The sequence below is a fragment of the Rummeliibacillus stabekisii genome (assembly GCF_007988965.1).
Classification (GTDB): domain Bacteria; phylum Bacillota; class Bacilli; order Bacillales_A; family Planococcaceae; genus Rummeliibacillus; species Rummeliibacillus stabekisii.
Map to the genome: position 1 here is coordinate 1 of NZ_BJVD01000001.1, position 55989 is coordinate 55989.

Here is a 55989-nt window from a genome sequence, read left to right on the forward strand (position 1 = left end):
AATGAGTGACCTAAAATAGAGTCCGAGTGTCCTAATCGAATAATGCGAAATATTTACATACCAATTAAAGTACACATCCATCCGCACTACGCCCTAAAGATCCAAAAAGCGCCAAATGAGAAATATCCATTTGGCGCTTCTGCTATTTAACTATAAAAATAAAATACAAAATGAACAATAGTGCAAGAACATACATTATCGGATGGAGCTCTTTACCACGTTTTTGCATAAGCAAAGCTAATGGATAGAGAATAAAGCCGAACGCTAATCCAAGTGCAACACTAGAAGTGAGTGGCATCATAATAATGGTTAAAAATGATGGAATCGCTACTTCTGCACGTGACCAATTAATGTTTTGTAGATTCATAGCCATTAATCCGCCCACAATAATTAAAGCAGGTGCTGTTACCTCGTTTGTGATAACGGAAAGGATAGGTGAGAAGAATAATGCGATCGCAAAGCATACGGCAGTAATGACAGAAGTAAAACCTGTTCTTCCACCTACTGCAATACCAGCAGATGATTCAACACTGGTTGCAGGTGTTGAGGTACCGAGTATTGCACCAATTGCTCCAGCAGAAGAATCGGCTAGCAGTGCACGTCCGATTTTCGGAATTTTGTTGTCTTTCATAATGCCTGCTTGGCTAGTTAAAGCAATTAAAGCACCAGCAGTATCGAAAAACGCAACAAAAAGGAAAGTGAAAATCACGGCTAATACTTCAGGAGAGAAAATATCATGCAGGTGAGGAAATACCACACCAAAAGTTGGTTTAAGACTTGGGATTGTCCCCATAATATGCGTTGGGATTTTTACTAAGCCAGTCAACATACCTATAATAGTAGAAATAATCATCCCGTAAAAAATAGCACCCTTCACATTGCGGACTAACATAAGGATGGTGATGACTAAACCAAAAACGGCAAGGCCAGTTGTCGGAGAAGTTAAGTGACCTATGGATACAAAAGTATCTTTATTCGGGATAATAATTTTTGCATTTTTAAAACCGATAAATGCGATGAAAAACCCAATGCCCGCTGCTATGGCATGTTTCAAATCTTCTGGTATCGCATTAATTATTTTCTCCCGTATTTTTAATAAACTTAAAATGATGAAAATGACGCCTGCTACAAAAACCCCAGTCAAAGCAACTTCCCATTTAATTCCCATACCTATACAAACAGAGAACGTAAAAAACGAATTCAACCCCATACTTGGTGCAATAGCTATCGGATAGTTTGCTAGAAGTCCAATAAGTAATGATCCTATGATAGCAGTTAGCGCAGTTGCGGTGAAAATAGCCCCCTTGTCCATTCCAGTTTGGCTAAGGATTAAAGGATTGACTACCAAAATATAAGCAATTGAAAGGAATGTGGTAACCCCAGCCAATGTCTCTTGCTTATAGCTGGTATTCCTCTCAGTAAATTGAAAAAAGTGTTTCATGATGTCTATCTCCTATTCTTTTATATAAAAAAACTTTGGCTACCAAGTGCCAAAGTCATCTACAAAGGAATAAAAAATAATTATTTCATTTATTTGATATTCCTTGTAGACAAGCTATTTATGGTAGCTGGTAGAAACGATCAAGCCTTATTCTTGAACTTATACAAGGATATTTAGGTTTTAAAAGTAATAGAAAGATAATATCAAGATTTAATGTATACGTCAATATAAGCTGCAAAATTTATCGAATAATGTCGAAGTTGAATAATGTATAAATGATGAAAATAAATACAAGATAAGCTTTGATAGGAGGTTTTTTAATGGTAAATAAAAAAGGCAACAAGCAACATAACAAGGGGAAAGAAGAATACAGTAATGAATTTATAGAGGAAGAAAAAGTGCCAAAAAAGATGACGTTTAAGGAAAAAAAGGAAAAGGCCATTGAAGTTGCAAGCCAAAATTTGCAATGATATTTAGAAGCCTTAATGAAAATCATTAAGGCTTCTAGTATTACTTGTTTACTCTCTCATCCGATTGCTTATTGATTTCAGCAATGGCTTTTTCTCTCCATTCAGCCGCAAATTCTTCACGGAAGTTGTCAGGACTATTATACGGAGAATTAGTATTTCGGTAATCTTTAGCATTAGGCAGTTGGCTATTATTGTTTTTATTCTTTGCTTTATAACCACACTTTTTTGGCATGTTAGATCACCTCCTACATAAAATAAGTTGCTCTTTTTCCTTCATTTTATGCTAAGTCTTTTGCCGCTCTCTTTTCACATATTAACCAGTATTGCATATGCTAAATGGTATATGAAGAGGGAAGGGGACAGAAAATGAGTTATAAATACAAAGAAGCAGAATATGATAATCTAAATTTGATTAAGAAATTAGTGAGCGATTACGAAATATGCCCAGAGTGCGGAAGTGTAGGAAGCAGCGGGAGAGATGGAACAATGAAATACAATAACAAACAGGGTAAATTTGAAAGAACATGCAAGTGTGGATGGGAAGCCAAAGTTGAGATAGAAAAGTTATAAATAATCAAAACGATCAAGCCAAAGTAAATGCGTTAAATCTAGTAATAATTAAAAAATACATAAAATGTTTTTTCTAAATTAAATAATGGCAGAAAACTCAGTAATCAACTTTCAAAAGTTTAGTTGTAAATTAGCTTCTCAAAAGGAATTTATTCCTATTTGGGAAGCTATTAGATATGTACATGCAAATAATTATTTTCTAAAAGAGGTAGTTATTATTGTTAACATTCAGGTGGAATGAGATTGTTTTATCCAAAAGTATTTTCGAGAAAAGTGAAAAATGGTGATAGTATAGGGGATGATATTATAAGGAAACAATTGAAACAATATTTAGGAATTGAATTACATATCTAATAGTAGTAAACCGCTTAATGTATAACATATGAGCGGCTTTTTTATGGTTAAAAGCGATAAAAAGAATAAGTAAAATGGGATATTTGTAATTAAAATAAATAAATTATTTTCAATAATACGATTTTATAGCAAAAAGAACGTATGTTTGGTATAATGTTGATAGATAGTACGGTACTCAAGGGTGGTTGGCTTGCTCCTAAATAGATCAGACTAATTTGTCCATAACGTGTGGCATCGTCTGTACAAGGAGGTGATGCCATGACGGTATATGAATCATTAACGTTTGCGATTGCATTCGCTACCTTAATCATTACAATTCTGTCATTCAACCATAAAAAATAACCCATCCTTGAGTTAACGGCTCTGATGGGTTGTCATATCCTAAATGAGCTAGTCCCCCCTACCGGGAACCAACTATCATCTATTTAACCGTCCGATGCTCCAACATCGGCGGTCTTTTTAATATATGTAGTTCTACTTTTAGTATACGAGTATACTGACTATATTTCAAGTTTTGTGTCCGGACATTCACAATAGTAGATGTCTTGTTGGTCGATTGGTAGTTTCGTTTTTAACTAAAGATGGTATGAAAAGGAGAAAGACATGAAATTTGAAAAGTGATTTTAACTCGACCATAGATAAAAGATAGGATGTGTATGTCTTGTGATGTTAGAACGTATAGAGGAATACAATGATAAAGAAAATGAAGCAGATTCTTATTTTTATGCATTTTTAGAACCGATTTCACCCAAAATGGCTCAATTGGCTAAAGAACTAGAAAATACAATTTTCAATAGTCCACGCATGATGTTGACTCATTCTAGGGTGTTATCGGAGTACATCTTGAAGCAAGTCATTAAAATTAAAAAATTTGAAGAACCAGCAGATAATCTGCTAGACAGAATTAATTTATTACAGCATAAAGGGTGCTTGGCAGAAGACATTTGCAATGCCTTACACCATGTGAGAAAAATGGGTAACCAAGCAGCACATGAAACCCGAGCATTCCGATTCTCTGAAGCCTTATTATCATGGGAAGCACTATATAAAATTATCAAATGGTATGTGGACACATATGTAGATGCAAAATTTAAAGTCCCCCCTTATCAAGATCCGCTACCGACAAATCAAAACCAATCTGCAACAGAAGTAATTGAAGATAGATTACAATCACTTGAAGAACTTCTTATGTCGCTAAAAGAAAGAGAAGAAGGAAAAGAAGAAGAGGAAGAAGAAGTACAAGGAGACGAGGATCGAGTTATTCGAGCAATATCCTATCAGGGTCAGCAAATTGATATACCTTATTTTCTTAGAGATATTTATTTGTTGCCACAGCGATTTCCTCATGCAGAGAAATTCTTAATCCGCTTAGGTGCAGAGCAACAGGTCCGTGTGATGAGTGAACTGCCTAGTAATTTAAATGATTTAAAGCAACATTTAAAAAGAAACCAAGAGCAGAATATAGAAAACCTTTTTAAGGATTTAAAAGTATTTGTTGAAGAAGAAGTAGAGCGTAGAAGAGTCCAAATGGAAAACGAGGGAAAATTATTTTTATTTTTTAAGGACCAGTACATTGTTATAACTGACGAACTTTCTATTATCAAGCTTTCAAACAACGAATTTCAAGGAATTCCTCAACTTATCAGGCAGTTAAATGAGGATGATATTTGTACAGTAGGTCAGCTCCCAAAGGAATTAGTGATCTTAACTAAATATGATAAGGTTGGTAAGGGGACGGTTGAAAAATTATTTAATCAATTGATTGAAAAGCAAAAAAACATTCAGAAAGCAGCACTGTAATAAAAGTTTTAAGTTAGATAACCCAATTGTTTGAGAAAAGAACATTGGGCTATCTTTTTTAATGCTAGTTTAATTACCAATGATAAGTGAAAATGATATACTACTTATACTTACAATTTTTTGTTTTAAGTAGGGAGGCAATATGAAGAAGGTTGCAATCATACAAGATCTATCATCTTTCGGCAAATGCTCACTAACTGCTGCTATTCCAGTACTTTCTGTAATGGGCGTACAGGCTTGTCCTTTGCCAACAGCTATATTGTCAGCACAAACAGATTATCCTAGTTTTTTCTTTGAAGATTTTACAGATAAGATTCCTCACTTTATTGAAGAGTGGAGCAGTATGGATGCGAGATTTGATGGTATACATACAGGATTTGTCACCGGAAGAAAACAAATAGATCATATTTTTAAATTCTTGGAAAAATTTCAAACCGAAAATACACATCTATTGGTAGATCCAGTGATGGGAGATGGGGGAACAGCCTACAAACTTTATACCGATAATTTACTCTCTAGAATGAGAGAGCTCGTAAAATCAGCGTATGTTATCACACCAAATGTTACAGAGTGCTGTTTATTAACAGGTTTATCCTATGAAAAATTATATAGTTATCAAAATGATGATTTTATACAAGCGTTAGAAGAAGCAGGTAAGAACCTACAACTAGTAACCGGAGCTAAAGTAATTATTACTGGAGTTACTCCGCCTAAGTACGAGGGGACAGGCCGCTTCATTGGGAATATGTACATAGATAGAGAAGCAATAAACTATAAAGCTATGCCGTACAATGGATTAAGTTATTCGGGTACTGGTGATTTGTTTGCTTCGGTCATTATGGGTGGGTTAATGCGAGGAGATCATCTTAGTGATTCAGTACATCTTGCAGAATCGTTTCTAGCTGCTGCCATACAAGATACTTCAAGAGAAGACGTCCCCAAAATAGCTGGAGTTAACTTTGAAAAATTTTTAGGTATGCTTCTTAAAAAAAACACACCTCTCTAGTGCTAGAGGTGTGTTTTTTTGTTCTCATTTAAATGTTGGTATTTTTTTTAAGAACATACAGACCGGAATGGATACAAGTAGTCCAATAGCATTTTGAACAATGTCTCCAGGAATAGATGCGGCTGGTGCAATCCAATTTCCATAAAGGAAGCCTTCACCAATAAAGTAAACAGCAATCATTGGAGGCATGGAAATAATCGTTGCAATAAGGTTGAGCATTAAGCTGTTACCACTTCGTCCTCTTGACCAAGCGATCTTGCCTACAATAAAACCTTGTAAGCCACGTGCAACAAAGGAAATTGGTGCCCAAAGCGTCCAGCCTGAAACCAAATCAAACAGTCCCATCCCAAAAGCGCCGGCAATTGCTCCTTTTTTTGGGCCAAATAAAATGGAAATAATAAATAGCATGCCTGTACCGAGATGAACCAACCCGCCATTTGCTGTAATCGGCAACTTTATATTTAGTAGCATGGTGGCTACGAAAACTAAAGCTATTGACATGGCACTTGTAATTAAATCAAACGTTCGAATTCTATTTGTGGAATGCCCCATTGTTTTTTGCATACTTTTCCCCCTAATAAATCCTCAGCTATCACCTTAAAAATAAAAAAGCTGAATTCTTTAAATTATTTAATAAACTGAACTGTAAATAAGATTATCAAATGGTTGATCTTTTTAAAAGTATCAATTTTCATAAATTTAAAGGGGCCAGCACGATATGAAAACCTCTAAAAATAAACAGCAATACAATAATTTTTTAAAATTATAAATACTATAAACCTCGATAGTCTACTTATGCTTATAAAAAGTTTGACACTAACACGAAACTATATATCCTACTAAATTGTCGTAATTCCTTTTTTAAATTAACTAAAAATGAGTTACTTGGTATAAATTTTGGGGAGAAGGGGTAGAAAAGAAGTAGAAGTAAAAGGAGGTAATAGGTTTGTCTGAGAATAAAAAACAAAATAAAAAGCAAGAAGTAGAGCGCGAAACATTAACGACTCGGCAAGGTCATCCTGTAACGGATAATCAAAATATCCGAACAGTTGGTAACAGAGGTCCAGCAACACTTGAAAATTACCACTTCATTGAAAAAATATCACATTTCGATCGTGAGGAAGTACCAGAACGTGTTGTACATGCCAGAGGAAGCGGTGCATTCGGCTATTTTGAGACATATGGTAAAGTAGGGAATGAGCCAGTTGAGAAATATACACGAGCAAAGGTATTCTCGGGTAAAGGTAAAAGAACACCTTTGATGGTTCGCTTTTCGACAGTAGCAGGTGCTAAGGACTCACCTGAAACTGAACGCGATCCTCGTGGTTTTGCTGTGAAAATGTATACAGAAGATGGAAACTGGGATTTGGTCGGCAATAATTTAAAGATCTTTTTTATTCGTGATGCGATGAAGTTTCCGGATATGATTCACGCCTTTAAAGCAGATCCAGCTTCAAATGTGCCAAACCCACAAAGAATGTTTGATTTTGTAGCGAGAACACCTGAAGCTACACATATGATTACTTTCTTGTTCTCTACTTGGGGAATTCCAGCAACATATCGCCATATGCAAGGTTCTGGTGTTAATACGTATAAATGGGTGAATGAAAAAGGCGAAGCAGTATTAGTAAAATACCATTGGGAACCGAAGCAAGGTATTCGAAATCTAACACAAGAAGAAGCACATCAAATTCAAAGTAAAAATGTAGGGCATGCAACGCAGGATTTATATGAGGCAATTGAGCGTGGAGATTATCCAGAATGGGAATTATATGTTCAAATTATGGAGGATGATTATCATCCAGAACTTGATTTTGATCCTTTAGATGATACAAAGCTTTGGCCGGAAGACAAATTCCCATGGCAACCAGTTGGGCGCATGGTATTAGATCGAAATCCGGTTAATTTCCATGAAGAAATTGAACAAGCTGCATTTGGTACAGGTGTTCTAGTAGATGGCATGGATTTCTCTGATGATAAAATGCTCCAAGGCAGAACATTTTCTTATTCAGACACACAACGTTACCGTATCGGGTCGAATTATCTTAAATTAGATGTCAATGCACCAAAAGTTCCTGTGCATACAAACCAGCAACGTGGCCAAATGGATACTAGAGATCCTCAAGAGTCTGGTGAAAATCCTCACATTAATTATGAGCCTTCAGTACTTGGTGGTTTTAAAGAGGCAAGCAAAGAGGAACGTATACAACATCGTCCATCTTATAATGCTCAAGTTATGAGCGAGCCAATTGACCGACCAAATAACTATGGACAAGCAGGCGAAACTTACCGAAGTTTTAAAGATTGGGAACGTGATGAGCTCATCAACAACTTATCTAATGCGCTTGCTATTTGTGACAAAAGAATTCAAGATGCTATGATTGAACATTTTTCACAAGCCGATGAAGATTATGGTCGTCGTGTTAAAGAAGGTATTCAAGAAAAAATGAAAGAGTTAAAACAAACTGAAACAAAACTTCCTGGCCGAGAAGCGGGAATTTCTAAATATGGGGAAGGCACTAGAGCTGCCAATGAAGCTACAAAAGAAGCTGTAGATAAGAGCCATAAAGCTGATCCATATTAAATAAAAGTGATAAAGCCTCCCTAAACCAATTATGGTGTAGGGAGGCTTTATTTAGGAATTATTAATGGGTAGAAAAATTAACTTTTCAAAACAAACGCACTCATGAATCCGCTTATTATCTTTAAATTGTTCGATATTTTCCCCTACATAATGAGAGAAAGTATTTACTAAGTATAAATCAGGTATGCTGCTTTTAATGCGGGAATGCAACTCATCTTCTTCCAAATAAACGTGATAATAGAAATCTACAATATTAAATTGCATTTTTTTATACCAGTTTTGTACCCAAAGATCATTGCGAGTCCATGCCTCCAAACGATTTAACCCTAATTTCATCGCTCTAGTTTCTGCTGTAACGAGTAGTTGCTGTCCAATCCCTTGTCGGTAAAAATCAGGATGGACGGCGATATGCCAAATCATTCCCCCTAAACCTTCACCGCGAGAACATACTGTTTGCTCTTCTGCATATTCAACATCAATCAAACCAACAATTTGCCCATCATGCTCTGCAACTAGCTCAATAGATGGATTTTGATAGTGTTCTTTCTTCGCTAAAACATTATCAAAATAAGCCGTCTGCAAAAATGCAAGCGCACGACATCTTATCCAACCAGTTTCATCTCGCTTGTTATAGTCTCTAATTATCAATTTTTCCTCCGTTTTTAAGGACCACGCAGTTTATAGGGCAGTTATACGTGAACCCTTACAAGTAATGTACCCCGCATATTGAATTTAAGTTTGTCATTATATAACGCCCCCTTTACTTATAGTTATTTTAATTATATCAGAATATTAAGACTTTACGAGGTGTTAATATAAAATCCATTTATTATCATAAATTAAAGGATTTGGTGCATAAGCAAACGAATGTTATAAAGAATACATGTAAATTAACTTGGAGGCTTAGTTATGCTGAACGATAAATGGTTTACTGTGCAACAGATTGATACACATACATATGCAATTAGCGAATATGGACACTGGGAGAAAGTACATTCATTTTTATTGTTAGGTAATGATAAAGCTGTACTTATTGATACAGGACTAGGAATTGATAATATAAAAAGAATTACAAACCAATTAACAGATTTACCAATTGAAGTTCTTACAACACATGTCCATGCTGACCATATAGGAAGCCATGGAGAGTTTGAACATATTTTTGTCCATGAAGGGGATAAAGATTGGTTAGTGAATGGTATTAAAGGCTTGTCTATTGAGCAGATACGAAAAGATATAAGCAGAGGTATAACATTACCTACCCCTAAAACATTTGATGCAGCAACATATAAACCATACCAAGGAGAACCAACAGGCTTATTACATCATGGAGATGTAATCGAGTTAGGGAATAGAAGGCTGGTTATCTACCATACGCCTGGGCATTCACCGGGTCACCTTTCGATTTTTGATGAAACTAATGGATATTTGTTTACAGGAGATTTATTATATGATGAAACACCAATATATGCTTTTTATCCATCGACCAACCCTGTAGATTTAGTCAACTCGTTAGATAAAATATCAAAGATTCCAAATGTCACGATCGTTTTCGGATCACATAACACATTAGGACTCAAACCTAAAATTTTAGAAGAAGTAAAATTGGCAGTTGAGTATTTGTGGGCAAATAAGCTTGTTAAATTTGGTACAGGTATCCACCAATTTAACGGGTTCAGTATTCATTTTTAATTCTAAAAACTTATAGGGGCGTTTTAAATGGACAATAGTATGGATTATGGTTTGGCTATTTTAAAACCGGATGGAGTAATTAAGCCAAAGGTATACGACAGTTTTAAAAGAGAATTAGAAAAAAACAACCTGGAGATTGTTTTTGAAAAAAGGGCTCAACTACAAAAAAAAGATATTCTATCTCATTTTTCCTCTCCATTTAATATGGATGAGTATGCTGATTATTTATCTAGTGGTGAAATTATTTCCTTTCTGGTAAGAGGTCATGGAGCTTCACACAAATTAAGAGAAATTAAGTTGGAATTCCGTAAAGAATATGGTTTTACATCAAATGATATGAGAAATCTTTTGCATACTGCTGATCATGGTAACGAATATAATTTGCAGTTTAAGTTGTTATTTCCATCCTGCAACATTGTTGTATATTCGCAGTATGCAGATTTAACTGTGAAATTAAATGGTTCTAATAATGAAATACTTAATCAATTACTAAAAATAGATCAGGAATCTAATTTAAAGCATATTGGGTTGTTATGTGAAGATTATTCTATAATTGAAGTAGTAAGGGAATTTAATAAACTAAAAAGCGGAAAACTAGAAGTGATTATGGTTTATGTCTATAAAACTAATTTTAAAGATATCAATATTGAATTACTAGGATACTTACCATTGAAAAAGACTCCAACAGTTAGTGCTAGACCTATGCATGGATTCATAACTGAATTTTTCGAATGGATACGATATAATGAAGGTTTAGTTATCCTTAATTATCTGCCTTTAAAGAACATAAGCTCTGAGATGTTAAATTATTTGAAGGCTTTAGGTTTATGTGGAGTTCAAGTTTACGATCCTAGGCGTACTTTGACAGAAGCTGAAATTCTTGAAGATATAGTAGAGGATGATTTTGGCCTTTTTGTAAGTGGAGGTACTAATGGATTTGATGTAGCTGGTGCAATCTCAATAGGAAAATACGAATTTAATCAATTAACCAATTTATATTTGCCAGAAGAAAAAGTAAAACCTCAAAAATTGCATTAAAGCAGGGAAGAACGCTATTCAGTGCATAAGAAGACATACGATAAAAAAGATGGTAGGGTCAAAAGCGGTTTGGTTCGCTAAATCGTTTGAAGATAGGAAAAAGGTGTTTACAATAATTATATGTGAGGCAAGATAAGAATTTCCCTCTCAGAATAAGGAGATTTTAAAATGTATAATTTTAAAAAGATTGATAACGAGAATTTACTTGAAACATTCCCATTAATAACTCAACTCCGTACAGATATAAGCGAAAAGGACTGTGTAAGTCTATTTAAAGTAATGCAAAGTGAGGGGTATCAAATGATAGCTCTTACTGATCACGGAGTTATTAAAGCTATAGCTGGCTTTAAAATCCAAACAAATTTTTATAACAAAAAACATTTGTTTTTATATGATTTAGTAACAGAATCCTCAGATAGATCAAAGGGATACGGAAATGCAATGATGACATATCTAGAAGAAATAGCTCTAAAACATCAATGCATATATATTGCATTAGAATCGGGATTAGCTCGATTAGACGCACATAGATTTTATGAAGATAAAAATAACTTTGATAAATTTTGCTATTCGTTTAGAAAACCTCTAAATACATAGAAGGGAGCGTATAAGATGAAGGAGCTAGACTCAGAAAGAGTAAGGATTGTACCATTAGACGCTGAAAGCTTAAGATTATTTATTGATGATATATGTAAGCTACAGGATGTTTTCCATTTGGAAAAAAGTGAATTACTTTTGGATGAAGAAATAAAAGATGCGATGAAATATAGATTATCTAAAGTATTGATAGATTCCTCAAACTATTATTGGCATACTAATTGGCTCATAATATCCAAGGAGCTAAATTCTATTATAGGAGGAATTATGTTAAAAGGGTTACCCGATGAAAATGGTGAGGTTATTATTGGGTATTTCACCTTCCCTTGTTACCAAGGGAAGGGATATATGACAGAGACAATTAAGATATTAGCGTCTTGGATTTTAGATCAGCCTCTCGTTAAACGTGTAATTGCTGATACGGAAAAGAAAAATAAAGCTTCACACAAAGTATTAGAAAAAAATGGAGCGAGATTATATAAAGAAACTGAGGACTTATATTTCTGGGAGTTATCTAAGAAAACTATGAATCTTCACATAGAGTGATTTCCTAACTAAATTATAGTTTAACAATAACGAGCCTTGATCAATTATTGCTTAGACTTTTTCCCTATTCTGCAGTATTTAATAATCGCAGGAATTACAACAAATACAACTATCCCAACTATTATTGCTATAAAAGTACGTGGGCTAATAACATTTGTTAAGAAAAGCAACAGTAGAGTAACAAGAAAAAATATTCGCCAATAGAATAGAAAGTTCTTCAAGACTATTCACCTCCTAATGAACATGTTAATTCCCTATTCAATAAGTATTTTCTTTGCTATGTATGTTCTAGGTTTAAATTAAACAATTTTAGTATTCGCAAAATAGAATATAATCTTTCCCTTGACTAAGAAGTATACCATTTTAATTATGCTATATTAAAAGATATGTTGAATGAGTATTGAAGTGATTTATTGACAATATTTGAAGGGGTTTATTGGTAATGATCATACTAGATACAAATGAATATAAAAATGTAAAAATAAATTTAAATGGCACTAGATGTCCAACGTTCGTTTATTCAATATTGGATGGATACATTCCAGGGAAAGTTTATGCAGATTCTCATTTGCATCAAACAGTCCTTTTTGAAACAACAATAGGTATCTATTCTATAGTAGGCGCAACAGAAAACGTAGAATTTAATAATTTTCTTTTTAATTTTTATAGAAGAAGGAAAGAAGAAGGATTACGATTCACCCTCTTTTCTTCTTCGGAAATATGGGATTCAGTAATAATGGGAGAGTTTGAAAAAGAAATAAGACATTTGGTCAGATTTTCATTTAATTATGATGCTAACAAGGAAGTAGCCAATGTAATCAAATTACCTATTAACTATTCTCTAAAAAAGATAAACTCAGCAGTAATAGAGAATAGCCAGGAATTTGATAAGAATTATTATGAGGCGTACTGGGGATCTATTGGCAATTATGAAGAGAAGGGCTTTGGGTATGCTATTCTCCATGATGCAAAAGTAATTAGCGAATGCACGTCAATTTTTGCTTCTGAACAATTTGCGGAAATTGATATTGCTACTCATAACGACTATAGAGGACAAGGGTTAGCGAAAATTATCGCTAAGATTTTTATTAACCATAGTTTGAAAAATAATATAATTCCTCGATGGGATTGTGATATATCCAATACAACATCTATAAAATTAGCAAAGAAGTTAGGATTTACTAACCCTATAAAATATTCAATTTTTACATAGAATTTAACAGGTTTAAAGGAGCGATTAACATGTACGAAGTAAAAAATGCTTACTTTTTTCTTTATGATACTTCCACTCTCATTCTAGCTGGTTGTTTTATTCTTGCATTTTTTTTAACAATATTTTGGATTAGTCGAAAGAAAAAAGTGAAAAATAGTAACGATTAAGCTATTCAGCTGAAAGAGGAATTGCTTTAGAAGGTTATGGTATCTTGGCAGTAGCGGGAAATTTAATTAGTGTGCTGTATTTAACATACAAGAAAAAATATTTAGATAAAAGCGAAGGGTAGAGGTAGAGATACTATGGTTAAACATAAAATATATACAATGAGCGTTGCCAGTGTTTATCCTCATTATGTTAATAAAGCAGAGAAAAAGGGTCGGACAAAGAAAGATGTTGACGAAATCATTTGCTGGTTGACAGGTTATAACGAGGGAGAGCTAAAAGGACAATTGGATCAAGGCTCGGATTTTGAGACATTCTTTGCAAAAGCCCCTCATTTGAATCCAGCACGAAGATTAATTAAAGGGGTAGTTTGCGGTATCAGAGTAGAAGATATTGAAGAACCATTGATGCAAGAAATCCGTTATTTAGATAAGATGATTGATGAGCTAGCTAAAGGGAAAGCGTTGGGGAAAATTTTACGCGGATGAGTTCTCATAAGGATGAAAAGACCGCCAATTTGGTGGTTTTTTATTTGTTTTAATATTAAAGCAACGATACTTATTTAATGTAATATAATATTTATTTATTGTTTTTCAATAAATATTGTGTTAGTTTTTTAGAGAGGAATAAAAAAGTGAGGTGTTCTTTTTGAAAACAGGATCAACATTATTTTTGAAAATTGCTATTTTCTTGATGGGAATTCCAGTTCTTGCTCTCTGTATTTATTTAGTGTCTTGGTTACCAAATAATCCAGTGAATCCCGATTACAGCGGTATGTTATATCCTGTTTTGGTAGTGATTTTTGTATCAGCTATTCCATTTTATCTGGCTCTGTTTAAATCATATTGTCTGTTAAATTATATTGATAAGAATCAATCTTTTTCTCAGATATCTATTAATGCTTTAAAGAGTATAAAGTATTGTGCCGTTACTATCAGTTTTCTATATGTAGTCATCATGCCATTCGTTTATCTTATTGCAGAAAAGGATGACGCTCCAGGTTTGATTGTCATGGGGATGGTACCAATTTTTGCTTCTTTAGTAATTGCAGTCTTTGCAGCAGTTTTGCAAAAGCTTTTACAAGAAGCCGTATATTTTAAATCAGAAAACGATTTAACAGTCTGAGGTGAAAGTAATGGGCATAATAGTAAATGTTGATGTGATGTTAGCTAAAAGGAAAATGAGTGTTACTGAACTTTCAGAGAAAGTAGGCATTACGATGGCGAATCTTTCAATACTGAAAAATGGAAAAGCAAAAGCAATCAGGTTTTCAACCTTAGACGCAATTTGTAAGGCATTGGAATGTCAACCTGGCGATATTCTTGAATATAAAAGTGATGAAGAAGTTTAAACAGCAGTTGCTTTTAATTAATATTCGAATATAAATAAATATTGGTTATCTTAGGCAGGTTTTATCAAAATGAATAAAAAAGTTATTCTATTCTTTGGGGTTATGTTATTAGTTAGTGGTTGTGCAGGCTTAGCTGATTATGATGTTGATTTGCCAGGGAATTACTCCATCATTAGAACTTCTGGACATGAAATCACCATTGCTCACAAAACTGATATTGGGTGGGGGCCAGCCGTAGTTCCTACTGAAATAATTAAAGCGGGTTGGAACAAAAACTATGTAATTGCTAAACAGAAAGATTTAGAAGGTAACGAGTTATATTTTTGGATAATTAATATAAAGACAGGAAATAAAGAAAAATTTCTAAATAAGAATGAGTTTAAAATTAAGTTAAAAAAATATAATATAAACGTAAAAATGAAAGATGTGGATTCTTTGAGATGAAAAGCCAGTATTCTCTCAGCGATAGCGACACAATTTGCCCAAAAAATCAAAAACCCAAGGATCTGAAATTAAATGATTCTTGGGTTTTGATATGTAAGAGCTTTAAGCTTCTACTAGGTGATGGTTAAATGCATAAACAACAGCTTGGGTGCGATCTTGTACTTCTAATTTGGAGAGAATATTACTAACGTGTGTTTTAACAGTTTTTAAGGCAATAAAAAGTTCATCAGCAATATCTTGATTTGTTTTACCCTGTGCTATTAACAATAATACTTCATGTTCACGTTCAGTCAATTCTTCATGAAGTGGACGATCATGTTTTTGACGCATTCTTGCCATCATTTTACTCGTAACCTCTGGTTCTAAGATGGGCGTGCCATTGAAAGTACTTCGAATGGCATCAGCGATTTGCTTGGCGTTAGTTGTTTTCAATAAATAGCTAATAGCGCCGGCTTCTAATGCTGGGTAAACCTTGTCATCATCCAAGAAACTGGTGACAATCATAATTTTAACGTCAGGCCACTCATTCACTATAGCTTTAGTGGCCTCAGCCCCTGATAAGATTGGCATCACCATATCCATCAAAATAATATCTGGTCGATGCTTCAAAGCTAATTGAACTGCTTCTTCTCCATTAGCAGCTTCAGCAATGACTTCCATATCAGGTTGTGCTTGCAAATATGCTGATACTCCAATTCGTACCATCTCGTGATCATCGGCTAGCAGTATCTTGATCATTGGAGATAACCTCCTTTTCCACTGGAATTTGAATTTCAATCACCGTACCTTGCGATGGTACTGAGACAATTTTATATGTTCCACCGATTTCGACTGCACGCTCTTCAATATTGTGAAGGCCATATGAGCCGGCTTTTTCATCAGTTGTTTTGAAGCCGATTCCATTGTCTTGAACACGGAAAATAACACGCTGATCTCGTTCGACAAGAAGCAGCTCCATTTCGGTTGCTTTTGCATGACGTAAAGTATTGGAAAGTGTCTCCTGAGCAATCCTGAAAAGATGATCTTCTGCACCTTTAGAGAGGGACACTTCCTCTAATCGTTTGTGCATTTTGAATGTAACTTTTTGCTGTAACTCGGCTAGCAATTCCTCTAGCCCTTGTTTTAACGATTTGTTTTTTAATGCAACAGGACGAAGGTGAAGTAATAGTGCCCGCATTTCAAGCTGGGCTTGCTGAACAATTTCTTCCGATTGCTTTAATAATTTTTTAGTTGATGGTGTTGCATCTCCTGCTGTTTCATTAATGGTCGAAAGTAGCATAGAAGCTGCAAAAAGTTGTTGAGAAACAGAGTCATGAAGTTCCCGGGCAAGTCGGTGCCTTTCCTGTACAATACGTTCTTGAATGAGCTGATCTTGGTTAACTGCCTTAACATTTGTCAGCTTTTGCAAGCTTTTACGCTGAGTAGCTATCAATTCACTTATCTCATTTAATGACTTTTGAATTGAAAGGGGGCCACTCCAATTAGGCGGGATAGGATCACTTTTTTCAATATTATGAAGTGCATTTTCAAACGTTTTACTCTGCTGGCGAAGGATGAATATACCCCCTATAGAGATGCTTAGGCTAATCGCAAAAAGCAGAATAAGGAATAGAATAGCGACCGGCAAATTCCAATACTTTTCTTCCCAAAGTGTTTTCCATTGATTGAAATGGCCATCAAAAAGAATAAAGAAAATAAACGAGAAAATAATTATTTCTCCGAAAAACAAGCTCATTGTTCGGGCTAAAAATTTCGTCATTGGCGAATCACCTCGACATTCCCAAATAATGTGGAAACCGTGATGATGAGTTCAGCCGAAGAATCCTCTGCATACTCATAACCATTTCTAACGGCAATCGTATCGTTCCAAACTCTAGGATAACTTTGACCGATACAATGCAAATCACCGATAAACGTAGAATAATGCAAGCGTACAGGTATTTCATAAGGCACAAGTACTTTCACTTTTCCAAAGCCTTGCCGTACAGATATTAATGAAGCCCCTTTAGGTAAAACAGTCTGAGTCACATCAATCAGCAGATCACCGGCAAGGCTTTGTATATGTACATCTTGCCATTCGTATGACTCAATAGGTGTACCTTGAAATGAAAATAATTTATTCTGAATAAATGAGTTCGCTTGTTCTGCCGGTTGTTTAGATACAGATATATGAAATTCATCACCTTTTCGAAGTTTCCATAGAAGGTATAATAACACTCCGATGATAACTAGGCGTAAGCTCCACATTGAGAGTAGGGCAATACCCAAAAAAATGACACCTAACCAAAACAGCCATTTGCGCTTTCTGCGTATGCTGACATACATAAAAAAAGCACCTATAATGGCAAACATTATACTGCCATTTCCAAAGAAAGTAGCTTCAATAAAAATTAGCAAAAAGGCCGTAATACCAAGCATTGTAAGTGTTTTAGTTGAAAGGTGGGTCATTGGTTGCCTCCTTTCCAGTTAATTAAATAAGAAAAAAGAGAAGTACCAGCTTCTCTTTTTTAGTATAACGATAGTCCAGAAGAAGTCCAATCATTATATGGATTGGGTTGCCTCATTTTTTGAGTTATTTGCTTCCAGTCGCGCTAAGCGTTCTTCCATAGATGTGATTTCATGTTGACTGTCAATTTTTTGGCCAAGGTGATCGATATAACTCTCCATAGCTTCAAAAGTTTCAAGTCGACCATTTATTTTGTTTGAAGATTCTGGTTGGAGAAACTGGTTCATTTGATTATGTGCACGAACGACATTTTCTTTACCCATCAATTGTAATTGACGCACTTTCATATCTTTGATTTTATGCTTCATTTCTTCATACTTACGTTCCAAGCCAATGAGCTCTTCGGTAGATTTATCGATACTGTCCTGAAGAACGGTGCTACGTTGTGAATACGCATCAAATTCTTGTTGGGCAAATGCGATTAAGTCTTGTTCACCGCTTTTATTAGCCAAATCCAGTTGCATGCTTCGTTTATTTTTCATTTCATTTGTATCTGCTAATTCTTTTTCGAGTTTTTGTTGCAATGTACCTTGTCGCTCTAATAATTTGCCTGTTTCCTCTGTTTGCTTTTCTGCTTCACGGATATACTGATTTAACATCTTAATTGGATTTTTATCCTCTTTTTTATCAAACATTTCATTTAAATCTGCTTCAACTGTATATTTTAGGCGTTGCCATAAGTTAGCCATATTTTTTCCTCCTCTTATTTTGTGATTTCATTCCATTGTTTTTCAAAGTTTGTAAATGGATCATCTGATGCAGTGAAAGTTTCGTTTTCAGAATGTTTCCACTTACGATAAACCACCCAAATAACAGCTAGTGCTGCGATTCCGATGAATCCAGGAATATTAGCTGCAGCTGTTAATAAACCTGAGATGGCAACAAGTGCCCAAATAATTTTTGAAAAAGTGGAACTGCTTTGTAAATAGAAATGCACCCCCGTAAAAAGAATAGCGGCCGAGATAGCCAATCCTGTTAATGGACCTAATGAACAGAGAATGGTAATGGCTGCAATGCTGCCAATGACGAATAAACCAATTTTTTTCATTGTTTTTTCCTCCTTCGTTTGTACCTTTATGTTACGCTGAATTTCGTTTTGTCCAAACGGCCGGAGTATTGATTTTACTCTAGGTCTTGAGGCTGAGATGCTCTAAGACTATTTTGACCCCAACTTCTAACTTCGATAGAATATAAAAGAAAATACAAAAGGAGATATACATATGACTATTCGTAATGAATTGATGGCATATTGCCCATACAATGAGCAAGAAAAAAAAGATAAAGAGCTTATGCTTCGCTATATAGATCAATTTTCAGATGTTTTGACAAGAGAAAATGAATTTGCACATTTTACTGCATCAGCTTGGATTGTGAATAAAACGCGAACAAAGGTATTAATGGCTTTCCATAATCAATATCAATCGTGGGCGTGGATGGGTGGACATGCAGATGGAAATGCAGACCTTTTACATGTTGCCTTAAAAGAAACAGAGGAAGAAACAGGGCTAAAAAATATTAAGCCTTTAATGTCGGATTATTATTCAATTGAAATTTTAGGTGTGGACGGACATATGAAGAAAGGGAAGTATGTTGGTACACATGTGCATCTGAATGTTACCTTTTTAATAGAAGCAGATGAAGGCGAAGGTACAACTATAGCGCCTGATGAAAATAGTGCGATTGAATGGATGAATTTAGATGAAGCAATTGAAAGAAGCTCTGAACGATATATGAAACAAGTCTATACAAAACTAAATGAAAAACTTAGAAATGTGCAGGATTAATAATATTCAAATGACTTGTTATTGAAAATAAAGAAAACTCCACACTAAGTGGAGTTTTCCTTTATTTTTTAAAGCTTTTGCCAATCATTGAAGGCACAAATGACTTTTTGAAAAGCATATCCTTTGTTTGTTAGCGAATACGAAACCTTTTTTAGTGATGCTTCAATATAATCTTTCTCGACTAAATGGGCATCTATTAATTCTTGGAGGCGCTGTGATAATAGTTTGTCCGATATACCAGGGATGGCAGAATAGATTTCATGATATCTTTTAGGGCCATCTAATAAAACGTGAATAATCCGCACCATCCAGCGTTTTCCTAAAAATTCAATTGTTTCATGGCAACAGTCCAAATCAAATCCCTCCCTATAAACTAATTGTAGCATACAGGCACGAAATATTGACAAATTAACTTACTTAAAGTAATATATTTTCGAATACAATAACTAACTTAAAGTAAGTTTTGGAGGATACTATAATGACAAATTCAGTATATAAAGTAATGCAAGAACGTAAATCTGTACGTAAGTACGACCCTGATTTTAAAATTTCAGCAGATGAGTTAAGATCAATTTTATTGGAAGCTACTTCAGCACCTTCTTCTAGTAATCTTCAACCATGGCGTTTTTTAGTCATTCAAGATGAAGCGAAAAAGAAAGACTTGCGCAAAATTGCTAATAACCAAGAACAAATTGAAACTGCATCTGCGGTAATCGCTGTTTTAGGCGATATTAAAATGTATGAAAAAACAGAAGAAATTTACATGAAAAACGTAGCAGAAGGGCATATGGAGCATGAACGTGCATCACTATTAATCCAAAATGCGCAAAACCTTTACCCTCAATTGCCAGAAGAAATCTTAACAAATATTGCTACATTTGATGCTGGCCTAATTTCTATGCAAATCATGCTATTAGCAAAAGAGCATGGTTATGATACAGTGCCAATGGGCGGTTTTGATAAAGTGAAGTTTGCAGAATACTTCAATCTTGAAGAGAATGTAAAACCTATGCTATTAATCTCAATTGGGAAAGGGTCTGCACCTGCTTACGGATCATCTCGATTAGACATTGATGATATTACTACATTTATTTAATAAGTATGATAATGCTCATCCACCTGTTTGGATGGGCATTTTTTATACAATTATAGCTATGCCTAATATGAAATTTGGAGTATGAGCTACTTTAAAAAGAATTTTCTTTTGCTTTCATTTTAGGTATGATAGGACAAGGAGTGATGTTATGAACTTTACGACAGAAAAATCATTTATTTTGGCTTCAGCTTCCCCGAGGCGAAAGGAACTTTTCGAACGTTTGAATGTACCATTTAAGATTTTAGTGGCAACTGTAGAGGAAACGAGTATAAAAGATGATAACCCAACTCAATATGTGAAGAAAGTGGCGCTACTTAAAGCAACTGATGTAGCGAAGAAAAACCCAGGGCATGTAGTGATTGGAGCGGATACTATCGTAGTAAAAGGACAAGAATTGCTACATAAGCCAAAAGATGCAAATGAGGCCATCAAGCATCTCAAACAGCTCCGCGGAAATGTGCATGAAGTGATGACAGCGGTTGCTATTATAGATGATGTTGGAAATAAAACAGCCTTTGTAGAAAAGACAGAGGTATATTTTAAACAAGTGCCCGATACCCTTATTGAGGCCTATGTAGCAACAGGAGATTGTTTTGATAAGGCTGGAGGTTACGGTATTCAGACAGATGGCGTGTTTTTGGTTGAAGGAATAAAAGGAGATTATTTAAATGTAGTGGGATTGCCCTTAGCTCGGCTTACAGAATTGCTAGTGGATACAAAGTTGATTTCTATTTAAAAAAGAAAGAGGATGAAGCATGACAGGAAAGACACACATCATTGGCGGTATTGCAGCATGTCTTGCTTTTGGTCAAACAAGTGTAGATTCACCATTACTTTTGGGAACGGCTGGCGCAATCGGCGCATTAATTCCTGATATTTGCCATGGAGGAAGTATGATTGGCCGTACATTTCCCGCATTGTCCAAATTGATAAATGGATTATTTGGGCACCGTTCATTTACACACAGTTTACTATTTTTATTGATTGTGGCTTGGATATTACATACATACGTAACCAATGATGCAATTAAAATGGGCCTTCTAATCGGCATGGCGAGCCATTTTGTGCTTGATATGTGTACAAAGCAGGGGATCCAGCTATTTTTCCCAATAAAAGTGAAAGTTCGTTTTCCTTTAACAACACGAACAGGGAGCAAAATAGAAGGAGCAGTGGCGCTTTGCTTACTCATTGCATGTCTTTATTTCAGTTTTGAAATAATGCATTTGCACTAATAGATAGAACAAACCTGCGAAACCATGCATGTTTGTTCTTTTTTTTAAAAATAAACCGAGCCTTTTCCTATATACAAGTAGCAGCACCAATCTGCAAATATCGACAAAATTTAATGAGGTATGGTAAATTGAAGATGTATGAACGGATAATCAAAAAGTTCTATATACAAATTGAAGGAGTGGTACAAATGGAATTTCAACACATTACAGTTGCAGGCAGTGGTGTATTAGGTAGCCAGATTGCCTTTCAATCTGCTTTTCATGGTTTTCAAGTAAGTGTCTATGATATTAATGAAGCTGCGATTGTTAAAGCGAAAGAACGTTTGTTAAAATTGCAAGATGTGTATGCAGATTATTTTAAAGATGAAGAAAATGCAAAAGCTGCATTAAGTCGTATAACATATAGTACAAGCCTACAGGAAGCAGTAAAGGATGCTGATTTACTTATTGAAGCAATTCCTGAGTTGACTGAAATTAAAATCAGCTTCTATCAAGAATTGGCATCTGTAGCTCCGCAAAAAACAATCTTTGCCACGAACTCTTCCACTTTGCTTCCAAGTCAATTTGCTGAATATACTGGAAGACCAGAGAAGTTTCTAGCACTCCATTTTGCAAATGAAGTGTGGAAGAACAATACAGCTGAAGTTATGGGACATAGCGGAACAGACCAACAGTATGTAGATCAACTAGTTGAATTTGCCGGAGAAATCGGCATGGTGCCACTTCGTATTCTGAAAGAACAGCCTGGCTATATTTTAAATTCGCTATTAGTTCCATTATTAAATGCCGCACAAGGCTTATGGGCAAAAGGTGTAGCGGATCCTGAGACAATCGATAAAACATGGATGCTTGCTACAGGAGCTCCTATGGGACCGTTTGCAATCTTAGATGTTGTTGGTATTGAAACGGCTTATAATATTGTATCCACATCAGCAAAAGCACATCCAGAACTTCAACCAATTGCCGACCGGTTGAAGAATGAATTTATTGACCAAGGGAAACTAGGAAAAGGGTCCGGCGAGGGGTATTATAAATATCCAAACCCTGCTTATTTAGATCCGAATTTCTTGAAAGCATAAAAATAAGAGAGGCAATCACTGTTATGATTGCTTCTCTTGTTTTGTTTTAAGAAGTATTTCTTGGGAAATTTTTTCTCATTTTTCTAATAATTTATTTCGTATAGCGATTAGCATAACAAGAAGCAACAAAAGCATCTGGTTTTATTTTGGGTTCTACTCCAATTGATTCGATTCGATTTACCATTTCAAGTACAAATTCACGGGTTTTGTTGCGTTGGCCTGAGCCGATATCGATATGGCCCTCCATTGTAAAGGTTGCACCATTATAAATATTCGGTAAAATAATCTCGATCAGCTGCTTCTTTCTTTCCTCTGTAAAAAGAGACACGATTTCTTCTGTAAAAGAGAGTTCTAAAGATATGCGTTCATGCAGATGTACCATTTTACGAGGCACAAGTACACGCCTCATGCATGCCCAGACTCGTTTACCTTCATCCACCACCACGATTCCAGTAATGAAAATGGTATCTACTTTATGCACTTGAGAATCTGTCCCGACAATTAATCTATATTTTCCTAATGGGTTACGATTCATAAAGTATGCAATTTCACGAAATACGTCTTCAAAATCCATATTCTTTTCTTGGAGATTTTGAAAAGGGTCGGCTTTAAACAGATCCATTTAATCACGCTCTTTTCAATAGGTATATAATAGTATATACAGAAGCAGTGAGGTTGTGATTAATCTGCTTCGCATAATACGCTAATTTTCTACAAGAATACCCAAAGAAAAGGCAAACCATACTTCATGTTTTGCCTTTATATTTACTTTGCTTAGTCAATTATTCTTTCCCAAAATCGGGCTTGTGCTATACCTTCAATAAACTGTTTAAATTCCCTGAATGTTAAATCATATACGCCTTGTTCTTCCATCTTTATACGCGTATATAATAGTGATTCTGGACTTAAAACGGCTAATGCAAGCGGCTTGTGGTGTACATAAGTCATTTCGACAAGTTCAAGCACTTTAGATGGAATAGTTGGATTTGGACTTATTAATATTGATGAATCGTATTGTGCTGAATCAACGGTGCTATAAGTTTCAGACGCCTTTAGCACCTCATTTATACGATGTACTTTTTTATCAATAATACTGTAATTAATTTTATGTTCTACAAGTTGTTGGACCCATTCTGTTAATTGCTGCGTATTAGGAGTACCATTTAAAATAATGGCGACACTTCTAGTATCAGGTTTGCATACTGTATCTGCCATTGTTAGGGCAGGAGACAACTTGGTTGATTTTACTTCTAGGTTTTTGATAGGAATCTTAGCCCCTACATTATCAGCTACTTTTTTAGCTAAATAATGATCGATATGATTAATAAAATCCACCGCATTATTTTTGACTTCCTGAGATTTACATTTGCCGATTTCATAAGTAAAAGCTTCTAATAGGTGTTGTTGTTCATAAGGCATTAAGCTATTCAAAAACTGCTTTGCTTGTGAGTAGTGATCCTGATAACTTTCTGTTTGCTCTCCACGCTTGTTACCACCCATGTTTTCTTGACTTTCTTCAAAAAAGCCTTGATTTTTGGGGGTGGGAGCATTTTGCTCATTGGTAGCCTCTGGGATAAGAAAGTCATTATTTTTGTTGTTTTTGTTTTGGAAAGGACATATCGGCTGGTTAATGGGTATTTGAAGAAAATTAGGCCCCCTTAGCCGTTTTACCTGTGCATCAGTATAGGAGAGTATCCTGCCTTGTAAGAGCGGATCTTCAGAGATTTCGATACCTGGGACTAGGTGCCCTGGATGAAAGGCGGCATGTTCAGTCTCTAGAAAGCCGTTGTCGACATTCCGGTTTAACGTCATTTTTCCAATAATTTTAACAGGTACGTCTTCTTCAGGCCAAATTTTAGTGGGATCAAGAATATCAAAATCATAAGAAAATTGATCTTCTTCCGAAATCAATTGCAAACCTAATTCCCATTCTGGATAATCACCTTTTTTGATTGCTTCCAATAAATCTTGGCTAAGAAAATTGGGATTTTTGCCACCAATTTTTTGTGCTTCATCCCAGACCAATGAATGGACGCCAAGTGAAGGTTTCCAGTGAAATTTCACAAATTGAGTCTTTCCTTTCCTATTTACCAAGCGGAATGTATGAACGCCAAATCCCTCCATCATACGATAAGAGCGGGGAATTGTGCGATCGCTCATCTGCCACATGACCATATGTGCAGTTTCGGGATTTTTAGCGGCAAAGGTCCAAAATTGATCATGTGCGTTTGTACCATTTACAAATTCTTGATTGAAATCCGGCTTTAAGGCACGTACAAGTTCGTGGAATTTCCTAGTATTTTGTATATAGAAAATAGGGACATTATTTCCGACTAAATCAAAATTGCCTTCTTCCGTATAAAACTTTGTTGCAAAGCCTTTGACATCTCTTTGAGTATCATTAGTTCCTCGTGAACTCTGCATGGAAGAAAAACGAACGAATACAGGTGTTATATTAGAAGGATTTGTAAGGAAACTCGCTTTTGTATATTCTTCTAGGGACTCATATAATTCGAACTGACCGTATGCCCCAATTCCGTTGGCATAAAGAACACGTTCAGGGATTTGTTCTGAGTCAAAGTTTACTTTTTCACGCAAATAAAATTCTTCCTTAATTGTATTTCTTTCCAGTTTCTTTTTCGTTTTTTTATTTATGCTACTATTCACTTTTTTATCCGCTAAAATACTTCTTTCATAATCATCATCTCTTTTTTGCATGCATATGCCTCCCATATCAATCTACCTTTGTAAATAGCCGAAACAAATATCCCTAAAACATAATAGACAAAAGAATTATTGGACAACTGGTAAAGCATGATGTATAATAAAGACAATAATTAAATCGGCTCATCGTAAACAATACATTCACCTAGTAAAAAGTGATCGTGTTAACTCGATACTTCTTTGCTAGGTGAATTTTTTTGCAGGGGATATGTATTAATTATTAATATTTTTTAGGAGGTCATTACACATGACACAAGGTACAGTAAAATGGTTTAACTCTGAAAAAGGTTTTGGATTCATCGAAGTAGAAGGCGGCAACGATGTATTCGTACACTTCTCTGCAATCCAAGGCGAAGGCTTCAAAACTCTTGACGAAGGCCAAAAAGTTGAATTCGAAGTAGAAGAAGGCAACCGCGGACCACAAGCAACTAACGTTGTAAAACTTTAATATTTATAAAAGCATCCTCTTAGAGGATGCTTTTTTTGTTTCAAAAATTGAACGCACCCCTTGGAGGTCATTCCCATATGTATAGAATGAGGAGGGAATATGATGGTTTCAACTGAAACGTATATTATTGAGGGCCATTCTTTTATTGCTGTTTCTGTTTTTTTGCCTAAAACCACTTTGCTGACAGTATCAAATGATAAAGGCTATATCATGTGCGGAGCATTGGATGTAGGTTTATTAAATCAACAGCTGGCGGACAGGAAAATTGTTGCTGGCAGGGCGGTAGGCGTGAAAACTATTGATCAGTTATTAAACGCACCACTTGAATCAGTTACCTTTGAAGCAGAGGCATTAGGAATTACAAAAGGGATGATTGGCAAGGATGCATTATTAAAAATGGTATAATGAAGGAAAATAAACATAGGTTTCTTTTTCTCTTCTATACATCTATTACAAGCGTATTCCTAATGGAGTGCGCTTTTATTGTGTATAAATATTTCTAAGTATCGCTTTAAATTCTATTATCATTTAATTATTATCTTTAAATACTTTCTAAAAGATTAAATCCTATTGAATATAAGAACTAGTAGTTAGCTGCAGAAAAAATCAACATGGATAAAAATTGAATTTTAAGTTATTAATTAATCGCTTGGTTGCTTACTTTTATGCTGTTAATTTGTAAAAATATTTTGTTTTGTTAGAATAGTTTTATGGGTATAGGTTATAGAAGTTAAATAGATAGAAAGAAGAGGGGATATAGATGTTGAAGATTGAGCATTTAACAAAGAAATATCGGGGAGGAAAAAAAGCAGTAAATGACTTAAATCTTGAAATAAAAGAAGGGGAATTTATTGCGTTTATTGGCACAAGTGGCAGTGGGAAAACGACTGCACTTCGCATGATTAACCGAATGATTGAGCCTTCAAGTGGAACTATTACATTAAACGGAAAGGATTTATCAAAAATGAATCCTGTTACATTGAGAAGAAGCATTGGCTATGTCATACAGCAAATCGGTCTAATGCCACATATGACTATTCGCGAGAATATAACACTAGTTCCAAAACTATTAAAATGGTCGAAAGATAAAAAAGATGAAACAGCCGAGAAGTTAATCGGCCTTGTCAATTTGCCGGAGAATTATTTAGATTTATATCCTGTACAGCTTTCGGGTGGACAACAGCAACGTATTGGCGTGCTACGGGCGCTTGCCGCAAATCAAGATATCATCTTAATGGATGAGCCCTTTGGAGCGCTTGACCCTATCACACGGGATACACTGCAGGATTTGATGAAAGATTTACAGCAACGTTTAGGTAAGACTGTCATCTTTGTCACACATGATATGGACGAAGCCATTAAACTTGCTGACCGAATTTGCATTATGCACAATGGTGAAATGGTTCAATTTGACACACCAGATGAAATTCTTACACACCCAGCCAATGATTTTGTTAAAGAGTTCATTGGTTCGCACAGGCTTATCCAGGAGAAACCAAGCGCAAAAATAGTAGATGATGTAATGATTAAGCCTGTCTCTATTACTCTTGAAAAGAGTTTAGATGAAGCCATTAAATTAATGGTATCAAAAAGGGTTGATACACTGTTCGTAACAGATGGTCATGGACGTTTATTAGGCTATTTGAATGTAGAGATGATCACATCAGCTAGACATACGACCCAAAGTATTGCTGACACAATGAACCGAGAAGTAGAGTTTGTGAAAACAGGAACAAAGCTGCAAGATTCAGTGCGTCGTATTCTAATCCGAAATTTAAAAAATATCACAGTGATTGATGAAGAGAAACGATTAATTGGTTTGATAACACGCGCCAATATAGTAGATATGGTGTACGACACTATTTGGGGAGAAGAGAACACAGAACAATAGTTAATAGAAGAAAGGAATGGATATTATGATTGAATTTTTAACGGAAAATAGTGGCGCGATTATTCAAAAGACCTTTGAGCATTTCTATATCTCAATTATTGCTCTGTTGCTGGGCATTATAGTGGCGGTCCCTCTTGGTATAATCCTATCTAAAACTGAAAAAGTGGCCAAAGTAGTACTTGGCATTACTAGTATTCTTCAGACGCTCCCTTCATTAGCCATTTTAGCTATGATGATTCCATTTATTGGCGTTGGTAAGGTACCCGCAATTATCGCCCTCTTTATTTATACTCTGCTTCCCATCCTAAATAACACATACATAGGTATGCGCTCAGTCAATAAAGATTTAGTTGCTGCAGGCATCAGTATGGGGATGACTACAATTCAGACCATCCGCTTAGTAGAATTGCCCATTGCCATCCCTGTTATTATGGCAGGTATTCGCTTATCAGCTGTGTATGTGATTTCATGGGCTACGCTTGCTTCCTATATTGGTGCTGGGGGTCTCGGCGACTTTATCTTCAATGGGCTAAACCTCTATCAGCCTGATTTCATCATAGGCGGTGCAGTGCTTGTTACATTGCTTGCGCTCATTAGTGACTTTATTTTATCGAAAGTTGAAAAATGGGCTACGCCTAAGGGATTAAGGATTGTACGATAGGAGGAAATGAATATGAAACAATGGTTAAAAGGGATTGTCGCTATCTTGCTTTTGTTCACAATTACTGCATGTAATAAGTCAAACCAAGATGTGGATGAGATCAAAGTAGCTTCTATGGTAACAACCGAAAGTCAAATTATGGGTAATATGTTGAAGCAATTAATCGAGCATGATACGAATGAAAAAGTAGAGCTTATTAATAATTTAGGATCAAGTGTTGTAGCGCATCAAGCCATGCAAAATGGGGATGCCAACATTTCTGCCGTTAGATATACAGGGACGGATTTGACGGGGGTACTACAAGCAGAACCGCTTAAGAATCCTCAAAAAGCATTAACGTTTGTACAAGATAAGTTTGATAAAAAATATAATCAAACGTTCTTTGATTCGTATGGATTTGCCAATACGTATGCATTTATGGTGACTCGTAAAACAGCAGAGCAATATCATTTGAAAAAATTAAGCGATTTAAAGAAGGTTGCTAGCAAGCTCCAAGCTGGGGTTGATACATCTTGGATGAACAGGCCAGGGGATGGTTATAAGGCTTTTGTAAAAGAATACGGTTTTGATTTTAAAGATGTTTTCCCTATGCAAATTGGGCTTGTCTATGATGCCGTTTCAGCCGGAAAAATGGACGTTGTGCTGGGCTATACAACAGATGGCCGTATAGCAAGTTATGATTTAGTAATTTTGGAGGATGATTTACACTTTTTCCCTCCATATGATGCCAGTCCTTTTGCAACAAATGAGCTACTAGAAAAAAAACCAGAAGTAAGAAAATCCATCGAAAAATTAATCGGAAAGATTTCGACTAAACAAATGCAAAAGTTAAATTATGAAGCTGATAATAATTTAATCGAGCCAGCAGTTGTCGCCGAAAAATTCTTAGAAGAACATAATTATTTTGATGAGAAAGGGGGAGATGGCCAATGAAGGATATGACAAAGTTGAATACATTTGAGCAATTTATGTATTACTTTCAAGAAAACGGTATGTATGTGTTAACCCAGTTTATGACCCACTTTTTAATATCTGTTTACGGTGTACTGCTAGCGGCATTGTTTGGTATTCCGATTGGGATACTAATAGCAAAATATAAAAAGCTCGCAAGTCCTTTGATTACAATAGCAAACATAATCCAGACTATCCCGGCCTTAGCTTTGCTTGCGATTCTTATGCTTGGTATGGGGCTGGGGAAAACAACGGTTATTGTTGCCGTATTTCTATATTCTTTATTACCGATTATTAAAAACACATATACAGGCATCACAACAATAGATAATAATTTAATTGATTCCGGTAAAGGCATGGGTATGACGCGTTTGCAAGTGCTTTATATGATTGAATTACCTCTATCCTTGAAGGTAATTATTGCAGGAATACGTATTGCTTTAGTCATTGCCATCGGAATTACAGCTATAGGGGCATTTATTGGAGCAGGGGGTCTTGGCGATATTATCATCCGTGGTACAAATGCGACTGACGGAACAGCCATCATTTTAGCAGGAGCTATTCCTACCGCATTTATGGCAATAATAGTTGATGTTTTGCTAAGTGTTGTGGAAAGGCGAATGGATCCAATGAGAAGACGTAAGGGAGATCAACTTAAGGTACAGTCTTTACAAGAATAAAAACTTCGACTTTAAAAGAGGGATTGGCTTATGCCAATCCCTCTTTATTAATGTGCGTTTGATTTTGATTCCAATTTTAGCTTTTCGTTTAACAACAAAGCTTCAGCAACTGCTTGTTCGTCTTTCACAACGTCACCTGGTCTTCTGCCTTGACCGATAATGTAAGTAGAAAAGTTAATGGAGAGAAAATCAAATGTGTATTTAAATTGTTGGATAAGCGGCAATGCTTTAATGCGTGGAATGTCGCCACCCACTGTTACTACAATTGCGTTAACAGTCTTTAAGTGTTCCTTCAATTCTGGATAACGCTCGTCACGGATGGCTTGGCTGAGGCGGTCAATCATGTTTTTCATTAATCCAGTCATGCTATACCAATAAACAGGAGTAGAGAAAATCAATACATCACTTTCTAGGATGGCTTCAATGATTTGATCATAATCGTCAGCAACTGGTCTAAAACCTTTCATATCATGTCTCAAATCATGGATAGGTTCAATCATAATATCTTTTAAGTAGATGCGTCTGTGAGTTACATTTTTTGTTACGATATCAGTGAGAATTTCTGTATTACCATTAGCGCGAGAACTTCCTATAAAGGTAGTAATTTTCATACAATTTCTCCTTTCTATCGTTCTTATTCTCTATTATAACTTAATAAAGTGTTCAATTGTTAGAAATTTCAAAAAGTAAACAAAAAGAATCACAAACATATCGAATAAAAATAGGCTTAGCTGCCCACTCTGAGAGAAAGGAGTGTTTTAAATGAAATTATTAAAAAATACTTGGCCTATGTTAGTCGCTCTTCTCATTCTAACCGGTTGTTCGACAAACAAACAAAAAGTAGACAACTTAAAACCAGTAAGTGGAGAAAAAAATACAACCATTCACGCAACGGCTAAGTTTATTAATACAGAGGGTAAAGAGTTAGGGAAAGCAAATTTGACAGAAAATGAAAAGGGCGTACAAATCGATTTGAAGTTACAGGGTTTACCACCAGGAGACCATGGGATCCATATTCATGAAAAAGGGATATGTGAGAAACCAACATTCGAATCTGCAGGAAGTCATTTTAATCCAACTCACAAAGTTCACGGATACTACAACGCAAAAGGTTATCATTTAGGCGATCTTCCAAATATACAAGTGGAAGAGGATGGAACAGTAGATGTAGGTTTTGCGACAAAGGCCTTCACTTTAAAAGAGGGAGCACATAATACATTGTTTGATAAGGATGGAAGTGCATTTGTTATTCACGAAAAAGCAGATGACTATAAAACTGATCCAAGCGGTAATTCAGGCGCACGAATTGCGTGCGGAGTAATTGAAAAAAATAATTAACATCTTAAAAAAGCTAACGCCATATCATATTGACTACCAGACGAAAGAGCGACAAAGCCACCTCCAAGCTGTCGCTCATTATTCTCAATAAGTAAGAGACGATTAAGTATGTTGCTTCAGCAATGGAGACCATGATAAGCTGTCAATTGGTTGCGTCTTGATGTCGAAGAAATTGTGTAGTTACTTATATCTAGTGTTATCCGTTAAGGATTAGAACTTTTTCTAGAAAATATGGGCAATAACATTATAAAAAATCAGTAATGGCTTCTGCGTACAGAAGAATATTTATTAACCAAAATAAAAACCGCTTGAATCTTACCATTCAAGCGGTTTTTTTTATTTAATAAGTCTGTAATACGAATGCTTTAAGCAAATCATCGTATTCGCTATTCATATCTTGGTCTGTCTTTTGAATTGTCCATTTACCATCTGTTTCTTTTAAAATGAGTGCATATTCACGACTATCATCTTTCAAACTCGTATTGTTCATAATTTGATCAATACGGCTAAATGTGTAATTTAAAGCATCTTCTTGAGCTTTTTTATATTCTTTATAGCTATATTTATTTTGGTTTTTCTTAGCAAATTGTTCGCTTACTTTTCGAGATTGTTTATAAAGATCTGATGTGTCGAAATTTTTAAAGCTAACATTTATTTTAGCTTGTTTTGAATCACCATAAGCGATTTTATAAGTAGGCTCAATTTTTTTATTTAAAGCGTTTCGGTATTTTTCAATAAACATTTTTTCCAAACGCATGGATGGTGTAAACTCACCAAAGCCTTCCTTCAATTGATTGGCAAGTTCTTCATCAAACTTTTGGCTGTCTGCTAAGACATCATTTGTGAGTAAGGATTTAAAATCTGGATTGTCATTGCTTAAGAAAACTTGATCAACATAAGCTGCTACAGCTTTCTTGGCATTCTCTGAATCATTTTTATACTTCGACGGATCCACTGATACTACTAACTCTTTATGTTTCTCACCTTTGTCATCATAAATGCGCGGTTGATAATGAAGCTCATACTTTTCTTCTTTATTGACAGGGTAAAAGAGGTCACCACTCGCTTTTTTCTCAGGAGAGATACTTCCTGATAGTTCTTTAAAAGATTCTTCATCCGGTGGATTTACATAGACAGAGTCAATTTTTTCATCATCTTTACTACCATATAAACTAAAGTTTGAAGAATTTACTGGGATTTCATTTTTAGATTTATTTTGGACTGTCACATTTAATTTGAGATATATTTTTTCATCGGTTTCATCATACTTGGTAATTGTTACATATTCTCCAGAATTAACTTTAAACGCAATATCACTCGCTTCGCTTCCAGATTTGTTTGTTTTTTTGCTGCTTCCACATGCCGCTAAGGCAAAGGTAAGAATAGCCAATAGGCTTAGCAGCCACAAATTCTTTCTGTTAATAGGAAACCCCTCCGTTTTCTTTTTAATTTGCTGAACCAAATGGTAACCAATCTTTCACAATAGAATCATCATTCTAAGGTATTCAACTGCAAAATTTTTGTGAAATGCTTATAAATAAGCAGTGAAAGGGTATGGATTCTTCTAGTTGCCGTATGTATTTGTTCGTATTCCGCCCCTTGAGAAAAGAGACTTTCACTCTCATGAAAGTCTCTTATACATGTCTTGCACGGATGTATGTGAGTAATAGAGAAGCACTAGCCTAGCCAGGATAGCGCTCTTCACTTGAAGAGGTATCCTTTGTATGATGGTTGTGTTTTTCATCTTCAACTTGTTGATTTAACTCCTCCATTGGGATGGGATCAACCGTTTGCATTTCAGGGTCTTTGTCGTAGATACTTTCTTTATCAGACTTTACTTCATCTGGTGTATCCAATGGTCCTTCTTTTAAATTTTCGGCTTTGTCATTTTCTTTCATTTTCATCATCCTTTCTTACTTTACATATAGCCTCAATTCAAAAAGTTAAACCATTTTTTAAACAGAATTCGGCAATTTTTGTGTGTAATCGGTAATAGTGGTGATCAGCTGATGGTTTCCTATAAAGGATAAAATGTATTACTTCTAAATTCTAGTTTTTCTTATAAAATAGTGTAAAATAGAGAAAAAAGAAACAGTACTAAAAACTCTATTTATACTAAATTACTCAGAGGTAGGTGAGTACAAATTGCCAATTTACAATAAATTAGTCCGAGATTTTATCCCAGAAATCATCGAATTAAAAGGAAAAAAATGTATATTTAAACAATTGAGTGAACAAGAGTTTCTACAGGAAATGAAGAAAAAATTCATAGAGGAAGCCTACGAAGTAAACGAAGCCAAAAACAGGGAAGAGATGAAGGAAGAATTGGGAGACCTTTTGGAACTTATACATAGAGCATTAATAGTTTATGATATTTCGTTGGAAGAATTGGAAGAATCACGTTCAGCTAAAGCTGAAAAAAGTGGTGGTTTCTCAAAAGGTATTTATTTGGTTGAGGTGCAAGATGAGTAGAATATATAGTTGATTTAAAAGTTGAATTAAAAATTTTTAAAAAACATTGACAATTCTATTTATTGCGTTATTATATATTTATACAAACTTAATATGTTGATTTTCTTATCCAGAGAGGTGGAGGGACTGGCCCTTTGAAGCCTCGGCAGCGGACTATTAAAGTACTGTGCCAATTCCAGTAGCGTAAAGCTAGCAGATAAGAGGAGCGTTTTTTTCGTATGGTATTCCAACCCTCTTCTTATTCATTGAGAAGAGGGTTTTTTCTATTTAGAGGGTAGAAGAGTTGGAGTCAATTAGTCAATTAACTAAATGAAACTAAGGGAGAGATTTTGATGACAAAGACGTTAGTAAAAGCACCATTTAGAGCTGATCATGTAGGTAGTTTATTAAGACCAGAAAGCATTCACCAAGCACGTAAGGACTATCAAGAAGGTAACATATCCGCAGAACAATTACATCAGATTGAGACGGAAGAGATCAAAAAAGCGGTGGATAAACAGATTGATGTTGGTTTACAAGCAGTAACTGATGGTGAGTTTCGACGTAGATTTTGGCATACAGATTTTCTTGAACATTTAAACGGTGTTGAAGGATATATCCCAGAACACGGCTTCCAATTTAAAGGAGAAGAAACAGAAAAATATGATGTTCGTAATAACGGAAAGATTTCTTTCAACCCAAAACATCCGCATATTCAAGATTTTCTAGAGTTCAAAGAAATTGTAGGAGATCGGGCAATTCCAAAACAAACGATACCTAGCCCAAACCAATTATTCAATGCTGGCATAAGAAAACTTGACATCTATCCAGATATCGAGGAATATGCGAGTGATATTATCCAAACTTACCGGGATGCAATCCAGGCCTTCTATGAAGCAGGTTGTCGTTATTTGCAGTTGGATGATGTCTATATTGCGGGACTGAATGCTGAGAATATTCCGTTTAACGACAGTGGATATTCACGTGAAGAATTGATTAACCTTGCGCTTCGGGTAGCAAATGGAGTGTTAGAAGGCAAGCCGGAAGATTTAATAGTAACTACACATTTATGCCGGGGGAATTATCGTTCAAAATGGGCGTTTGAAGGAAGTTATGCTAAAATTGCTCCAACTTTGTTCGCAAATGAAATAGTGGACGGATTTTTCTTAGAATATGATGACAATCGGTCTGGCGACTTCACACCACTATCCTATATTCCAAAGGGCGGGCCGCAGGTAGTTCTGGGAGTATTTACTTCAAAATTCGGCGAGTTGGAAGACAAGGAAAACATCAAAGCTCGTGTAGAAGAGGCAACACAATTTGTACCACTCGAGCAGCTATGTATCAGCCCACAGTGTGGATTCGCTTCAACCCATCATGGTAATATTCTAACGGAAGAAGAACAATGGGCAAAATTAAAGTTTATTGTTGATATATCAAAAGAGATTTGGGGATAAGAGAGTGGGAACAGCTAGTAAAGCTGTTCCTTATTTTGATTCATAGATGATTTACTGATTTAGCTTGGAGTCTAATTCAATTTTAGGGTTAATACTTTTTAAAGTAGCTAAAAATTGCAGCTGCTCCTTTGGAGATACAAGTGCCATTTTATTGTCTGCGTCATAAATGATCTCCAATCGATCTATTGAAAGGGCAGGGGCAGCAAGCAAATTTTTGGTTTTAGCAATTGTTTTAATCTCTTTGATAGGAACGTTCTTTTTGAAGGGGCCATTTCGAATAATCAGGTAGCTTTGATTAACTTTATATCCTGTACAAAACCAACCCCATATGAGCAAAATTGCTAACGGAACAGTAAAAACAAGGACTACATAATCTCTTCCTGCAACAAGAGGTGCGAAACAAGCAATGATTGTACCCCAATATAAAGGGTATTGCCATAAATCTTTTTTAGATGGGTAATACATCTTGTTAAATCCTTTCGCTAATTTATTTTTAAAACATTCATATATGGAAATTAATTCTTTATATTACTTTATCAAATGCAGACCCGCATTTCATTCTATTTTAGTTCCAATAATATGAAAATTCTTTGCATTCCCTTATACTAATAGAAAGAAAGGTATATACAATACATGGGGGTGTCCAAATTGAAAACACGTGTTACAGAGATTCTTGGAATTAAGTATCCCATTGTCCAAGGTGGTCTTGCTTATTTGGCTTACGCCGATTTATGCGCTGCGGTTTCAAATGCTGGCGGGATAGGACAGATTACAGCCGCTACTTTGGGATCTAAGGAAAAGCTTCGAGATGAAATCCGAAAAGTGCGCACATTAACAGATCGTCCTTTTGGCGTCAACTTCGCTATTTCAAAACATCAAAATGCATATGAAGAGCTTTTAGAAACCGCAATTGAAGAGAAAGTACCTGCTATTTCTATTACAGGTGGTAATCCAGCACCAGTGTTAAAACGCGTTAAAAATGAAGATATTCGCACTCTAGTCTTGGTTTCAGGAGTAAGGCAAGCTCAGAAAGCGGAAGAACTAGGAGCAGATATATTGATGGCAGTTGGTCAAGAAGGTGGCGGCCATTTAGGACGCGAAGATATTGGCACAATAGTTCTTGTACCGCGCGTTGTTGAATCCGTATCTATTCCTGTTCTTGCTAGTGGCGGTATTGGCGATGGTAGAGGATTGCTTGCAGGCCTCTCGCTTGGTGCTGAAGGTATTGAAATGGGTACACGTTTTATCGCCACTAAAGAATGCGTCCATGCAAGTGAAGTGTATAAGCAAGCGATTATTCACGGAAAAGAAACAGATACTGTCGTAATCAAGCGGTCACTTGGTGCTCCTGCTCGCACCATTAAATCTCCTTTCACAGAAAAAATACTTCAAAAAGAAGAAAGCGGAGCAACTTATGAAGATTTGAAAGATATGATTAGTGGTGAAGCGAATTGCAAATATATTTATGATGGCGAGCAAGAAAGTGGTTTTGGTTGGGCTGGCCAAGTAATTGGTTTGATTGATCATGTGCCGTCTGTCGCTCAACTATTTGACGAGGTGATAGAAACAGCAGTAAACGGGCAAAATCGATTAGCTCAAATTTTAGGCGAGTAGCCTATTGTAGCCTCTTTATTAGAGGCTTTTTGTGTTAGGTGAGCTACTATATCATAATTAATCTGTATATTGGTGACAATAAGCTAAAAAGATAAAATGACGGAGGTTTCAATGAAAATTACAATCGAATGGACTTACAAAATTCCACGTGGTGTTATGGAGACAGTCTTTCGCTCTGATCAAATGGAAGCTGGAAAAGCACTTAAAATGGCGGAAGATATTGAGAAAACAGGACGTATTAAAAATTTACTGTTGATAGACCCACATGGTAGTACATGGACAATGAAAGAGTTAAAACGCTATTTGAAAGAAATTGAAGAGGAGCCACACAATATTACAGTTTATTTTGACGGCGGATATGATTTAAAGACTGCGGTTTCGGGACTTGGTTGTGCTATCTACTTTGAACAAAATGGTAAACAAAAACGACTGCGAAGAAACGTACAGGCGGTTGGTCATAAATCAAACAATGAGGCAGAGTATGCAGCGCTGCATTTGAGTATTATCGAATTGGAGCTTTTAAATGTACATCATATGAATGTACGCTTTTTGGGAGATTCACAAGTCGTAATCAATCAAATGAGTGGTGAATGGGCGGTGCTAGAGCCAAATTTACTAAGTTTTGCAGATCGTATAGATACTGCGCTAAAAAAACTAGGCATTGAAGCAGAGTATGAACATATATCACGTAAAATGAATGGTGAAGCAGATCGTCTTGCTTCACAAGCATTGCAAGGCATCGAAATTGCCGCACAAGTAGAATACGTATTAGAGAGTGACTAATTATTGAAAACAGACATTAAGAAAAAGAGTGAGTAGCTTGAAAGTGTTAATAATAGATGATGAACAAAAAATAACAGATGTCTTAACATCTTATTTTGAGAGAAATGGAGATCAAACCTGTGTAGCAAATACAGGGGAAAAGGCTATTGAGATGATGGACAATATACCGCTTGATATGATTATTTTGGATTTAATGCTACCGGATATGGATGGGGAGGAAATCTGTCGGTATGCCAAATTGAACTATCAAATACCCGTCATCATGCTGACAGCCAAAATATCAATTGAAGACAAGGTGAACGGCTTTAACAGTGGTGCAGATGACTATGTGGTCAAACCATTTCATCCAAAAGAGATACTGATTCGGGCTGAAAGACTCCTTCCCTTAAAAACACAGCAAGATGTGATTAGATTTGGAGACCTAACTATTCTTAAAGAATTGAATACAGTTAAAAGACAGGAGGAAACGATACAACTAACACAGCATGAAGCAACGATTTTATGCTTGCTTGCTGAAAATCCTAAAAAGGTATATAGCCGGGAAGATTTACTGTACAAAATGGTTGGTGGTGTACAAGAGAATAATCCTCGTGTTGTTGACCAGCATATAAAAAATCTCCGTAAAAAGCTGAACTATGACTATATACAAACAGTTTTTGGTATTGGGTATAAAATGAACGAAATGGCGGATGAAGATGAAATTTAAAGTTAGAATCGCCTTTATTATTGCTGCATTTTCTTTAACAATGCTTCTTATAATCACTGCAATCCTGTTATATAAAGGGCATGAACATTTAATGATGTTACAACTTAAAGATGCGGAAGAAATTATTCATCATTTTGACATGGCGCTTGCTGAAACAGCTGTCTGGTCAATCGGTTTGTTGTTTATCATTATTTTAGTGTCCAGTTTTTTCATAGCTCGGACTTTGACTAAGCCAATTCAAGAGTTGAATCATTTTGCTTTACAGTTAGTCAAAGGGAAAAGAGATTTGAATATTACCTATACAATTGATGATCAGATTGGCCAATTAGGACAGTCCTTGAAAACATTAGATAAAACATTGAGTGTTTATGAGGTTCGGCGAAAAGAAATGACACAAGATTTAGCCCACGAAATTCGTAATCCATTAGCATCTGTGAAGAGTTATTTGAGCGCTTTTGAGGATGGCGTATGGAAGGCAACTCCGAAAAGGCTTGAAGCGTGTATTGAAGAAATTGATCGTCTTATTTTGCTGGTAGGTGAGCTGGATACGTTAAATGATATTAATAGTCCAACTTTTAAAATCAACAAGCAACTTCATCAGGTTGCTCCCGTTATAGAGAGTGCTGTCATATCTCTTGCAAGTGAACTGCTTGAAAGAAAAATAGAAGTGAATTTGGCGTTGGACCAGAGTATTTTTGCTTCTGTCGATTCATTACGCTTAAATCAAATCCTGCATAATATCATTAAGAATGCACTTTTCCATCTTCCGGTAAAAGGGACTCTGGAAATTCAATTGATGAATAAATCACAAGAGGAACTTCAAATAATTATCTCAGATAACGGATGTGGTATGGACGAAGAAACATCCAGCAAATTATTTGAACGAAATTATAGAGGGCAAAATAATTATAAAGGTTCTGGAATTGGCATGACAATCACGAAAAAGCTAGTCGAAGCTCATGGTGGACAAGTTTTTGTCAAAAGTCTTCTAGACAAAGGTACTACATTTACGATTTCTCTACCTATTTCTTCATAAATTCTACATATGTTTACGATATCTTTGACATGTTAATAGAAGTAGATAGAGGAGGAGTTTAAATTGAATAAAAAATGGACCATGGGATTCTTATCCATTACAACTGCATTTGCATTAGTAGCATGCAATGATCAACAAGGCGACCAAAAGAAAGGAGAGCAAGCAAAGACAACTGAACAACAGAATACGAATTCCGATCATATGAATATGGATCACTCTAGTTCAGGAGAAGTACCAACTGGATTGCAAGAAGCTAAAAATCCAACCTTTAAAATAGGCTCCAAAGCAATTATGCATACCGACCATATGCCTGGAATGGAGGGAGCGAAAGCAACAATTGTTGGGGCATATGACACAACAGTCTATTCAGTATCTTATAAGCCAACAGATGGTGGTAAAGAAGTGAAAAATCATAAATGGGTCATCCAGCAAGAGATCAAAGATGCGGACAATAAAAAGTTCGCAAAAGGTGACGAAGTGACATTAGAAGCAGATCATATGAAAGGAATGAAGGGTGCAAAAGGCATCATTGATTCCTCGAAAGATACGACCGTTTATATGGTTAACTATACGCCGACAAATGGCGACAAAGAAGTGAAAAATCATAAATGGGTTACAGAAGATGAACTAACTAAAGAATAAACACAAAACCCTCCAATCGAAAATTCAGGTTGGAGGGTTTTGTGTTTATGAAATTTATAGCTGGGAATAATAAAAAAGAGAGCAAATTAAAAATATAACAGGAGGTATTATTATGAATTATGAAGAGTGTATTCAAGCTTGTATAGACTGTATGGAGGCGTGCAATCGTTGTTATGATGCATGTTTGAAAGAAGAAAATGTAAAAATGATGGTAGAGTGTATTCGAATGGACCGCGAATGTGCTGACATTTGTGCGCTAGCTATTAAATCAATGCAATCTAACAGTCCATTTGCTTCATTAATCTGTAAACTATGTGCGGAAATTTGTGAAGCATGCGGAAATGAATGTAAAAAGCATGACCATCAACACTGCCAAGAATGTGCAGAAGCCTGCTATCGATGCGCAGAAGCTTGCCGTAGTATGGCAAAATAACTAATCCATTTCGTGAGAGCTAGAGTACCTCTAGCTCTTCTTGTTGTTTGTGTATCAAAACAAATGTATTAAACGTTGTTTAATCCTCGCCGTCTTTTTACATTGTTTTTTATTGAAAGAAATAAAATATAGATGAATGTACATACTACCCATATCAAAATTATGGGAGGAAAAAATGATTAAGAAACCAGTTACGCTAGTGTATATTTTACTGACAGTTTTAGTGCTTGCTGCTTGCGGCAATAGCGATACAAAAAAAGTTAACAAAAATATAAATTTAGCTCCAGATGATCATTTAAACATGGAAACTAAACATTCCGTTACGGATAATACTGATGTGGAAGATTACAACTCAGGGATTGTCCCTCCAAACATAAAAAAAGCTTCGACACCAGCATATCCTGTCGGTAGTCGAGTAGCCGTATTGGCCACCCATAAAGAAGGGATGAAAGGAGCAAAAGGGACTATTGTGGGTGCTTATGATTCAACAGCATACCAGGTAGATTATGCAAAAACATCAGATGTTCGAGAAGTAATGGGCTACAAATGGATTGTGCAAGAAGAGATACAAAAATCGAACGATAAACTGTTGCAACCAGGAGAACATATTACGTTAGAAGCGGATCATTTACCAGGAATGAAGGGAGCAAGAGCAAGGATTATTACGGGCAAAAAAACAAACGTCTACATGATTAATTATCAACCGACTACAGGAGAAGCGAAAGAAAGAAACTATAAATGGGTAATAGAAAGCGAATTAACGAAAGAGCAATAACTATTTTTAATTTTTATTAATTGATGACCACAGAATTACAATTTTATAGTTTACTAATATTAAATGAAAAAGTTAAACAAATGAAAAAGCGAGAAATGATTGCTCATCCCTCGCTTTTTCTTATGATATATATTTACTTACATTATGTACTTTTATGATATCATATATTTTGCTGAAAAAACAATTATATTCTGTTATTCTTGAAAGAATAGTCGTATTGGGAAAGTGGAAGGACGTATGATCCATCATTATGTTTTTGAATATACGCCCAAAGTCATTCAACTTTAATAATCATTCTTCAAATAATTCGTCCGCCCAATTATCAATTTCTATTTTTAAATGTTAGTTCCTTCGGCATCTATGGAAATAGTGTCATTCTTGATTATCAATAAATCACCTACTTGTACTTCCTTTGGTATTATTTTTTTAGGGTAATCCACAGTTACTCCATCTATTTCAATGACAGCTAATTCTCCCTCAAATCGATCCACAACCCCTTTTTGCACTTATTTCACCTCCTTTACACCAATATTCTTTCCATTACTGCTAAATGTAATTGTGCCTTGTTCGTCTGTTCTGTAAATTTTAGCATGAACTTTTTTTAAGCGGTTGAGTGCCTCTGCTGTTGGATGATGATAACGGTTATCTGTACCCACGCTAATGGCAGCATATGTTGGATTTGCTTGTGATAAGATATTAGCATTTGTTGATTCTTTAGCACCGTGATGGCTAACTTTTAACACATCCACTTTAGGAATCAAATGAACAGCCAACATATCTTTTTCAGCTCTTGTTTCCGCATCTCCTGTAAATAAAAATTTATTTGCGCCATATTGCATTAGTAGTACTGCACTCCAATCGTTTAGATCACTCTGTGCATATTCTTTTGTAGGACCAATGAATTGAAGCTTAGCATATTTTCTTCAACTGGTATTGATATACCTTCTTTTGCTACATGTATTTTTAGTTGTTTTGCATTTACGGATTGTAGAAAGTTCCGATAAGCAATGGTTGTATGTGTTAAGCGAGGAGCAAAGACGGATTTAACAGGAAAAGCTTCTATCACATCTGCTAAACCGCCAATATGGTCAGCGTCCGGGTGAGTTGAGATGACTGCATTCAATTATTTAACATTAAATTTTTTAAGATATTGTATAACATTTTCACCTTGTCCTTTCTCCTTGACCAATATCTAAAATAGATACCTTTACTTGTTCAGCGGAATCAAATTGATTGGGAGTTGTGTTCCTATTTATTGGTTGTTTTGTTAATTCTGATCACCCGGTAAGGACTAATAACCCTACTAGTAGAAAGTAGAGTTTGCGTTAATATTTTTTTGTCATGTTTTATTTCCTTCTTCCTTTTTTCTTTAATGAAACAACTAAAAAAGAGCAAAACATATGTTTGCTCTTTATAACTTAATTGAGTTTATTTTCATCGTCTGTTTTTTTGGTGACAGTAACTTCATCTCGCAAATCTTGGGTTGAATTTTTAAATTCTCGAATAGTATCACCAGCTGCTTTGCCGATTTGAGGTAATTTGGAAGGTCCGAATACAATCAATGCAATAATAAGAATAACGATTAATCCGGGCACACCGATACTAGCTAGTCCCATAAGAAACCCTCCTATTAATATAAAATTGCTATTGCTTGCTTTTAGTATACCCTCAAACGACAGATATGAAACACACAGCTAGAAAAATGTTTTATTGAATTTGTTGTAACTCATGTTCAATTCTTTTTTTCTCTTCTATTAATGCGTCTGCAGGCAACATAGCTTCATAACGCATATCCACATACTTTTGCTGGATTGCCATATATTCTGATTGTATCTTCTCGATTGCTATATGAATGTCATTAATTAATGGAGCTATTTTTTCTTTGTCTTCTTCAAGCATAATATATTCGTCATTATTTAACATCACTTCTACTTTAAAGCGTTCATTTTCAATAGAAAGGTTAAAAAACAATTCAGCAAGATGATGTTTAAAATGTTTTTGATACGCTTTTTTTATTGGACTGCTTTCAGGCAAATCCTGAAATAACTTTCCGATAGTTGCCCTGTTTTCAAATATCTCATCATAATCAATTAAACCAATCTTCTTTAGAAAACGAGTGAATTCAATATCAAACTTAGATTGAATAACCCTTAATTCTGCATCTAAATACTTTAACTTGTCTTCATTGCGCAGCATTCTTTTACGCAGTTCACTTTGTTTCATAGATATGCCTCCTTTTCCACAATACTATCATATCAGATATAGCCATATGCACCGAAGGTTTTGAAAAAAAGAATATCGGAAAAATACTCATAAGAATAATGAAAGATGGAAATAGCTGATAAAAAGCTAAGAAGAAGGTGATGTGATGAAGTGGTTAAAATGGGGCAGTATGTGTTGTATTTTGATGCTTTTTGGTTGTATGGCGCCCAATCATTCCGTCCAAACAGGCGCCGTTGACAAAACTGGAACATTACAATTAGTAAAATCTATACGCGATGAGGAACTATATCAAAAAGGGAAAGAACTATTTGATAATGGAGGAAGTATAAAGATATCAGAAAAGGAATTGGCAAATTTAAAACCATACTACATTCAATTTAGAGATGATAATCAAAATGCAGTAGTGAGTAATTACTCCGTATGGATAGATAGAAAAAAAGACCGCGTATTTTTTACAGACTATCAGCGTCCATATTCTTATTATCAGGTAGAAGATGAAGATAAAGAATTTCTTGCAAAGCTACTCTCAAAAACTGATCTAGCTAAGGAATGATATACTAGTAAGAAAAAGTGGAGTGTAGAAAAAGATGTGGATTTGGTATGTGGTTAGTTTAGTTATCAGTTTATTTGTGACTTTTATTATTTTCAAAATAACGCATGTCGTATTGTTTGTTTTCCCCCCGTTGGCTGTCATTCTTGTTCACTTATACTACAAGAGAAAACCTGACAAAGGTAAGTAGATAACACAATTTATACTATTTATTAAGGCTCAAATAAAAATTTGAGCCTATTTATGTGAAAAGAAATCGAAGTAATACTTGATAATAATTTAAATAGAAAAAATATTTATATTTATTAAAAAATAGCTAATTAATCTGTTAAAATTATATAAGTAAATACAATATATGGAGGAAAAAAGTGAAACAGAAGAGTTGGTTAATTATAGCTATCACTATCGCCATTGAGGCAGCCATTACATTCTTTGCAGCTACGAAATTTTCTGTACGTTTCATCGAAGTGATGTTTTTTATAGGCTTGGGATGTACTATTATCATCTACTATTTTTCTAGCAGTGGGGGTAGGGCTTCTGAAATTCGTTCAACTCAATTGCGAGGTGAGACGGGCTATATTCAAAAAAGTGAGCCTTTTGTGTTCAAAAGAGGTCCCGTTTTTAATGCTTCTATTTTATATTTATTGATTGGGTTACTATTATTTATTTTGCTTGTTTCGGGTGTAATTCCTCCAGCTAGGAATTAATAATCTAGGAAGAACCGAAACATAGTTAAGGAGAGTTTAAAGTGAATGAAGAGAACGAATATACGAAAATAAATTCGAAAATGTGGAATGATTGGGCTTCTTCGGGGGGCGAGTGGTCATTGTCAATTAGCCACGATGATTATGTAAAAGCAACTAAAGGGATATTCGAAATGTATCTCACTCCATGTCAATCTGTTCCTAAAGAGTGGTTTATCCCTTTAGAGGGTGCTAAAGTCTTGGGGCTTGCAAGTGGAGGAGGTCAACAATGTCCTATTTTCGCTGCTCAGAAAGCAGATATTACAGTTTTTGATTATTCGGATAATCAGCTTGAGTTAGATAAAGAAGTTGCGAAAAGAGAAGAGTATACAATAAATATTATCAAAGGAGACATGGCTAAACATCTACCGTTTGAAGATGAGTATTTCGATATGATATTTCACCCCGTCTCTAATTGTTTCGTTCAAGATGTGGAACACGTGTGGCGAGAGTGCTATAGAATTCTAAAAAAAGGTGGTGTTCTACTCTCTGGTTTTGCAAACCCTGCCCTCTATTTATTTGGTGAGGGAGTGGATGAACTGAAAGTAGTACATAAACTACCTTATAATGGGTTAGAAAATAATGAAGAGAATCATGAGGATTTAAGAAAAAATGGCGGTATACAATTTAGTCATTCATTAGAATCTCAAATCGGTGGTCAAATCAAAGCTGGATTTCAGTTAAAAGATCTTTATGAGGATTATCATCATAAAGGAACATTAACACAATATATGCCGTGTTATATTGCTACTAAAGCTATTAAGTAATATATCATAAGGATAGGGCGCTCGTTTGATGGCGTATTGAAAACAATGATGGTATTGATCAGATTGTAGAGGGAGGGGAGAGGGCTTTGATTAAAAATCAAATTGAATATTATGAAGAGGCATCAAGGTGTTTTAATCCACTAAAACACTTTCAAATGCGTACTCAGGAAATGGAGAATAAATCGAATTATGGAGTGAGAACTGCTTCAAAGTGGAATGAAATTGTAGGGCAGTATCTAAAGGATGAGATTTACCCGGTAGTCCATCCAATTGGACAAGAGACATTCTCATTGTATGCAGTGTTTCCAACAGGAATATTTGAATATGCCTTAGATATAGATGGTGCTACTGCGCTTATAAAAAAAGAAGGTATCAACCCAACAATTTTTAATCCAACTCAAATTATTGCCTCGGTTGACGAAGGGAATATAAATAAAGATTTGAATAACATAAAAACGAATCATAAAAATCCTGTCATGATACTTCAAAGTCAGCGTTTAATGGGGAATATGCCTCATTGTATCAATGGTAATCATCGTATTTTTGAAGCTCATCGAAATAATGAAAAGTCCATTGAAGTGTACCATTTTAAAGACCTAGAATTTGTCCCATTTTTCTATGATGATCTAAGCAAGGCGATGTACTATTTGGAAATGGATTTTAATAATGTAATCAATGATAAAAGAGATTTTTTGAAAGATCCCTATGGTGCTTTTGCAGATGCTTTTTAAGATTAGATTTGGTGGATTTCAGAAGTATTAAGCAAATGAGTAATTGATATAAAAAAATATAAGAAATGGTGTTGAACAATGTTTTTATTCAAATGTCTGGCTTCCCTGGCTCGGGTAAGTCCACACTATCTCGACAAATTGCTAAGAGAACAGGTGCAGTTATAATAGACCATGACATTGTAAAATCTGCATTATTACATTCGATAGAGAATATTCCGGTTGATGTCAAAACAGGTAAGATATCATACAATATTGATTGGTCTTTAATTGAATTTCATTTATCTCAAGGCCAAAATGTAATATTTGATAGTCCCTGCCTTTATAAAGAAATAGTTGATAAAGGAATAGGTTTGTCTAAAAAGTATAGTGTGAAATATAAATACATTGAGTGCTACCTTAATAACTTTAATGAAATAAATTATAGATTAATAAAACGAGAAAGCATGACAAGTCAAATAAGAGAGATACGTTCTGAAGAGGCTTTTAAAAAAACCTTAGAAAGTAGCAAAAAGCCAACTGATTATGAATACTTGGTTGTTGATACTGGTAAAACTATGGACAGCTATATGGATAAGGTTATGAATTATATTAACGAATGAATTATATTCTTTCTTTGTATAATAGAAGTGATAATTTATTCAAAAAGTTCTAGAGCATATTTATTATGAAGAAGATATTTTTGGGGCTGTCAATCTAATGATAACAAAAGTGTAATAGAAAACAGAAAAGCATTCATATGAATGCTCTTTTAACAGATATTTTCTTTATCATTGATATCCTTCACTACATCCTCTAAAGTAAGACTATTTAATACCTTCTCCATTGCTGATTGGGCTTTTATAAATAAAGGTTCAATTGTACTCTGGATGTTCTTTCCTACTGGACATTCGGGATTTGGATTGTCATGTATAGAAAACAGCTCTTTTTCCTGAACCACATTCACTGCTTTATAAACATCAAACAGTGTAATGGCAGATAGATCCTTTGCGAGTTCGGCTCCTGCTATGCCAGGTTGGACATTTACCAACCCTGCGGTTTTAAGCATGCCCATAATTTTTCGGATGACAGCTGGATTTGTATTTACACTACCTGCTAAGAATTCTGAAGTACTTCTCTCATTTTTATTGATTGCAATAAGAGCTAATATATGAATGCCTACTGAAAATCGACTACTAATGGACAATATTTTCACCCTTTACTTATAGATGTACCACAATAATACACCTGTAATTCTTTTTATTACAAGTATATTAAAAATAAATGAACGGTTAGAAAGAAAATAAAAGTGTTGACATACGTTTTAAATGTAATTATTATGGTTACAAGTAACTGTGGTGGTTACATTTTATATATGGAGGTACTTAAAATGAAAATTGGTATTATTGGTGCAAATGGTAAAGCTGGAAGCCTTATTTTAAAAGAAGCTATTAGTCGTGGACATGAAGTGACTGCTATTATAAGAAACGCTTCAAAAATTGGTGACAAGAACATTGAGGTTCTGGAGAAAACTATATTTGACCTTACATCTAATGATTTAAAAAACTTTGAAGTAGTTGTTAACGCATTCGGTGCGGCTCTTGGAGAAGAACAAGCCCATGTGGATGCTGGACATGCATTAATTGAGGCACTAAAAGGCACTGATACAAGAGCAATTATTGTAGGGGGAGCTGGTAGTCTTTATGTAGACGAAAACAAAACAGTTACAGTAATGGAAACACCTGATTTTCCTGAGATATTTAAACCAACTGCAAAAGGACAAGGACGAAATTTACAAGAATTAAAGGAAACTTCTAATATTAAATGGACATTTATTAGTCCTTCAGCAGTGTTTGATGCGGAAGGAAAAAGAACTGGTTCATATAAATCTGGAGAAGATCATCTCTTAGTTAATTCAAAAGGGGAAAGCTATATCAGCTATGCTGACTATGCTATAGCAGTATTGGATGAGATTGAAGACCCTCAACATATAAATGAACGGTTTACAGTTGTTGGAGAAGCAGAATAATATCGACAAATGGATTTATCTACACCCTCTAGCTTCTATTAAAAAGAGCATTGAATTTACTTCAATGCTCTTCTTTAATGTAATAAAGCTATTAAATTATTATTAAAAACAGTAGCATCTCTTTGTACTAAGCCTCATCCGCATCGGCAATACCAAGAATAATAATACCAATCATTACAATAGCGATTACAAAGTAATGCTTTGGTGATAGTTTCTCTTTTAAGAAAATACGAGACAAAATGACAGAGAAAATACTGTAAGAAGCAATAAGAGGTGCGGCAATGATTGCGTATGATCCCATTGCATAGACATAGAAGAATTGGCCGGTTGTTTCTAAAATGGCAGCCAAACCTTTATCTCGCTCTTTAAATACATTAAATGATTCTTTTTTAATTAACTTTAAGTACATATACACGAAAACCGCACAAATAAAGAATGTATATTCATATGCTAACAAAGCTGTATCTTCTGACATTATTTTTAATTCATCCAGATAAATACCATCCGCAAATGTGCCGGCCCCATCTAATAGCGCATAAATAATTGGGAATGACACAGCCATAAAACCAAGCTGATATTTTTTATCTACTTTCACTTGATTCAGGCGCATCATTTTATCTTCCTCATGTTTTTCGACTACTGCAATACCAATAACACCTATAGTAATTACAATAACACCCAAAATATGAATCATATCAATGTCCTGTTGGAAGAATATAAACAGTAAAATGGCTGTAATGGCACCAGAAGAGTTTTGAACTGGTGATGAAATCGATAGTTCAAGATAACGCAATCCTACATAGCCAACAGTCATTGAGACGATATAGAAGAAAGAGACAGGCAAATATTTAACCATATCAAACAGATGGAAGTCTATATCTTTATAAAGATAAAAGATGGTTGCATGGATACCCATAACAAGACCGACCATTACAACAATTTTCAAATGGCTGAATCGATCTTCGCTATTGGATCCTTTTTTATAAAATAAATCTGCTCCTCCCCATGCTAGAGCAGTCAAGATTGAAAATAAAAACCACATATACAATTGGCTCCTTCTTTTTTTATATAACTTTAATATTATACGGGGAATTATAGAATCTGAAAAGAAATTTTTTGTTTCGTAAGGCTAAATGATTGGAATTATTCATTTTATGAAACCTCCAAGCTAAACGCTAGACATGTTACAATAGGGGTAATATTAAGTATAAAAAGGAGCCGACATGATGATAGAAAAGGCAATAGAATATCTAAAACATTACTACGGCTACAACCAATTTCGGTCAGGGCAGGAAAAAGTAATAGAAACCATTTTATCGAATGAACCATGCCTATGCGTTATGCCAACAGGTGGCGGGAAATCTGTATGTTACCAAATACCCGCGCTGATAATGGAAGGGACGACAATCGTCATCTCTCCTTTAATCTCATTAATGCAGGATCAAGTAGATACATTGAGAGAAATGGGCATTGAAGCAGCTTATATTAATTCTTCTCTAAATGATTATGAATACAGTGAGACAATGATGAATCTTAAAGAGGGGCGATATAAGCTTCTATACATAGCACCAGAACGATTAGAGTCTGAGAGTTTTAGAAACTTGCTTGCCTCTCTTTCAGTGCCACTTATTGCCATTGATGAAGCACATTGTATTTCACAATGGGGACATGATTTTCGGCCAAGCTACCGTGCAATTGGACGACTTATACATTTATTTAAAGAAAAACCAGCTCTTGCTGCGCTCACGGCTACTGCTACTCCTGCAGTTAGAGCAGATATTTGCGCTCAATTGGACATACCTGAAGACAATACGGTACTGACAGGATTTGAGCGAGACAATTTAAGTTTTTCAGTCATGATCGGACAGAATAAAGAGCGTTATCTTAAAGACTTTTTGAAAAAGAATCACTCAGAAAATGGTATTATTTACGGTGCTACTCGAAAAACAGTAGATCATTTATATGAGGTTCTGAAAAAAGCGGGTATTCCTGTTGCAAAATACCATGCTGGTTTATCTGAACAATTACGCCAAACAGAACAAAACCGATTCTTGCATGAAGAAGCATCTGTTATGGTGGCAACAAATGCTTTCGGAATGGGTATCGATAAATCGAATGTCCGATTTGTTATTCACTATCAAATGCCGAAAAATATGGAAAGCTATTACCAAGAGGCAGGAAGAGCAGGACGGGATGGTTTGCCAAGTGAATGTATTTTGCTATATTCTTCGCAAGATGTCCAAACACAGCGTTTTTTAATTGATCAAAGTGAGGACCGTGAGCGAATAGCGAGTGAACTGCAGAAACTTCAGAGCATGGTAGATTATTGTCATACAGAAAGCTGTCTTCAGCATTATATCATCCATTATTTCGGTGATTCTTCTGCAGAAGCTTGCGGGAAGTGCAGCAACTGTACAGACGAACGAGAACGAACAGATGTTACAGTGGATTGCCAAAAAATCTTGTCTTGTGTCATCCGAATGGGACAGAAATTCGGAAAAACAATGGTAGCTCAAGTTCTAGTCGGCTCGAAGAATCAGAAGATGCGGCAATTTGGCTTTGACAAACTCTCGACATATGGTTTGTTAAGTGACATGAGTATTAAAGACGCAACTAATTTTATTGAATTTATGATTGCAGAAGAGCTGTTGGCAGTAAATCAAGGTAGCATGCCAACCATTTTCGTTACAGAAAAAGGGAAAAATGTATTGCTTGGAGAGTGTAAAGTTACAAGAAAAGCAGTAATTGTATCCAAGGCCATTTCAGTAGATGATCCTTTATTTGAAGATTTAAGGATATTTCGGAAACAGTTGGCTGATGAAGCACACGTTCCGCCGTTTGTTATTTTTTCTGATAAAACACTGCGTGACATGTGTGCGAAAATGCCTAGCAATGAGCAAGAATTTTTAGAGGTAACCGGTGTAGGGGAGAATAAGCTTGAGAAATACGGTGAGTTGTTCTTGAATAGAATCGCCGCATTCCAGGTTAACCAATGAGGAATCTAAATGATATAGCGTTTTGAAGAATCAAATTCTTTTTTAAGGCGTAAAAACGCATGCAAAAAGCCCAAAGCAAATTGGTGACTTGAGAATTTGCTTTGGGCTTTTTTAATTACGTTTAATTCGTTGTCAAATGCGCATGCTCTTCATCTAATAAAACAATACCGGTCACACCATTCACCGTTTCAGAATGAATAATTTTATCTTTCAGTATCGGCAGTAGCTTGGGGGAAAGTGCTACATGGATGCCTTCTACCTCCATGATAATATCCGTGTGAATAGGCGTATCAATATCCGCTGCATATTGTAGCCCATCCCTGTTTGCAACTGCGTAAAAACGTAGCAAATGATATTTGTTGTCTTTTGTTAGGTTTGTAATGAACTTTTTTCCTTGAACGGTTAGTTTCATCGTGAAATCATCCTTTTCGCAAATTCAGAAGTCCTCCTGCATCATGCCGAGCTCTATGACTCCATTATTCCACGGCACCATCCAATTTAAACAACGGAAATTTATTTTCTAGTCATCCATTCGGCGACAATAAAGAAAATAATAAAAAAAGCAAATGCGCCGGCAAAGAACCACATAGGTAACCCAACTACCATGATTTACACCCCCGATTATATGCTATCCTTATAGTAGCATATAGAGAGGGCTTGTATCATCAATCTGAATAAACGATAAGCTTTATAAGACAAATAGTAAAAAATCGTTTAAAATGGAGGAGCAGTATAGCTGACAATCTCAGTTATGAATTATAGAAGTTTTAAATTTTTAAAAGGGGCTAATAAATAGTATGATTCATTTAAATTGGAAAGATGCACCAACCATCAAAACAATTCGTTGTACCAACACAGATGCAAAAAAATACTTAGTATCAAATGTTTTAACAGTTGGTAAAGAGTATGAAGTGAAAAATGAAACAGAAGAGTTCTACTTCATTATTGATAATACAGGTCTTGTTGGCGGTTACTATAAAGACTACTTTGCATAATGAAAACACTTCACATTCTTACAATGAACGGTGTGAAGCATCAGTTCAAACCATTAATTCATAGATATGAGTAATGGTTTTGAGAACATAAATGCGGATCACTACATGACTCTGCTTTTCGCATCCTTCTAGGAAGCGAAAAGTTTTTTTATATCATTTAAGACAATATTGAAAGGGGTTTTTGAGATGCAGCAACTAATACAAAAGGAAAGAAAAAAACGAACAACCAGAGAGTATAATGAAGAGGAACTACTTTTAATTGGTGAGGGAGGATATATTTCACCTAATGACCATCTGTGGCTTGATGTGTTATTTACAGTGACGTTAAAAAAGCCAGTTTTGCTGAAAGGACCAGCAGGTGCTGGAAAAACTAAAATGGCCGAATCCATTTCAGATTTTTTCCATCAGCCCATGCATAGCATTAACTGTTCTGTAGATTTGGATGCTGAAAGCTTGCTTGGTTTTAAAACAATAGTGCAAAAAGATAGTGAAACGTTTATCGAATTTATAGAAGGTCCTGTCATTAAAGCGATGAAGGAAGGACATCTTCTTTATATCGACGAAATTAATATGGCAAAGGCAGAGACACTTCCAATCTTGCATAGTGTTTTGGACTATCGGAGAATGCTGACAAATCCTTTTACTGGTGAAGTGATTGTTGCACACCCAGACTTTAGTGTAATTGCAGCTATCAATGAAGGATATATTGGTACTGCGCCGATGAATGAGGCACTGAAGAATCGATTTGTATCATTTAGCATTCCTTATTTAAACGGGGAACAGCTAGAGGAATTATGGAAAGAAAGATTTCCTGATTTATCAGAAAACCTACGTATTTTGATGTTGCAATTGGCGGAAGACTTAAAGCAACAAGTCATTAATGGATTGTTGAGTGAAGAAGCAGCTTCTGTAAGAAGCTTGCTCGATGCAACAGAACTAGCACAGTATATGGATCCGCTTCGAGCTATTCGCTACGCAATAGCTGAAAAACTTGATGATCCAAGCGAGAAAGAATTAGTGTTAGAATTAGCGAAAACATGGATGAAGTGAGGGGTCAATTGTGGCTGAGCTAAGTCGGTTTATACAATTTAATAACGAACAGATCAATCCCCGTCAGATGCTTCAGTATGAACAGCTCTCAAAAGCTTTATCTAATACACCCTCATTACAATTAACTGAACGTCAATTGATTGAGTTAAAGCCGCAGGAGCAACAAATTGCTATGAGTGTTTTTTGGCGACATCGTAGCAAGCAAATCACACATCTAGGTCGACTTTCAGATATTTATTTGCTTTCGATTGGTTTTTGGAGAGAGTTTAATGTACGAGTGTGGTTGGAGATGGAAGAAGAATTCAAGGATCATCCTTATAAAAAGCTAATAAAGCAACTTGCTTTAATGATTGAAGAATTTCGATTAATGGATGTGGTTGAAAAGAAGCGTCCGGGGACCAAACAAGCCTTTGAGACTCGTCGGAAGGCTTATATTGAATCACATAAACACCGTTTTGAAGTTAACAGCCACAAAGGCTTTATAGCAGATAGTTTTCTTTCTTACTTATTTTTAGCAGCGCACGAAGGTATGATCCGTTTGCCTCAATCTGAAGTGGCAGATCAATTTGAGCCTGTTTTAATGCTCTTCCAAGAAATCTATGACGTCAGAAACACAACACAAAGTATAGCATTAGCAGTAAGAACTGTTTTTGCTATTGAAGAATATTTGGCAAGGGACCTTGTCCTGGATTACTATGCATTAATGGATGCCATTCCTGAGGCTTCTAAGTTCCATGAACATAAAGGTGTGAAAGAACAAGCATGCGGTGATAAAGACAATGCCAAGGAAACGATTGAGCAGCTTTTTAGAACGTGGCACAGAGAGACACAGGAAGAGAATGGCGTACATCTACGATATGAATTAGAGCGCGGTAATGCAGGCAAGGCATTGAGTATAGAAGCTGAAGAAGGACAAGAAGGTAATCAGATTTCTGAAGAAGGGGTAGGGAGTGCGTCCGATTCATCGGGCAAGGTATTTGAAAACGATTCTAATGATATAAAAAAACTTCCGCGAACAACAAAGAAAGCAAAGAAAGAATTCGGAGAACAAAATGTCAATGTTGTTTTTGAAGAAAAACGCATACAGCCTGCTAAAGACTTTCAAAACTTAGAAATGTTAAGTGTATGGAGAAAGGAACAATCGCCAAGTGTAAAAGCACTGACTGCTGAATTTCGCAAAAGAATGGCACAAAAAGAAATTGCAAAGAGAGATCACTTAACAAAGGGAAGACTAAATGCCTCTAAATTAATGTCACTTGTATTAGATGAACATCCAAAGCCCTTCTATCAAAAAAATGCCAAGTCAAAAGAGCTCGATGCTGTATTCGGATTGTTAATTGATGGATCAGCTTCCATGATGGATAAAATGGATGAAACGAAAAAAGCTGTATTGTTATTTCATGATGTTCTAAGACAAATGAAAATTACGCATGAAATTGTTTCGTTTTATGAAGATGCGTATGAAGCAACAGCGGAGGTACAGCCAAATACATTTGAATGGTTGCATAAGCTACAGGATGGGCAGAAGGACAATGGTCTTTCTATAATGGCTTTAGAACCTCATGAAGACAACCGTGATGGCTTTGCAATCCGTTGGATGATGAAGCAGTTAAAAAATAGAGATGAAAAGCACCGCTTCTTGCTGATCTTCTCAGATGGTGAGCCTTCTGCATTCGATTATGCACAAAATGGGATTAAAGATACGGCAGAGGCCGTACTGGAGGCTGAAAAGCATGGTATCCAAGTACTGCATCTCTTTTTAAACACAGAGATGCCTAGCGAGGAGCAGCTCCATCTTTTTCACACAATTTATGGTACGCACACAGTTTCAGCTAATAGTGTAGAAAAGTTTACTGAAGTAACTATCAGGCTGCTTCGTAAATTAATTTCGCTTGTTATTTCGGCTGAGTAGAAGAGTGTAAATTTTCTTTAAACCTATTTATAAATAAATATGCTCTAGCGATAGAATGCTAGTCAGTGAAAAAAACAGGAGTACATCCTAAAAAAATAGATATTAGAGAAATTCCTTTTTCTTCATTCATAATAATCAACTATGTTAGATATTAGAAAATCAACAGAATTGCCTTTATTATTTGAAAAGAGGTGAAGCTGATTTGAAAAAATAGATCACTTCACCTAACAATTGATGAGGAACCTTTTTTAATAAGGTACAATGACTGCAGTTATAAAAATTAGTATACCTAGTAACAAGTTAAGTATTTTAACTATATACCATGGAGACTTTTCTAGAATAAAGTCAAGTATAAAATATATAATGAAGCTAATAATTCCTACATCACCAAAACCTGGATTACTTGTAGCATCACCGAGATCATTCATTGTTTTTTTCAGATACTTATCTTGAGTGGCT

The 55989-nt window shown here is 35.4% G+C and carries 71 protein-coding genes and 2 riboswitches (1 of these 73 only partly in view); of the genes, 46 read left to right on the top strand and 25 right to left on the bottom strand.

The window, feature by feature from the left end:
* Positions 1-142: 142 nt before the first annotated feature.
* Entirely contained in the window at positions 143-1441 is a 1299-nt protein-coding gene (locus tag RST01_RS00005; RefSeq protein ID WP_147193329.1) for an NCS2 family permease, read from the bottom strand.
* 86 nt (positions 1442-1527) lie between these two features.
* Positions 1528-1628: riboswitch (purine riboswitch) on the bottom strand.
* 133 nt (positions 1629-1761) lie between these two features.
* Between RST01_RS00005 and RST01_RS15895 the strand changes: the two genes are divergently transcribed.
* Complete coding sequence (locus RST01_RS15895) at positions 1762-1911, top strand: hypothetical protein (protein ID WP_184117471.1); 150 nt, start codon at positions 1762-1764, stop codon at positions 1909-1911.
* A 40-nt stretch (positions 1912-1951) separates the two neighbouring features.
* Here the strand turns inward: RST01_RS15895 and RST01_RS00010 are convergent, their stop codons facing one another.
* Positions 1952-2143, bottom strand: a complete 192-nt coding sequence (locus RST01_RS00010; protein WP_147193330.1) for a hypothetical protein — start codon at positions 2141-2143, stop codon at positions 1952-1954.
* 134 nt (positions 2144-2277) lie between these two features.
* On the opposite strand from RST01_RS00010, the gene RST01_RS00015 reads away from it, so the two are divergent.
* The 4 genes from RST01_RS00015 to RST01_RS00025 all read left to right on the top strand — a co-directional run bounded on the left by RST01_RS00015 (position 2278) and on the right by RST01_RS00025 (position 5641).
* Positions 2278-2481: a DUF3797 domain-containing protein gene (locus RST01_RS00015; RefSeq protein ID WP_221297921.1), complete on the top strand. Its 204-nt coding sequence runs from the start codon at positions 2278-2280 to the stop codon at positions 2479-2481.
* A 612-nt stretch (positions 2482-3093) separates the two neighbouring features.
* A complete protein-coding gene (locus tag RST01_RS16280; RefSeq protein WP_223823582.1) occupies positions 3094-3177 on the top strand; it encodes a putative holin-like toxin in 84 nt (27 codons plus the stop codon).
* A 324-nt stretch (positions 3178-3501) separates the two neighbouring features.
* Positions 3502-4635, top strand: a complete 1134-nt coding sequence (locus RST01_RS00020) for a DUF4145 domain-containing protein (protein ID WP_147195018.1) — start codon at positions 3502-3504, stop codon at positions 4633-4635.
* A gap of 142 nt (positions 4636-4777) precedes the next feature.
* The gene (locus RST01_RS00025; protein WP_147193331.1) at positions 4778-5641 is read left to right on the top strand and encodes a pyridoxamine kinase; all 864 of its coding nucleotides are present in this window, start codon (positions 4778-4780) and stop codon (positions 5639-5641) included.
* 24 nt (positions 5642-5665) lie between these two features.
* Here RST01_RS00025 and RST01_RS00030 read toward each other — a convergent pair whose 3' ends face one another.
* Positions 5666-6205, bottom strand: coding sequence for an ECF transporter S component (locus RST01_RS00030; RefSeq protein WP_147193332.1), 540 nt, complete (start codon positions 6203-6205; stop codon positions 5666-5668).
* A gap of 382 nt (positions 6206-6587) precedes the next feature.
* Here RST01_RS00030 and RST01_RS00035 point away from each other — a divergent pair, with 382 nt between their 5' ends.
* The gene (locus RST01_RS00035) at positions 6588-8225 is read left to right on the top strand and encodes a catalase (protein WP_147193333.1); all 1638 of its coding nucleotides are present in this window, start codon (positions 6588-6590) and stop codon (positions 8223-8225) included.
* A gap of 51 nt (positions 8226-8276) precedes the next feature.
* Here the strand turns inward: RST01_RS00035 and RST01_RS00040 are convergent, their stop codons facing one another.
* A complete protein-coding gene (locus tag RST01_RS00040; protein ID WP_147193334.1) occupies positions 8277-8873 on the bottom strand; it encodes a GNAT family N-acetyltransferase in 597 nt (198 codons plus the stop codon).
* Between the two features lie 261 nt (positions 8874-9134).
* Here RST01_RS00040 and RST01_RS00045 point away from each other — a divergent pair, with 261 nt between their 5' ends.
* The 9 genes from RST01_RS00045 to RST01_RS00085 all read left to right on the top strand — a co-directional run bounded on the left by RST01_RS00045 (position 9135) and on the right by RST01_RS00085 (position 15271).
* Positions 9135-9917 carry an MBL fold metallo-hydrolase gene (locus RST01_RS00045; RefSeq protein ID WP_147193335.1) on the top strand — a complete coding sequence of 261 codons (783 nt, stop codon included), beginning with the start codon at positions 9135-9137 and terminating at the stop codon, positions 9915-9917.
* Between the two features lie 27 nt (positions 9918-9944).
* Entirely contained in the window at positions 9945-10955 is a 1011-nt protein-coding gene (locus tag RST01_RS00050; RefSeq protein WP_147193336.1) for a nucleoside-diphosphate kinase, read from the top strand.
* Between the two features lie 168 nt (positions 10956-11123).
* On the top strand, positions 11124-11552 hold the full coding sequence (locus RST01_RS00055; RefSeq protein ID WP_147193337.1) for a GNAT family N-acetyltransferase: 429 nt from the start codon (positions 11124-11126) through the stop codon (positions 11550-11552).
* Between the two features lie 15 nt (positions 11553-11567).
* Complete coding sequence (locus tag RST01_RS00060; protein ID WP_147193338.1) at positions 11568-12098, top strand: GNAT family N-acetyltransferase; 531 nt, start codon at positions 11568-11570, stop codon at positions 12096-12098.
* Between the two features lie 442 nt (positions 12099-12540).
* Complete coding sequence (locus tag RST01_RS00065; RefSeq protein WP_147193339.1) at positions 12541-13311, top strand: GNAT family N-acetyltransferase; 771 nt, start codon at positions 12541-12543, stop codon at positions 13309-13311.
* 302 nt (positions 13312-13613) lie between these two features.
* Positions 13614-13964 carry a DUF2200 domain-containing protein gene (locus RST01_RS00070; RefSeq protein ID WP_147193340.1) on the top strand — a complete coding sequence of 117 codons (351 nt, stop codon included), beginning with the start codon at positions 13614-13616 and terminating at the stop codon, positions 13962-13964.
* Positions 13965-14124: 160 nt separating this feature from the next.
* Complete coding sequence (locus RST01_RS00075) at positions 14125-14601, top strand: DUF2975 domain-containing protein (protein ID WP_147193341.1); 477 nt, start codon at positions 14125-14127, stop codon at positions 14599-14601.
* A gap of 10 nt (positions 14602-14611) precedes the next feature.
* Positions 14612-14827: a helix-turn-helix domain-containing protein gene (locus RST01_RS00080; protein WP_066787531.1), complete on the top strand. Its 216-nt coding sequence runs from the start codon at positions 14612-14614 to the stop codon at positions 14825-14827.
* Positions 14828-14896: 69 nt separating this feature from the next.
* A complete protein-coding gene (locus tag RST01_RS00085) occupies positions 14897-15271 on the top strand; it encodes a DUF3997 domain-containing protein (protein ID WP_147193342.1) in 375 nt (124 codons plus the stop codon).
* Positions 15272-15373: 102 nt separating this feature from the next.
* Here RST01_RS00085 and RST01_RS00090 read toward each other — a convergent pair whose 3' ends face one another.
* From RST01_RS00090 to RST01_RS00110, 5 genes are all read right to left on the bottom strand, one after another.
* A complete protein-coding gene (locus RST01_RS00090) occupies positions 15374-16009 on the bottom strand; it encodes a response regulator transcription factor (RefSeq protein ID WP_147193343.1) in 636 nt (211 codons plus the stop codon).
* Positions 15984-17030 (bottom strand): sensor histidine kinase, encoded by a 1047-nt coding sequence (locus tag RST01_RS00095; protein ID WP_147193344.1) that lies wholly within the window; start codon positions 17028-17030, stop codon positions 15984-15986. Before RST01_RS00095 ends, RST01_RS00090 begins: the two co-directional genes overlap by 26 nt.
* Complete coding sequence (gene liaF / locus RST01_RS00100) at positions 17027-17719, bottom strand: cell wall-active antibiotics response protein LiaF (protein ID WP_147193345.1); 693 nt, start codon at positions 17717-17719, stop codon at positions 17027-17029. Before liaF ends, RST01_RS00095 begins: the two co-directional genes overlap by 4 nt.
* Before the next feature lie 93 nt (positions 17720-17812).
* Complete coding sequence (locus RST01_RS00105) at positions 17813-18466, bottom strand: PspA/IM30 family protein (RefSeq protein ID WP_147193346.1); 654 nt, start codon at positions 18464-18466, stop codon at positions 17813-17815.
* 14 nt (positions 18467-18480) lie between these two features.
* Positions 18481-18825, bottom strand: coding sequence for a lmo0954 family membrane protein (locus tag RST01_RS00110; protein ID WP_147193347.1), 345 nt, complete (start codon positions 18823-18825; stop codon positions 18481-18483).
* 172 nt (positions 18826-18997) lie between these two features.
* On the opposite strand from RST01_RS00110, the gene RST01_RS00115 reads away from it, so the two are divergent.
* Positions 18998-19561, top strand: a complete 564-nt coding sequence (locus tag RST01_RS00115) for an NUDIX hydrolase (RefSeq protein ID WP_147193348.1) — start codon at positions 18998-19000, stop codon at positions 19559-19561.
* A 68-nt stretch (positions 19562-19629) separates the two neighbouring features.
* Here RST01_RS00115 and RST01_RS00120 read toward each other — a convergent pair whose 3' ends face one another.
* On the bottom strand, positions 19630-19914 hold the full coding sequence (locus tag RST01_RS00120) for a winged helix-turn-helix transcriptional regulator (protein WP_066787509.1): 285 nt from the start codon (positions 19912-19914) through the stop codon (positions 19630-19632).
* 125 nt (positions 19915-20039) lie between these two features.
* On the opposite strand from RST01_RS00120, the gene RST01_RS00125 reads away from it, so the two are divergent.
* The 4 genes from RST01_RS00125 to RST01_RS00140 all read left to right on the top strand — a co-directional run bounded on the left by RST01_RS00125 (position 20040) and on the right by RST01_RS00140 (position 22968).
* Positions 20040-20657 carry a nitroreductase family protein gene (locus tag RST01_RS00125; RefSeq protein WP_147193350.1) on the top strand — a complete coding sequence of 206 codons (618 nt, stop codon included), beginning with the start codon at positions 20040-20042 and terminating at the stop codon, positions 20655-20657.
* A gap of 148 nt (positions 20658-20805) precedes the next feature.
* A complete protein-coding gene (locus RST01_RS00130; RefSeq protein ID WP_147193351.1) occupies positions 20806-21393 on the top strand; it encodes a Maf family protein in 588 nt (195 codons plus the stop codon).
* A 19-nt stretch (positions 21394-21412) separates the two neighbouring features.
* A complete protein-coding gene (locus tag RST01_RS00135) occupies positions 21413-21889 on the top strand; it encodes a metal-dependent hydrolase (RefSeq protein WP_147193352.1) in 477 nt (158 codons plus the stop codon).
* 188 nt (positions 21890-22077) lie between these two features.
* Positions 22078-22968 carry a 3-hydroxyacyl-CoA dehydrogenase gene (locus RST01_RS00140; protein ID WP_147193353.1) on the top strand — a complete coding sequence of 297 codons (891 nt, stop codon included), beginning with the start codon at positions 22078-22080 and terminating at the stop codon, positions 22966-22968.
* Between the two features lie 91 nt (positions 22969-23059).
* On the opposite strand, the gene RST01_RS00145 is transcribed toward RST01_RS00140, so the two are convergent.
* Together RST01_RS00145 and RST01_RS00150 are read right to left on the bottom strand one after the other, a co-directional pair.
* Positions 23060-23590: a ribonuclease H-like YkuK family protein gene (locus RST01_RS00145; RefSeq protein ID WP_244946622.1), complete on the bottom strand. Its 531-nt coding sequence runs from the start codon at positions 23588-23590 to the stop codon at positions 23060-23062.
* 152 nt (positions 23591-23742) lie between these two features.
* Positions 23743-25686: a catalase gene (locus RST01_RS00150; RefSeq protein WP_147193354.1), complete on the bottom strand. Its 1944-nt coding sequence runs from the start codon at positions 25684-25686 to the stop codon at positions 23743-23745.
* A 253-nt stretch (positions 25687-25939) separates the two neighbouring features.
* On the opposite strand from RST01_RS00150, the gene RST01_RS00155 reads away from it, so the two are divergent.
* The 6 genes from RST01_RS00155 (at position 25940) to RST01_RS00180 (ending at position 30323) form a co-directional block, all read left to right on the top strand.
* Positions 25940-26140, top strand: coding sequence for a cold-shock protein (locus RST01_RS00155; protein ID WP_066787490.1), 201 nt, complete (start codon positions 25940-25942; stop codon positions 26138-26140).
* A gap of 102 nt (positions 26141-26242) precedes the next feature.
* Positions 26243-26545, top strand: a complete 303-nt coding sequence (locus tag RST01_RS00160) for a YunC family protein (RefSeq protein WP_147193355.1) — start codon at positions 26243-26245, stop codon at positions 26543-26545.
* 355 nt (positions 26546-26900) lie between these two features.
* On the top strand, positions 26901-28031 hold the full coding sequence (locus RST01_RS00165) for a betaine/proline/choline family ABC transporter ATP-binding protein (RefSeq protein ID WP_147193356.1): 1131 nt from the start codon (positions 26901-26903) through the stop codon (positions 28029-28031).
* 25 nt (positions 28032-28056) lie between these two features.
* The gene (locus RST01_RS00170) at positions 28057-28692 is read left to right on the top strand and encodes an ABC transporter permease (RefSeq protein WP_147193357.1); all 636 of its coding nucleotides are present in this window, start codon (positions 28057-28059) and stop codon (positions 28690-28692) included.
* 12 nt (positions 28693-28704) lie between these two features.
* Positions 28705-29625 carry an osmoprotectant ABC transporter substrate-binding protein gene (locus RST01_RS00175; RefSeq protein WP_147193358.1) on the top strand — a complete coding sequence of 307 codons (921 nt, stop codon included), beginning with the start codon at positions 28705-28707 and terminating at the stop codon, positions 29623-29625.
* Positions 29622-30323: an ABC transporter permease gene (locus tag RST01_RS00180; RefSeq protein ID WP_443096413.1), complete on the top strand. Its 702-nt coding sequence runs from the start codon at positions 29622-29624 to the stop codon at positions 30321-30323. Before RST01_RS00175 ends, RST01_RS00180 begins: the two co-directional genes overlap by 4 nt.
* A 47-nt stretch (positions 30324-30370) precedes the next feature.
* On the opposite strand, the gene RST01_RS00185 is transcribed toward RST01_RS00180, so the two are convergent.
* Positions 30371-30934 (bottom strand): flavodoxin family protein, encoded by a 564-nt coding sequence (locus RST01_RS00185; RefSeq protein WP_147193359.1) that lies wholly within the window; start codon positions 30932-30934, stop codon positions 30371-30373.
* A gap of 151 nt (positions 30935-31085) precedes the next feature.
* On the opposite strand from RST01_RS00185, the gene RST01_RS00190 reads away from it, so the two are divergent.
* Positions 31086-31661, top strand: coding sequence for a superoxide dismutase family protein (locus RST01_RS00190; protein ID WP_147193360.1), 576 nt, complete (start codon positions 31086-31088; stop codon positions 31659-31661).
* A 340-nt stretch (positions 31662-32001) separates the two neighbouring features.
* On the opposite strand, the gene RST01_RS00195 is transcribed toward RST01_RS00190, so the two are convergent.
* Positions 32002-33051 (bottom strand): DUF4352 domain-containing protein, encoded by a 1050-nt coding sequence (locus RST01_RS00195; RefSeq protein ID WP_147193361.1) that lies wholly within the window; start codon positions 33049-33051, stop codon positions 32002-32004.
* A gap of 292 nt (positions 33052-33343) precedes the next feature.
* Complete coding sequence (locus RST01_RS00200) at positions 33344-33559, bottom strand: YczO family protein (RefSeq protein ID WP_147193362.1); 216 nt, start codon at positions 33557-33559, stop codon at positions 33344-33346.
* Positions 33560-33806: 247 nt separating this feature from the next.
* Between RST01_RS00200 and RST01_RS00205 the strand changes: the two genes are divergently transcribed.
* Both RST01_RS00205 and RST01_RS00210 read left to right on the top strand, forming a co-directional pair.
* Positions 33807-34133: a nucleoside triphosphate pyrophosphohydrolase gene (locus RST01_RS00205; RefSeq protein WP_147193363.1), complete on the top strand. Its 327-nt coding sequence runs from the start codon at positions 33807-33809 to the stop codon at positions 34131-34133.
* Between the two features lie 102 nt (positions 34134-34235).
* A riboswitch (SAM riboswitch) is annotated at positions 34236-34336 on the top strand.
* 129 nt (positions 34337-34465) lie between these two features.
* Entirely contained in the window at positions 34466-35569 is a 1104-nt protein-coding gene (locus tag RST01_RS00210; RefSeq protein WP_147193364.1) for a 5-methyltetrahydropteroyltriglutamate--homocysteine S-methyltransferase, read from the top strand.
* 51 nt (positions 35570-35620) lie between these two features.
* Here RST01_RS00210 and RST01_RS00215 read toward each other — a convergent pair whose 3' ends face one another.
* Positions 35621-36034: a PH domain-containing protein gene (locus RST01_RS00215; protein ID WP_147193365.1), complete on the bottom strand. Its 414-nt coding sequence runs from the start codon at positions 36032-36034 to the stop codon at positions 35621-35623.
* A 183-nt stretch (positions 36035-36217) separates the two neighbouring features.
* On the opposite strand from RST01_RS00215, the gene RST01_RS00220 reads away from it, so the two are divergent.
* The 7 genes from RST01_RS00220 to RST01_RS00250 all read left to right on the top strand — a co-directional run bounded on the left by RST01_RS00220 (position 36218) and on the right by RST01_RS00250 (position 41558).
* Positions 36218-37183 carry an NAD(P)H-dependent flavin oxidoreductase gene (locus tag RST01_RS00220; protein WP_147193366.1) on the top strand — a complete coding sequence of 322 codons (966 nt, stop codon included), beginning with the start codon at positions 36218-36220 and terminating at the stop codon, positions 37181-37183.
* Positions 37184-37294: 111 nt separating this feature from the next.
* Positions 37295-37966: a reverse transcriptase-like protein gene (locus tag RST01_RS00225; protein ID WP_147193367.1), complete on the top strand. Its 672-nt coding sequence runs from the start codon at positions 37295-37297 to the stop codon at positions 37964-37966.
* A gap of 43 nt (positions 37967-38009) precedes the next feature.
* Positions 38010-38672, top strand: a complete 663-nt coding sequence (locus tag RST01_RS00230; protein WP_244946649.1) for a response regulator transcription factor — start codon at positions 38010-38012, stop codon at positions 38670-38672.
* Positions 38662-39708, top strand: a complete 1047-nt coding sequence (locus RST01_RS00235; RefSeq protein WP_184117474.1) for a sensor histidine kinase — start codon at positions 38662-38664, stop codon at positions 39706-39708. The genes RST01_RS00230 and RST01_RS00235 overlap by 11 nt, the downstream gene beginning before the upstream one ends.
* 63 nt (positions 39709-39771) lie before the next feature.
* Positions 39772-40350 (top strand): YdhK family protein, encoded by a 579-nt coding sequence (locus RST01_RS00240; RefSeq protein WP_244946623.1) that lies wholly within the window; start codon positions 39772-39774, stop codon positions 40348-40350.
* Between the two features lie 112 nt (positions 40351-40462).
* The gene (locus RST01_RS00245) at positions 40463-40783 is read left to right on the top strand and encodes a four-helix bundle copper-binding protein (RefSeq protein ID WP_147193370.1); all 321 of its coding nucleotides are present in this window, start codon (positions 40463-40465) and stop codon (positions 40781-40783) included.
* A 175-nt stretch (positions 40784-40958) separates the two neighbouring features.
* Positions 40959-41558 carry a YdhK family protein gene (locus RST01_RS00250; RefSeq protein ID WP_184117475.1) on the top strand — a complete coding sequence of 200 codons (600 nt, stop codon included), beginning with the start codon at positions 40959-40961 and terminating at the stop codon, positions 41556-41558.
* 335 nt (positions 41559-41893) lie between these two features.
* On the opposite strand, the gene RST01_RS00255 is transcribed toward RST01_RS00250, so the two are convergent.
* From RST01_RS00255 to RST01_RS00270, 5 genes are all read right to left on the bottom strand, one after another.
* Positions 41894-42064: a DUF3006 domain-containing protein gene (locus RST01_RS00255; RefSeq protein WP_221297924.1), complete on the bottom strand. Its 171-nt coding sequence runs from the start codon at positions 42062-42064 to the stop codon at positions 41894-41896.
* Positions 42065-42397: a ComEC/Rec2 family competence protein gene (locus RST01_RS16140; RefSeq protein WP_244946624.1), complete on the bottom strand. Its 333-nt coding sequence runs from the start codon at positions 42395-42397 to the stop codon at positions 42065-42067.
* Between the two features lie 23 nt (positions 42398-42420).
* On the bottom strand, positions 42421-42681 hold the full coding sequence (locus RST01_RS16145; protein WP_244946625.1) for an MBL fold metallo-hydrolase: 261 nt from the start codon (positions 42679-42681) through the stop codon (positions 42421-42423).
* A gap of 295 nt (positions 42682-42976) precedes the next feature.
* Entirely contained in the window at positions 42977-43174 is a 198-nt protein-coding gene (tatA, locus tag RST01_RS00265) for a twin-arginine translocase TatA/TatE family subunit (protein WP_066787432.1), read from the bottom strand.
* 91 nt (positions 43175-43265) lie between these two features.
* The gene (locus RST01_RS00270; protein WP_066787430.1) at positions 43266-43781 is read right to left on the bottom strand and encodes a hypothetical protein; all 516 of its coding nucleotides are present in this window, start codon (positions 43779-43781) and stop codon (positions 43266-43268) included.
* Between the two features lie 145 nt (positions 43782-43926).
* On the opposite strand from RST01_RS00270, the gene RST01_RS00275 reads away from it, so the two are divergent.
* The 5 genes from RST01_RS00275 (at position 43927) to RST01_RS00295 (ending at position 47171) form a co-directional block, all read left to right on the top strand.
* Positions 43927-44334, top strand: a complete 408-nt coding sequence (locus RST01_RS00275) for a hypothetical protein (RefSeq protein ID WP_147193372.1) — start codon at positions 43927-43929, stop codon at positions 44332-44334.
* 365 nt (positions 44335-44699) lie between these two features.
* Positions 44700-45038: a hypothetical protein gene (locus RST01_RS00280; protein ID WP_147193373.1), complete on the top strand. Its 339-nt coding sequence runs from the start codon at positions 44700-44702 to the stop codon at positions 45036-45038.
* Between the two features lie 41 nt (positions 45039-45079).
* On the top strand, positions 45080-45841 hold the full coding sequence (locus RST01_RS00285) for a class I SAM-dependent methyltransferase (RefSeq protein WP_147193374.1): 762 nt from the start codon (positions 45080-45082) through the stop codon (positions 45839-45841).
* Positions 45842-45927: 86 nt separating this feature from the next.
* Positions 45928-46572 carry a hypothetical protein gene (locus RST01_RS00290; protein WP_147193375.1) on the top strand — a complete coding sequence of 215 codons (645 nt, stop codon included), beginning with the start codon at positions 45928-45930 and terminating at the stop codon, positions 46570-46572.
* A gap of 92 nt (positions 46573-46664) precedes the next feature.
* The gene (locus RST01_RS00295) at positions 46665-47171 is read left to right on the top strand and encodes a P-loop nucleotide/nucleoside kinase family protein (protein ID WP_147195025.1); all 507 of its coding nucleotides are present in this window, start codon (positions 46665-46667) and stop codon (positions 47169-47171) included.
* A gap of 149 nt (positions 47172-47320) precedes the next feature.
* On the opposite strand, the gene RST01_RS00300 is transcribed toward RST01_RS00295, so the two are convergent.
* On the bottom strand, positions 47321-47755 hold the full coding sequence (locus RST01_RS00300; protein WP_147193376.1) for an Rrf2 family transcriptional regulator: 435 nt from the start codon (positions 47753-47755) through the stop codon (positions 47321-47323).
* 183 nt (positions 47756-47938) lie between these two features.
* On the opposite strand from RST01_RS00300, the gene RST01_RS00305 reads away from it, so the two are divergent.
* Positions 47939-48577 (top strand): NAD(P)-dependent oxidoreductase, encoded by a 639-nt coding sequence (locus tag RST01_RS00305; RefSeq protein WP_147193377.1) that lies wholly within the window; start codon positions 47939-47941, stop codon positions 48575-48577.
* A gap of 127 nt (positions 48578-48704) precedes the next feature.
* Here RST01_RS00305 and RST01_RS00310 read toward each other — a convergent pair whose 3' ends face one another.
* On the bottom strand, positions 48705-49619 hold the full coding sequence (locus RST01_RS00310; protein WP_147193378.1) for an EamA family transporter: 915 nt from the start codon (positions 49617-49619) through the stop codon (positions 48705-48707).
* A 184-nt stretch (positions 49620-49803) separates the two neighbouring features.
* Between RST01_RS00310 and recQ the strand changes: the two genes are divergently transcribed.
* Positions 49804-51573, top strand: a complete 1770-nt coding sequence (gene recQ, locus RST01_RS00315) for a DNA helicase RecQ (RefSeq protein WP_147195026.1) — start codon at positions 49804-49806, stop codon at positions 51571-51573.
* 121 nt (positions 51574-51694) lie between these two features.
* Here the strand turns inward: recQ and RST01_RS00320 are convergent, their stop codons facing one another.
* The gene (locus RST01_RS00320) at positions 51695-51985 is read right to left on the bottom strand and encodes a hypothetical protein (protein ID WP_066787410.1); all 291 of its coding nucleotides are present in this window, start codon (positions 51983-51985) and stop codon (positions 51695-51697) included.
* Between the two features lie 385 nt (positions 51986-52370).
* Between RST01_RS00320 and RST01_RS00325 the strand changes: the two genes are divergently transcribed.
* The 3 genes from RST01_RS00325 (at position 52371) to RST01_RS00335 (ending at position 55530) form a co-directional block, all read left to right on the top strand.
* Positions 52371-52568 carry a DUF6501 family protein gene (locus tag RST01_RS00325; protein ID WP_066787407.1) on the top strand — a complete coding sequence of 66 codons (198 nt, stop codon included), beginning with the start codon at positions 52371-52373 and terminating at the stop codon, positions 52566-52568.
* A 186-nt stretch (positions 52569-52754) separates the two neighbouring features.
* Complete coding sequence (locus tag RST01_RS00330; protein WP_147193379.1) at positions 52755-53618, top strand: AAA family ATPase; 864 nt, start codon at positions 52755-52757, stop codon at positions 53616-53618.
* Positions 53619-53628: 10 nt separating this feature from the next.
* Entirely contained in the window at positions 53629-55530 is a 1902-nt protein-coding gene (locus tag RST01_RS00335) for a vWA domain-containing protein (protein ID WP_147193380.1), read from the top strand.
* Between the two features lie 248 nt (positions 55531-55778).
* On the opposite strand, the gene RST01_RS00340 is transcribed toward RST01_RS00335, so the two are convergent.
* Positions 55779-55989, bottom strand: the 3' portion of a protein-coding gene (locus tag RST01_RS00340; protein ID WP_147193381.1) for a hypothetical protein. It continues 68 nt past the right edge of the window; the window shows 211 of its 279 coding nt (coding positions 69-279); its start codon lies off the right edge, out of view; the stop codon is at positions 55779-55781.

Bases quoted from the DNA above. Each gene is read 5' to 3' on its own strand.
- RST01_RS00215 (WP_147193365.1), bottom strand. From the start codon at position 36,034: ATGTATTACCCATCTAAAAAAGATTTATGGCAATACCCTTTATATTGG.
- liaF (WP_147193345.1), bottom strand. From the start codon at position 17,719: ATGACCCACCTTTCAACTAAAACACTTACAATGCTTGGTATTACGGCC.
- RST01_RS00145 (WP_244946622.1), bottom strand. From the start codon at position 23,590: ATGGATCTGTTTAAAGCCGACCCTTTTCAAAATCTCCAAGAAAAGAAT.
- tatA (WP_066787432.1), bottom strand. From the start codon at position 43,174: ATGGGACTAGCTAGTATCGGTGTGCCCGGATTAATCGTTATTCTTATT.
- RST01_RS00250 (WP_184117475.1), top strand. From the start codon at position 40,959: ATGATTAAGAAACCAGTTACGCTAGTGTATATTTTACTGACAGTTTTA.
- RST01_RS00165 (WP_147193356.1), top strand. From the start codon at position 26,901: ATGTTGAAGATTGAGCATTTAACAAAGAAATATCGGGGAGGAAAAAAA.
- RST01_RS00235 (WP_184117474.1), top strand. From the start codon at position 38,662: ATGAAATTTAAAGTTAGAATCGCCTTTATTATTGCTGCATTTTCTTTA.
- RST01_RS00110 (WP_147193347.1), bottom strand. From the start codon at position 18,825: ATGAAAAAAATTGGTTTATTCGTCATTGGCAGCATTGCAGCCATTACC.
- RST01_RS00065 (WP_147193339.1), top strand. From the start codon at position 12,541: ATGATCATACTAGATACAAATGAATATAAAAATGTAAAAATAAATTTA.
- RST01_RS00130 (WP_147193351.1), top strand. From the start codon at position 20,806: ATGAACTTTACGACAGAAAAATCATTTATTTTGGCTTCAGCTTCCCCG.
- RST01_RS00170 (WP_147193357.1), top strand. From the start codon at position 28,057: ATGATTGAATTTTTAACGGAAAATAGTGGCGCGATTATTCAAAAGACC.
- RST01_RS00115 (WP_147193348.1), top strand. From the start codon at position 18,998: ATGACTATTCGTAATGAATTGATGGCATATTGCCCATACAATGAGCAA.
- RST01_RS00020 (WP_147195018.1), top strand. From the start codon at position 3,502: ATGTTAGAACGTATAGAGGAATACAATGATAAAGAAAATGAAGCAGAT.
- RST01_RS00010 (WP_147193330.1), bottom strand. From the start codon at position 2,143: ATGCCAAAAAAGTGTGGTTATAAAGCAAAGAATAAAAACAATAATAGC.
- RST01_RS00060 (WP_147193338.1), top strand. From the start codon at position 11,568: ATGAAGGAGCTAGACTCAGAAAGAGTAAGGATTGTACCATTAGACGCT.
- RST01_RS00150 (WP_147193354.1), bottom strand. From the start codon at position 25,686: ATGCAAAAAAGAGATGATGATTATGAAAGAAGTATTTTAGCGGATAAA.
- RST01_RS00070 (WP_147193340.1), top strand. From the start codon at position 13,614: ATGGTTAAACATAAAATATATACAATGAGCGTTGCCAGTGTTTATCCT.
- RST01_RS00320 (WP_066787410.1), bottom strand. From the start codon at position 51,985: ATGAAACTAACCGTTCAAGGAAAAAAGTTCATTACAAACCTAACAAAA.
- RST01_RS00185 (WP_147193359.1), bottom strand. From the start codon at position 30,934: ATGAAAATTACTACCTTTATAGGAAGTTCTCGCGCTAATGGTAATACA.
- RST01_RS00015 (WP_221297921.1), top strand. From the start codon at position 2,278: ATGAGTTATAAATACAAAGAAGCAGAATATGATAATCTAAATTTGATT.
- RST01_RS00270 (WP_066787430.1), bottom strand. From the start codon at position 43,781: ATGAAACAAAGTGAACTGCGTAAAAGAATGCTGCGCAATGAAGACAAG.
- RST01_RS00055 (WP_147193337.1), top strand. From the start codon at position 11,124: ATGTATAATTTTAAAAAGATTGATAACGAGAATTTACTTGAAACATTC.
- RST01_RS16280 (WP_223823582.1), top strand. From the start codon at position 3,094: ATGACGGTATATGAATCATTAACGTTTGCGATTGCATTCGCTACCTTA.
- RST01_RS00155 (WP_066787490.1), top strand. From the start codon at position 25,940: ATGACACAAGGTACAGTAAAATGGTTTAACTCTGAAAAAGGTTTTGGA.
- RST01_RS00325 (WP_066787407.1), top strand. From the start codon at position 52,371: ATGATTCATTTAAATTGGAAAGATGCACCAACCATCAAAACAATTCGT.
- RST01_RS00310 (WP_147193378.1), bottom strand. From the start codon at position 49,619: ATGTGGTTTTTATTTTCAATCTTGACTGCTCTAGCATGGGGAGGAGCA.
- RST01_RS00200 (WP_147193362.1), bottom strand. From the start codon at position 33,559: ATGAAAGAAAATGACAAAGCCGAAAATTTAAAAGAAGGACCATTGGAT.
- recQ (WP_147195026.1), top strand. From the start codon at position 49,804: ATGATAGAAAAGGCAATAGAATATCTAAAACATTACTACGGCTACAAC.
- RST01_RS00140 (WP_147193353.1), top strand. From the start codon at position 22,078: ATGGAATTTCAACACATTACAGTTGCAGGCAGTGGTGTATTAGGTAGC.
- RST01_RS00225 (WP_147193367.1), top strand. From the start codon at position 37,295: ATGAAAATTACAATCGAATGGACTTACAAAATTCCACGTGGTGTTATG.
- RST01_RS00080 (WP_066787531.1), top strand. From the start codon at position 14,612: ATGGGCATAATAGTAAATGTTGATGTGATGTTAGCTAAAAGGAAAATG.
- RST01_RS00095 (WP_147193344.1), bottom strand. From the start codon at position 17,030: ATGACGAAATTTTTAGCCCGAACAATGAGCTTGTTTTTCGGAGAAATA.
- RST01_RS00330 (WP_147193379.1), top strand. From the start codon at position 52,755: ATGCAGCAACTAATACAAAAGGAAAGAAAAAAACGAACAACCAGAGAG.
- RST01_RS00090 (WP_147193343.1), bottom strand. From the start codon at position 16,009: ATGATCAAGATACTGCTAGCCGATGATCACGAGATGGTACGAATTGGA.
- RST01_RS00025 (WP_147193331.1), top strand. From the start codon at position 4,778: ATGAAGAAGGTTGCAATCATACAAGATCTATCATCTTTCGGCAAATGC.
- RST01_RS15895 (WP_184117471.1), top strand. From the start codon at position 1,762: ATGGTAAATAAAAAAGGCAACAAGCAACATAACAAGGGGAAAGAAGAA.
- RST01_RS00030 (WP_147193332.1), bottom strand. From the start codon at position 6,205: ATGCAAAAAACAATGGGGCATTCCACAAATAGAATTCGAACGTTTGAT.
- RST01_RS00135 (WP_147193352.1), top strand. From the start codon at position 21,413: ATGACAGGAAAGACACACATCATTGGCGGTATTGCAGCATGTCTTGCT.
- RST01_RS00175 (WP_147193358.1), top strand. From the start codon at position 28,705: ATGAAACAATGGTTAAAAGGGATTGTCGCTATCTTGCTTTTGTTCACA.
- RST01_RS00160 (WP_147193355.1), top strand. From the start codon at position 26,243: ATGGTTTCAACTGAAACGTATATTATTGAGGGCCATTCTTTTATTGCT.
- RST01_RS00125 (WP_147193350.1), top strand. From the start codon at position 20,040: ATGACAAATTCAGTATATAAAGTAATGCAAGAACGTAAATCTGTACGT.
- RST01_RS00275 (WP_147193372.1), top strand. From the start codon at position 43,927: ATGAAGTGGTTAAAATGGGGCAGTATGTGTTGTATTTTGATGCTTTTT.
- RST01_RS00245 (WP_147193370.1), top strand. From the start codon at position 40,463: ATGAATTATGAAGAGTGTATTCAAGCTTGTATAGACTGTATGGAGGCG.
- RST01_RS00045 (WP_147193335.1), top strand. From the start codon at position 9,135: ATGCTGAACGATAAATGGTTTACTGTGCAACAGATTGATACACATACA.
- RST01_RS00050 (WP_147193336.1), top strand. From the start codon at position 9,945: ATGGACAATAGTATGGATTATGGTTTGGCTATTTTAAAACCGGATGGA.
- RST01_RS00005 (WP_147193329.1), bottom strand. From the start codon at position 1,441: ATGAAACACTTTTTTCAATTTACTGAGAGGAATACCAGCTATAAGCAA.
- RST01_RS00180 (WP_443096413.1), top strand. From the start codon at position 29,622: ATGAAGGATATGACAAAGTTGAATACATTTGAGCAATTTATGTATTAC.
- RST01_RS16140 (WP_244946624.1), bottom strand. From the start codon at position 42,397: ATGCAATATGGCGCAAATAAATTTTTATTTACAGGAGATGCGGAAACA.
- RST01_RS00210 (WP_147193364.1), top strand. From the start codon at position 34,466: ATGACAAAGACGTTAGTAAAAGCACCATTTAGAGCTGATCATGTAGGT.
- RST01_RS00105 (WP_147193346.1), bottom strand. From the start codon at position 18,466: ATGGCTAACTTATGGCAACGCCTAAAATATACAGTTGAAGCAGATTTA.
- RST01_RS00305 (WP_147193377.1), top strand. From the start codon at position 47,939: ATGAAAATTGGTATTATTGGTGCAAATGGTAAAGCTGGAAGCCTTATT.
- RST01_RS00085 (WP_147193342.1), top strand. From the start codon at position 14,897: ATGAATAAAAAAGTTATTCTATTCTTTGGGGTTATGTTATTAGTTAGT.
- RST01_RS00295 (WP_147195025.1), top strand. From the start codon at position 46,665: ATGTCTGGCTTCCCTGGCTCGGGTAAGTCCACACTATCTCGACAAATT.
- RST01_RS00190 (WP_147193360.1), top strand. From the start codon at position 31,086: ATGAAATTATTAAAAAATACTTGGCCTATGTTAGTCGCTCTTCTCATT.